General features: G+C 57.1%; 54 protein-coding genes and 1 tRNA gene (2 of these 55 cut by a window edge). 32 read left to right on the plus strand and 23 right to left on the minus strand.

The features are described 5' to 3' along the window. On the minus strand, positions 1–673 hold the 5' end (the start) of the coding sequence (gene qseC / locus BFG58_RS13735) for a quorum sensing histidine kinase QseC (protein WP_069719960.1). The gene continues 677 nt to the left of window position 1, outside the view; 673 of the gene's 1,350 nt are visible here — the first part of the coding sequence; the start codon lies at positions 671–673; its stop codon lies beyond the left edge, outside the window. Beyond that, positions 670–1,329 carry a quorum sensing response regulator transcription factor QseB gene (gene qseB / locus BFG58_RS13740; protein ID WP_069719961.1) on the minus strand — a complete coding sequence of 220 codons (660 nt, stop codon included), beginning with the start codon at positions 1,327–1,329 and terminating at the stop codon, positions 670–672. The genes qseC and qseB overlap by 4 nt, the downstream gene beginning before the upstream one ends. 138 nt (positions 1,330–1,467) lie before the next feature. Between qseB and BFG58_RS13745 the strand changes: the two genes are divergently transcribed. The 6 genes from BFG58_RS13745 (at position 1,468) to BFG58_RS13770 (ending at position 9,441) form a co-directional block, all read left to right on the plus strand. Then, positions 1,468–1,869: a YgiW/YdeI family stress tolerance OB fold protein gene (locus tag BFG58_RS13745; RefSeq protein ID WP_045334456.1), complete on the plus strand. Its 402-nt coding sequence runs from the start codon at positions 1,468–1,470 to the stop codon at positions 1,867–1,869. A 118-nt stretch (positions 1,870–1,987) separates the two neighbouring features. Then, a complete protein-coding gene (gene parC, locus BFG58_RS13750) occupies positions 1,988–4,246 on the plus strand; it encodes a DNA topoisomerase IV subunit A (RefSeq protein WP_069719962.1) in 2,259 nt (752 codons plus the stop codon). A 163-nt stretch (positions 4,247–4,409) separates the two neighbouring features. Continuing rightward, positions 4,410–5,147, plus strand: a complete 738-nt coding sequence (gene plsC / locus BFG58_RS13755) for a 1-acylglycerol-3-phosphate O-acyltransferase (protein ID WP_069719963.1) — start codon at positions 4,410–4,412, stop codon at positions 5,145–5,147. 58 nt (positions 5,148–5,205) lie between these two features. Further along, entirely contained in the window at positions 5,206–6,618 is a 1,413-nt protein-coding gene (ftsP, locus tag BFG58_RS13760) for a cell division protein FtsP (RefSeq protein ID WP_045909971.1), read from the plus strand. A gap of 131 nt (positions 6,619–6,749) precedes the next feature. After that, positions 6,750–8,924, plus strand: coding sequence for a YgiQ family radical SAM protein (locus tag BFG58_RS13765; RefSeq protein ID WP_069719964.1), 2,175 nt, complete (start codon positions 6,750–6,752; stop codon positions 8,922–8,924). Positions 8,925–9,039: 115 nt separating this feature from the next. After that, a complete protein-coding gene (locus tag BFG58_RS13770) occupies positions 9,040–9,441 on the plus strand; it encodes a carboxypeptidase-like regulatory domain-containing protein (protein ID WP_045909969.1) in 402 nt (133 codons plus the stop codon). 41 nt (positions 9,442–9,482) lie between these two features. Here the strand turns inward: BFG58_RS13770 and dkgA are convergent, their stop codons facing one another. Both dkgA and yqhD read right to left on the minus strand, forming a co-directional pair. Further along, a complete protein-coding gene (dkgA, locus tag BFG58_RS13775; protein ID WP_069719965.1) occupies positions 9,483–10,310 on the minus strand; it encodes a 2,5-didehydrogluconate reductase DkgA in 828 nt (275 codons plus the stop codon). A 105-nt stretch (positions 10,311–10,415) separates the two neighbouring features. Further along, positions 10,416–11,579 carry an alcohol dehydrogenase gene (gene yqhD / locus BFG58_RS13780; RefSeq protein WP_069719966.1) on the minus strand — a complete coding sequence of 388 codons (1,164 nt, stop codon included), beginning with the start codon at positions 11,577–11,579 and terminating at the stop codon, positions 10,416–10,418. Positions 11,580–11,773: 194 nt separating this feature from the next. Here yqhD and BFG58_RS13785 point away from each other — a divergent pair, with 194 nt between their 5' ends. After that, positions 11,774–12,673 (plus strand): AraC family transcriptional regulator, encoded by a 900-nt coding sequence (locus BFG58_RS13785; protein WP_045909966.1) that lies wholly within the window; start codon positions 11,774–11,776, stop codon positions 12,671–12,673. 48 nt (positions 12,674–12,721) lie between these two features. Here BFG58_RS13785 and yghB read toward each other — a convergent pair whose 3' ends face one another. Both yghB and metC read right to left on the minus strand, forming a co-directional pair. After that, positions 12,722–13,381, minus strand: a complete 660-nt coding sequence (yghB, locus tag BFG58_RS13790) for a DedA family general envelope maintenance protein YghB (RefSeq protein ID WP_024906512.1) — start codon at positions 13,379–13,381, stop codon at positions 12,722–12,724. Positions 13,382–13,524: 143 nt separating this feature from the next. Next, positions 13,525–14,712, minus strand: coding sequence for a cystathionine beta-lyase (gene metC, locus BFG58_RS13795; RefSeq protein ID WP_069719967.1), 1,188 nt, complete (start codon positions 14,710–14,712; stop codon positions 13,525–13,527). A gap of 251 nt (positions 14,713–14,963) precedes the next feature. Here metC and exbB point away from each other — a divergent pair, with 251 nt between their 5' ends. The 3 genes from exbB to BFG58_RS13810 all read left to right on the plus strand — a co-directional run bounded on the left by exbB (position 14,964) and on the right by BFG58_RS13810 (position 17,851). Continuing rightward, a complete protein-coding gene (gene exbB, locus BFG58_RS13800; RefSeq protein ID WP_021242115.1) occupies positions 14,964–15,695 on the plus strand; it encodes a tol-pal system-associated acyl-CoA thioesterase in 732 nt (243 codons plus the stop codon). 4 nt (positions 15,696–15,699) lie between these two features. Next, complete coding sequence (gene exbD, locus BFG58_RS13805; protein WP_045909964.1) at positions 15,700–16,125, plus strand: TonB system transport protein ExbD; 426 nt, start codon at positions 15,700–15,702, stop codon at positions 16,123–16,125. A 274-nt stretch (positions 16,126–16,399) separates the two neighbouring features. Beyond that, positions 16,400–17,851 carry a methyl-accepting chemotaxis protein gene (locus BFG58_RS13810; protein ID WP_069719968.1) on the plus strand — a complete coding sequence of 484 codons (1,452 nt, stop codon included), beginning with the start codon at positions 16,400–16,402 and terminating at the stop codon, positions 17,849–17,851. Here BFG58_RS13810 and BFG58_RS13815 read toward each other — a convergent pair. Both BFG58_RS13815 and BFG58_RS13820 read right to left on the minus strand, forming a co-directional pair. Further along, positions 17,848–18,294: a hypothetical protein gene (locus BFG58_RS13815; RefSeq protein ID WP_045909962.1), complete on the minus strand. Its 447-nt coding sequence runs from the start codon at positions 18,292–18,294 to the stop codon at positions 17,848–17,850. The two genes, BFG58_RS13810 and BFG58_RS13815, sit on opposite strands and share 4 nt — an antisense overlap. Before the next feature lies 1 nt (position 18,295). Then, complete coding sequence (locus BFG58_RS13820; RefSeq protein ID WP_008499807.1) at positions 18,296–18,700, minus strand: hypothetical protein; 405 nt, start codon at positions 18,698–18,700, stop codon at positions 18,296–18,298. A 103-nt stretch (positions 18,701–18,803) separates the two neighbouring features. Here BFG58_RS13820 and BFG58_RS13825 point away from each other — a divergent pair, with 103 nt between their 5' ends. Together BFG58_RS13825 and BFG58_RS13830 are read left to right on the plus strand one after the other, a co-directional pair. Then, entirely contained in the window at positions 18,804–19,307 is a 504-nt protein-coding gene (locus tag BFG58_RS13825) for an ESA_00282 family adhesion-associated protein (RefSeq protein ID WP_045909961.1), read from the plus strand. 82 nt (positions 19,308–19,389) lie between these two features. Next, on the plus strand, positions 19,390–19,878 hold the full coding sequence (locus BFG58_RS13830) for a TIGR00645 family protein (RefSeq protein WP_008499805.1): 489 nt from the start codon (positions 19,390–19,392) through the stop codon (positions 19,876–19,878). A gap of 64 nt (positions 19,879–19,942) precedes the next feature. Here the strand turns inward: BFG58_RS13830 and BFG58_RS13835 are convergent, their stop codons facing one another. After that, entirely contained in the window at positions 19,943–20,983 is a 1,041-nt protein-coding gene (locus tag BFG58_RS13835) for an aldo/keto reductase (protein ID WP_048224895.1), read from the minus strand. A 219-nt stretch (positions 20,984–21,202) separates the two neighbouring features. Here BFG58_RS13835 and BFG58_RS13840 point away from each other — a divergent pair, with 219 nt between their 5' ends. The 3 genes from BFG58_RS13840 to BFG58_RS13850 all read left to right on the plus strand — a co-directional run bounded on the left by BFG58_RS13840 (position 21,203) and on the right by BFG58_RS13850 (position 23,605). Beyond that, entirely contained in the window at positions 21,203–22,750 is a 1,548-nt protein-coding gene (locus BFG58_RS13840) for a methyl-accepting chemotaxis protein (protein WP_069719969.1), read from the plus strand. A 125-nt stretch (positions 22,751–22,875) separates the two neighbouring features. After that, positions 22,876–23,130 (plus strand): hypothetical protein, encoded by a 255-nt coding sequence (locus tag BFG58_RS13845; protein ID WP_048029030.1) that lies wholly within the window; start codon positions 22,876–22,878, stop codon positions 23,128–23,130. 202 nt (positions 23,131–23,332) lie between these two features. Beyond that, positions 23,333–23,605, plus strand: a complete 273-nt coding sequence (locus tag BFG58_RS13850; RefSeq protein ID WP_063622434.1) for a hypothetical protein — start codon at positions 23,333–23,335, stop codon at positions 23,603–23,605. A gap of 43 nt (positions 23,606–23,648) precedes the next feature. On the opposite strand, the gene BFG58_RS13855 is transcribed toward BFG58_RS13850, so the two are convergent. The 4 genes from BFG58_RS13855 to yghU form a co-directional block, all read right to left on the minus strand. Continuing rightward, on the minus strand, positions 23,649–23,975 hold the full coding sequence (locus BFG58_RS13855) for a DNA-binding protein (protein WP_008499799.1): 327 nt from the start codon (positions 23,973–23,975) through the stop codon (positions 23,649–23,651). A 12-nt stretch (positions 23,976–23,987) separates the two neighbouring features. Beyond that, a complete protein-coding gene (locus BFG58_RS13860; RefSeq protein ID WP_008499798.1) occupies positions 23,988–24,320 on the minus strand; it encodes a type II toxin-antitoxin system RelE/ParE family toxin in 333 nt (110 codons plus the stop codon). Positions 24,321–24,512: 192 nt separating this feature from the next. Further along, positions 24,513–24,845 (minus strand): glycine zipper domain-containing protein, encoded by a 333-nt coding sequence (locus tag BFG58_RS13865; RefSeq protein ID WP_008499797.1) that lies wholly within the window; start codon positions 24,843–24,845, stop codon positions 24,513–24,515. Between the two features lie 158 nt (positions 24,846–25,003). Continuing rightward, positions 25,004–25,870 carry a glutathione-dependent disulfide-bond oxidoreductase gene (gene yghU, locus BFG58_RS13870; RefSeq protein ID WP_008499796.1) on the minus strand — a complete coding sequence of 289 codons (867 nt, stop codon included), beginning with the start codon at positions 25,868–25,870 and terminating at the stop codon, positions 25,004–25,006. A gap of 245 nt (positions 25,871–26,115) precedes the next feature. Between yghU and BFG58_RS13875 the strand changes: the two genes are divergently transcribed. The 6 genes from BFG58_RS13875 (at position 26,116) to gss (ending at position 33,545) form a co-directional block, all read left to right on the plus strand. Next, positions 26,116–27,705 (plus strand): ABC transporter substrate-binding protein, encoded by a 1,590-nt coding sequence (locus BFG58_RS13875; RefSeq protein ID WP_069719970.1) that lies wholly within the window; start codon positions 26,116–26,118, stop codon positions 27,703–27,705. 45 nt (positions 27,706–27,750) lie between these two features. Continuing rightward, a complete protein-coding gene (locus BFG58_RS13880; RefSeq protein ID WP_083261485.1) occupies positions 27,751–28,704 on the plus strand; it encodes an ABC transporter permease in 954 nt (317 codons plus the stop codon). A gap of 5 nt (positions 28,705–28,709) precedes the next feature. Further along, the gene (locus BFG58_RS13885) at positions 28,710–29,555 is read left to right on the plus strand and encodes an ABC transporter permease (protein WP_021242100.1); all 846 of its coding nucleotides are present in this window, start codon (positions 28,710–28,712) and stop codon (positions 29,553–29,555) included. Further along, positions 29,548–30,525: an ABC transporter ATP-binding protein gene (locus tag BFG58_RS13890; RefSeq protein ID WP_031275156.1), complete on the plus strand. Its 978-nt coding sequence runs from the start codon at positions 29,548–29,550 to the stop codon at positions 30,523–30,525. The genes BFG58_RS13885 and BFG58_RS13890 overlap by 8 nt, the downstream gene beginning before the upstream one ends. Further along, positions 30,522–31,499, plus strand: a complete 978-nt coding sequence (locus tag BFG58_RS13895) for an ABC transporter ATP-binding protein (RefSeq protein ID WP_069719971.1) — start codon at positions 30,522–30,524, stop codon at positions 31,497–31,499. The genes BFG58_RS13890 and BFG58_RS13895 overlap by 4 nt, the downstream gene beginning before the upstream one ends. A 183-nt stretch (positions 31,500–31,682) precedes the next feature. After that, positions 31,683–33,545 (plus strand): bifunctional glutathionylspermidine amidase/synthase, encoded by a 1,863-nt coding sequence (gene gss, locus BFG58_RS13900; protein WP_063622430.1) that lies wholly within the window; start codon positions 31,683–31,685, stop codon positions 33,543–33,545. Positions 33,546–33,597: 52 nt separating this feature from the next. On the opposite strand, the gene pgaD is transcribed toward gss, so the two are convergent. From pgaD to pgaA, 4 genes are read right to left on the minus strand one after another with little or no spacing between them, the layout of a single operon-like run. Continuing rightward, positions 33,598–34,029, minus strand: coding sequence for a poly-beta-1,6-N-acetyl-D-glucosamine biosynthesis protein PgaD (gene pgaD / locus BFG58_RS13905; RefSeq protein WP_063622429.1), 432 nt, complete (start codon positions 34,027–34,029; stop codon positions 33,598–33,600). Next, positions 34,029–35,357 carry a poly-beta-1,6-N-acetyl-D-glucosamine synthase gene (gene pgaC, locus BFG58_RS13910; RefSeq protein WP_048224868.1) on the minus strand — a complete coding sequence of 443 codons (1,329 nt, stop codon included), beginning with the start codon at positions 35,355–35,357 and terminating at the stop codon, positions 34,029–34,031. The genes pgaD and pgaC overlap by 1 nt, the downstream gene beginning before the upstream one ends. Next, on the minus strand, positions 35,350–37,305 hold the full coding sequence (pgaB, locus tag BFG58_RS13915) for a poly-beta-1,6-N-acetyl-D-glucosamine N-deacetylase PgaB (RefSeq protein WP_162270767.1): 1,956 nt from the start codon (positions 37,303–37,305) through the stop codon (positions 35,350–35,352). The genes pgaC and pgaB overlap by 8 nt, the downstream gene beginning before the upstream one ends. Positions 37,306–37,307: 2 nt before the next feature. After that, the gene (pgaA, locus tag BFG58_RS13920) at positions 37,308–39,746 is read right to left on the minus strand and encodes a poly-beta-1,6 N-acetyl-D-glucosamine export porin PgaA (RefSeq protein ID WP_063622591.1); all 2,439 of its coding nucleotides are present in this window, start codon (positions 39,744–39,746) and stop codon (positions 37,308–37,310) included. A 671-nt stretch (positions 39,747–40,417) separates the two neighbouring features. Here pgaA and BFG58_RS13925 point away from each other — a divergent pair. Then, positions 40,418–40,945: a LuxR C-terminal-related transcriptional regulator gene (locus BFG58_RS13925; protein WP_074180415.1), complete on the plus strand. Its 528-nt coding sequence runs from the start codon at positions 40,418–40,420 to the stop codon at positions 40,943–40,945. A 262-nt stretch (positions 40,946–41,207) separates the two neighbouring features. Beyond that, complete coding sequence (locus BFG58_RS13930) at positions 41,208–41,630, plus strand: hypothetical protein (protein ID WP_235830444.1); 423 nt, start codon at positions 41,208–41,210, stop codon at positions 41,628–41,630. A 140-nt stretch (positions 41,631–41,770) separates the two neighbouring features. Here BFG58_RS13930 and BFG58_RS13935 read toward each other — a convergent pair. Both BFG58_RS13935 and BFG58_RS13940 read right to left on the minus strand, forming a co-directional pair. Beyond that, a tRNA-Phe gene (locus tag BFG58_RS13935) sits at positions 41,771–41,846 on the minus strand. A 95-nt stretch (positions 41,847–41,941) separates the two neighbouring features. Then, on the minus strand, positions 41,942–42,655 hold the full coding sequence (locus BFG58_RS13940; protein WP_032653359.1) for a DUF554 domain-containing protein: 714 nt from the start codon (positions 42,653–42,655) through the stop codon (positions 41,942–41,944). 181 nt (positions 42,656–42,836) lie between these two features. Here BFG58_RS13940 and BFG58_RS13945 point away from each other — a divergent pair, with 181 nt between their 5' ends. Continuing rightward, on the plus strand, positions 42,837–44,972 hold the full coding sequence (locus tag BFG58_RS13945) for an ornithine decarboxylase (RefSeq protein ID WP_069719972.1): 2,136 nt from the start codon (positions 42,837–42,839) through the stop codon (positions 44,970–44,972). A gap of 99 nt (positions 44,973–45,071) precedes the next feature. Here BFG58_RS13945 and BFG58_RS13950 read toward each other — a convergent pair whose 3' ends face one another. After that, positions 45,072–45,764: a response regulator gene (locus BFG58_RS13950; protein WP_069719973.1), complete on the minus strand. Its 693-nt coding sequence runs from the start codon at positions 45,762–45,764 to the stop codon at positions 45,072–45,074. Then, positions 45,754–47,379 (minus strand): sensor histidine kinase, encoded by a 1,626-nt coding sequence (locus tag BFG58_RS13955; RefSeq protein WP_069719974.1) that lies wholly within the window; start codon positions 47,377–47,379, stop codon positions 45,754–45,756. Before BFG58_RS13955 ends, BFG58_RS13950 begins: the two co-directional genes overlap by 11 nt. Positions 47,380–47,723: 344 nt before the next feature. Between BFG58_RS13955 and BFG58_RS13960 the strand changes: the two genes are divergently transcribed. Genes BFG58_RS13960 through citG form a run of 8 tightly spaced genes read left to right on the plus strand, consistent with a single transcriptional unit; the run spans position 47,724 to position 55,035 of the window. After that, the gene (locus BFG58_RS13960; RefSeq protein ID WP_021242090.1) at positions 47,724–49,085 is read left to right on the plus strand and encodes a 2-hydroxycarboxylate transporter family protein; all 1,362 of its coding nucleotides are present in this window, start codon (positions 47,724–47,726) and stop codon (positions 49,083–49,085) included. Positions 49,086–49,102: 17 nt separating this feature from the next. Continuing rightward, entirely contained in the window at positions 49,103–49,966 is an 864-nt protein-coding gene (locus BFG58_RS13965; protein ID WP_069719975.1) for a fumarylacetoacetate hydrolase family protein, read from the plus strand. 13 nt (positions 49,967–49,979) lie between these two features. Beyond that, positions 49,980–51,002, plus strand: coding sequence for a [citrate (pro-3S)-lyase] ligase (citC, locus tag BFG58_RS13970; RefSeq protein ID WP_069719976.1), 1,023 nt, complete (start codon positions 49,980–49,982; stop codon positions 51,000–51,002). Positions 51,003–51,018: 16 nt separating this feature from the next. Next, entirely contained in the window at positions 51,019–51,312 is a 294-nt protein-coding gene (gene citD, locus BFG58_RS13975) for a citrate lyase acyl carrier protein (protein WP_021242087.1), read from the plus strand. Continuing rightward, positions 51,309–52,184, plus strand: a complete 876-nt coding sequence (citE, locus tag BFG58_RS13980) for a citrate (pro-3S)-lyase subunit beta (protein WP_023344877.1) — start codon at positions 51,309–51,311, stop codon at positions 52,182–52,184. The genes citD and citE overlap by 4 nt, the downstream gene beginning before the upstream one ends. Before the next feature lie 10 nt (positions 52,185–52,194). After that, positions 52,195–53,718, plus strand: a complete 1,524-nt coding sequence (gene citF, locus BFG58_RS13985) for a citrate lyase subunit alpha (protein ID WP_069719977.1) — start codon at positions 52,195–52,197, stop codon at positions 53,716–53,718. Beyond that, positions 53,715–54,254 carry a citrate lyase holo-[acyl-carrier protein] synthase gene (gene citX / locus BFG58_RS13990; protein WP_023618643.1) on the plus strand — a complete coding sequence of 180 codons (540 nt, stop codon included), beginning with the start codon at positions 53,715–53,717 and terminating at the stop codon, positions 54,252–54,254. The genes citF and citX overlap by 4 nt, the downstream gene beginning before the upstream one ends. Then, complete coding sequence (gene citG, locus BFG58_RS13995; protein ID WP_069719978.1) at positions 54,232–55,035, plus strand: triphosphoribosyl-dephospho-CoA synthase CitG; 804 nt, start codon at positions 54,232–54,234, stop codon at positions 55,033–55,035. The genes citX and citG overlap by 23 nt, the downstream gene beginning before the upstream one ends. Before the next feature lie 80 nt (positions 55,036–55,115). Here the strand turns inward: citG and BFG58_RS14000 are convergent, their stop codons facing one another. Further along, entirely contained in the window at positions 55,116–56,372 is a 1,257-nt protein-coding gene (locus BFG58_RS14000) for a nucleoside permease (RefSeq protein WP_008499767.1), read from the minus strand. Between the two features lie 218 nt (positions 56,373–56,590). After that, positions 56,591–56,917: the 3' portion of a membrane-bound lytic murein transglycosylase MltC gene (mltC, locus tag BFG58_RS14005; RefSeq protein ID WP_014885201.1), read on the minus strand. Its footprint extends 750 nt past the window's final position; the window shows 327 of its 1,077 coding nt (coding positions 751–1,077); its start codon lies off the right edge, out of view; it ends in the stop codon at positions 56,591–56,593.

Below are 56,917 nucleotides of genomic sequence, written 5' to 3' on the forward strand. Positions count from 1 at the left end.
GATTCAGCGAGTCGAGCAGGGGGCGCACTTCCGTGGGGACGCCCTGAAGCACAAGCGCCTCGGTCGCATCCGGCGAGCGGGAGCGCAGGGTCTGCGCCAGCTTTTTCAGCGGCCTCAGCTCCCGGCTCAGGAGGAGAATCAGCAAGAGCAGCATCACGGGCAGCGCCACCAGCCAGGGCGTGAGCTGCGAGCTGACCACGTCCAGCGCCATATCCTGGCGGTACTCCCACTCCTGACCGACCACCACGCGGTACTTCCCGTCGGGTGAGGTCAGCCACAGGAAACGCCATTCGTCGTTGTCGTCCTGGAGCTGCCCGTTAGCAAATCCGTCGCGGCGATAGTGGTACGGAATATCGCGCCCGTTCTCGCCGTCGTTCAGTAGCATTTTGCCGTCGACAGCGTAAATGGCGAAAGCCAGTGCGTCGTCATCGAGACGGCCATGCTTCACTTTTTTCGGGATCTCGCGCATCCGTTCGGGGGCGCGGATCTCGTCAAGATCCATCGTCAGCAGCCGTTTGGCAAACAGCATCTGCTGCGTGTCGAAGAGCTTATCCAGCTTGTGGGTGGTCTGCTGCCAGGCCACCAGGCTGGCGGCAAACCATGCCGTCAGGGAGAGCGCTAAAAAGAGGAGCGTCAGGCGCAGCTTCAGGCTCAGGCGTTGCGTCAGCTTCATGCGTCACCCAGGGTATAGCCGATGCCGTGCACGGTGCGGATAAACTCGCTGCCAAGCTTGCGGCGCAGGTGATGAACGTGGACTTCTACCGCGTTGCTGGAGACGTCGTCATCCCAGGTATACAGTTTTTCCTCAATCGTCTTGCGAGGGAGCACGCGGCCTGCATTGCGCATCAGCAGTTCAAGCAGCGCGAACTCTTTCGGCTTCAGCGTCAGCGGTTCACCGTCCAGCGTGGCGACGAGTCGGGTCGGATCGAGCGTGATCTTGCCGTGGCGTAGCTCGCTATGCGTCTGGCCGTGGCTGCGGCGGACCAGCGCCTCAAGGCGGGCACCCACTTCAATCAGCGCGAACGGCTTGCAGAGATAATCATCCGCGCCAAGACGCAGCCCCTCCACGCGCTGGTTAAGCGCATCCCGCGCGGTCAGGATCAATACCGGCTCGCTGCGCCCGCTTTCGCGCCACGCGCGCAGGATGTCCAGACCGTCGATTTCCGGCAGCGTCAGATCCAGCACCACGGCATCGTAGGGCGCAGACGCGAGCGCGGCCTGACCGGTTTTGCCGTCGGTAAACCAGTCCACGCTAAAGCCCATTTTGCTTAAACCCGCCCTGATACCGTCGCCGATTAACGTGTCGTCTTCTACCAGTAAAATGCGCATATTCCCTCCTTGATGTCGTCAGTAAACCCTCTGTAAGCGCCTGCTGTACAGCAATAATAAATAAATTTTTCCCTTAAGAAGTTGTTAAGGATTACCCTGTTTAATGGACTGCGAAACCAGATTAAAGGGAGAGTTAATATGAAAAAATTCGCTGCTATTGCCGCCATCATGATGATGACCACTGCCCCCGTTTTTGCCGCGCAGGGCGGATTTAACGGCCCGTCTGCCGCACAGACCCAGACCCAAACGCAGGCAGGCGGTTTTGTCGATAACGACGCCAACCTCACCACCGCGGTGAAGGTAAAAGAGATGAAGGACGACAGCTGGGTGAAGCTGCGCGGGAACATCACCCAGCGCCTGTCCGATGACCGCTACACCTTCCGCGATGAGACCGGCACGGTGAACGTGGAAATTGACCACAAGCGCTGGAACGGCGTGACCGTCAGCCCTCAGGATAAAGTGGAAATCCAGGGCAAGGTCGATAAAGAGTGGAACGATTTTGAAATCGACGTGAAGCAGGTCATTAAGCTGAACAAATAACCCGGAAAGGGCCGCATAAGCGGCCCTTTTTCTTTGTGACTCAACTCGTCAGATAGGGTAGTATCTGCGGCAATATTGCCTGAAACCCTTCGGTTTCTGAGTTGAGGAATCACACGTAATGAGCGATATGGCAGAGCGCCTCGCGCTACATGAATTCACGGAAAACGCCTACCTGAACTACTCCATGTACGTCATCATGGACAGGGCGTTGCCGTTTATCGGGGATGGCCTGAAGCCCGTTCAGCGCCGCATCGTGTATGCGATGTCCGAGCTGGGGCTGAACGCCACCGCCAAGTTCAAGAAATCCGCCCGTACCGTCGGTGACGTGCTGGGTAAATACCATCCGCACGGCGACAGCGCCTGTTATGAAGCGATGGTGCTGATGGCCCAGCCGTTCTCTTACCGCTACCCGCTGGTGGATGGTCAGGGGAACTGGGGGGCGCCGGACGATCCGAAATCCTTCGCGGCGATGCGTTATACCGAATCCCGCCTCTCTAAATATGCCGAAGTGCTGCTGGGCGAGCTGGGGCAGGGGACCGTTGACTGGGTACCGAACTTCGACGGTACGCTGCAGGAGCCGAAGATGCTGCCTGCGCGTCTGCCGAATATCCTGCTGAACGGCACCACCGGGATTGCGGTCGGTATGGCGACGGACATTCCGCCGCACAACCTGCGTGAAGTGGCGAAAGCCGCCATCACCCTGATTGAGCAGCCGAAAGCCTCGCTCGACGATCTGCTGGATATCGTGCAGGGTCCGGATTTCCCGACCGAAGCCGAAATCATCACCTCGCGCGCGGAAATCCGCAAAATCTACCAGAACGGTCGCGGCTCCGTACGCATGCGTGCGGTGTGGAATAAAGAAGACGGCGCCGTGGTCATCACCGCGCTGCCACATCAGGTTTCCGGTGCCAAAGTGCTGGAGCAGATCGCCTCTCAGATGCGCAATAAAAAGCTGCCGATGGTCGACGACCTGCGCGACGAATCGGACCACGAGAACCCGACCCGTCTGGTGATTGTGCCGCGCTCCAACCGCGTGGACATGGAGCAGGTGATGAACCACCTGTTTGCCACCACCGATCTGGAAAAAAGCTATCGCATCAACCTGAACATGATCGGCCTCGACGGACGCCCGGCGGTGAAAAACCTGCTGGAGATCCTCACCGAATGGCTGACATTCCGCCGCGATACGGTACGCCGTCGTCTGAACCATCGTCTCGAGAAAGTGCTTAAGCGCCTGCATATCCTTGAAGGTTTGCTGGTGGCGTTCCTCAATATCGACGAGGTGATTGAGATCATCCGTACCGAGGACGAGCCGAAGCCCGCCCTGATGTCGCGCTTTGGCATCAGCGAAACCCAGGCCGAAGCGATCCTTGAACTGAAGCTGCGCCATCTCGCCAAACTGGAAGAGATGAAGATCCGCGGCGAGCAGAACGAGCTGGAAAAAGAGCGCGATCAGCTGCAGGCGATCCTCGCGTCCGAACGCAAGATGAATACCCTGCTGAAGAAAGAGCTGCAGGCCGATGCCGACGCGTTTGGCGACGACCGTCGTTCTCCGCTGCACGAGCGCGAAGAAGCGAAGGCGATGAACGAGCACGACATGCAGCCGTCCGAGCCGGTGACCATTGTCCTGTCGCAGAGCGGCTGGGTGCGCAGCGCCAAAGGCCACGATATCGACGCGCCGGGGCTCAGCTACAAAGCGGGCGACAGCTTTAAAGCGGCGGTGAAAGGCAAGAGCAACCAGCCGGTGGCGTTTATCGACTCCACCGGGCGCAGCTACGCCATTGACCCGATCACGCTGCCTTCCGCGCGTGGGCAGGGCGAGCCGCTTACTGGTAAGCTGACGCTGCCGCCGGGCGCGACGGTTGACCATATGCTGATGGAAGCCGATGACCAGAAGTTGCTGCTGGCGTCTGATGCGGGCTACGGCTTTATCTGTACCTTCAACGATCTGGTTTCCCGCAACCGTGCCGGTAAGGCGCTGATTAGCCTGCCGGACAACGCTCACGTGATGGCTCCGCTGGTGATCGAGAACGAAAGCGACATGCTGCTGGCGATCACCACCGCCGGACGCATGCTGATGTTCCCGGTCAGCGATCTGCCTGAGCTGTCTAAAGGCAAGGGCAACAAGATCATCAATATCCCGTCGGCGGAGGCCGCGAAAGGCGAAGATGGCCTGGCGCACCTCTTCCTGTTGCCGCCGCAGAGCACCCTGACCATTCACGTCGGCAAGCGCAAAATCAAGCTTCGTCCGGAAGAGCTGCAGAAGGTGGTGGGTGAGCGCGGTCGCCGCGGCTCGCTGATGCGCGGTCTGCAGCGTATCGATCGCGTGGAGATTGACTCTCCTGCACGCAGCGCTGCGGGTAACAGCGAAGAGTAATGTCGTGATATCCCCCTCTGTCCTGAGGGGGAATTTCAATAAAATTTCCCGTAAAATCGTTGTTAATTCGTGCGTTGCGATTAACAATACGCGCTCGTAATAAAGTCCTTACCTGGCCACAGGTGAAGTATAATTGTCAGCTGTTAGGGCTTCAGAGGTCGCTATGCTATATATTGTTCGTCTTATTCTTACCGTTATCTACTGCATTCTGGTCTGTATTTTCGGCTCTATTTACTGCCTGTTCAGCCCGCGTAATCCGAAGCATGTCGCCACCTTTGGCCATATGTTCGGGCGTCTTGCGCCGCTGTTTGGTCTGAAAGTTGAAAAACGTCTCCCGGAAGGTGCGGAGAATTTCGGTAACGCCATCTATATCGCCAACCATCAGAACAACTACGATATGGTGACGGCCTCTAATATCGTGCTTCCACCGACCGTGACGGTGGGCAAAAAAAGCCTGCTGTGGATCCCGTTTTTTGGTCAGCTGTACTGGCTTACCGGTAACCTGCTGATTGACCGTAATAACCGTGCAAAAGCGCACAGCACCATTGCGGAAGTGGTGAATCATTTTAAAAAGCGTCGGATCTCAATCTGGATGTTCCCGGAAGGGACGCGTAGCCGCGGCCGCGGCCTGCTGCCGTTTAAAACCGGTGCGTTTCATGCCGCAATTGCGGCAGGTGTTCCAATTATTCCTGTGTGCGTTTCCAATACTTCGAATAAGATTAATCTTAACCGCCTGAATAACGGGCTGGTGATTGTCGAAATGCTGCCACCCGTCGATACCAGCAAATACGGTAAAGATCAGGTGCGCGAGCTGGCTGCGCACTGCCGTGATCTGATGGCTGAGCATATTGCGCTGCTCGACAAAGAAGTCGCAGAGAGAGAAGCCGCCGGTAAGATTTAATCCGGCGTTGAAGGGAAAACGAATTCCCGCGTTGTTAGTCGTTTCAGATGGAGCTTATATGTCACTCAGTCGGCGTCAGTTTATTCAGGCTTCGGGGATCGCCCTTTGTGCGGGTGCGATGCCGCTGACAGCCAGCGCCGCCGGGCAGCAACAGCCGCTGCCTATTCCGCCACTCATTGAATCCCGTCGCGGTCAGCCGCTTTTCCTGACGCTGCAGCGCAGCCACTGGTCCTTTACCCAGGGGACGCGTGCGCCGGTCTGGGGCATTAACGGACGTTACCTTGGGCCGACCATACGCGTGTGGAATGGCGATGACGTTAAGCTCATCTACAGTAACCGTACCCCTGAAAATGTCGCCATGACCATCAGCGGCCTGCAGGTGCCTGGCCCGCTGATTGGCGGCGCGGCGCGCATGATGTCACCCAGTGCCGACTGGGCGCCCGTTCTGCCGATTCGCCAGAGTGCGGCAACCCTGTGGTATCACGCCAACACGCCTAACCGCACGGCGCAGCAGGTCTATAACGGCCTGGCCGGCATGTGGCTGGTGGAAGATGAAGTCAGCAAATCCCTGCCGATCCCGAACCACTACGGTGTGGATGACTTCCCGATTATCATCCAGGACAAACGTCTGGATAATTTCGGCACGCCGGAATACAGCGAGCCGGGCAGCGGTGGTTTCGTCGGCGATACGCTGCTGGTTAACGGCGCGCAGAGCCCGTATGTCGAAGTGTCCCGTGGCTGGGTGCGCCTGCGCCTGCTCAACGCGTCTAACTCGCGCCGCTATCAGCTGCAGATGAGCGATGGCCGTCCGCTGCACGTGATCTCCGGCGATCAGGGCTTTTTACCGGCGCCGGTGTCCGTCAAACAGTTGGCGCTCGCGCCGGGTGAGCGTCGCGAAATTCTCATTGATATGACCAACGGGGATGAAGTGTCTGTCACCTGCGGTGAAGCGGCCAGCATTGTCGACCGCATTCGCGGGTTCTTTGAACCGTCGAGTATACTTGTCTCGACCCTGGTGCTGACCCTGCGCCCAACCGGCCTGCTGCCGCTGGTGACCGATAGCCTGCCCATGCGTCTGCTGCCGCAGGAGATCATGAGCGGCTCGCCGGTGCGCAGCCGCGATATCAGCCTGGGCGACGACCCGGGCATCAACGGCGCGCTGTGGGACGTCAACCGTATTGACATCACCGCGCAGCAGGGCACCTGGGAGCGCTGGACGGTGCGTTCAGATATGCCGCAGTCGTTCCATATTGAAGGAGTGTCGTTCCTGATCCGCAACGTCAACGGCGCGATGCCGTTCCCGGAAGATCGCGGCTGGAAAGATACCGTCTGGGTGGACGGTCAGGTGGAACTGCTCGTCTACTACGGCCAGCCTTCGTGGCCGCACTTCCCGTTCCTGTTCCACAGCCAGACGCTGGAGATGATGGACAGGGGGTCGGTGGGTCAAATGCTGGTCAACCCGGCACCGTAAAATGCTTTTCTCCCTCTCCCTGTGGGAGAGGGTTGGGGTGAGGGCAACAGCCCGCATAATACCCCTTCATTTCCCACAATGATCCAGCGTATAATCCCCGCCCTTTTGTCTATTTTTTCTTCGGAAGCATTATGAGCGCAATTTCCCTGATCCAGCCGGATCGTGACCTCTTCTCCTGGCCCCAGTACTGGGCGGCCTGCTTTGGACCGGCGCCGTTCCTGCCGATGTCCCGGGAAGAGATGGACCAACTGGGCTGGGACAGCTGCGACATCATTCTGGTCACGGGCGATGCCTACGTTGACCACCCGAGCTTCGGCATGGCCATCTGTGGCCGTATGCTTGAAGCGCAGGGCTTCCGTGTGGGGATCATCTCCCAGCCTGACTGGAACAGCAAAGACGACTTTATGCGTCTGGGTAAACCCAACCTGTTCTTCGGCGTGACCGCAGGCAACATGGACTCGATGATCAACCGCTATACCGCCGACCGTAAGCTGCGTCATGACGACGCCTACACGCCGGATAACGTGGCGGGCAAACGTCCGGACCGCGCGACCCTCGTCTATACCCAGCGCTGCAAAGAAGCCTGGAAAGACGTGCCGGTGATCCTGGGCGGTATCGAGGCGAGCCTGCGCCGTACCGCACACTACGATTACTGGTCTGATACCGTGCGCCGCTCGGTGCTGGTGGATTCCAAAGCCGACATGCTGATTTACGGAAACGGCGAGCGTCCGCTGGTGGAAGTGGCGCACCGTCTGTCACAGGGCGAGCCGGTGAACAGCATCCGCGACGTGCGCAATACCGCGATCATGGTAAAAGAGGCGCTGCCGGGCTGGCGCGGCGTGGATTCCCGCATCATCGATATGCCGGGCAAAATCGACCCGATCCCACACCCGTATGGCGACGATCTGCCGTGTGCCGATAACAAACCGGTAGAGCCAAAGAAAGCGGAAGCGAAGGCTATCGTCGTGCAGCCGCCGCGCCCGAAGCCGTGGGAAAAGACCTATGTGCTGCTGCCGTCCTATGAGAAGGTGAAAGCCGACAAGGTGCTCTACGCCCATGCGTCCCGTATTCTGCACCATGAAACCAACCCGGGCTGCGCCCGCGCGCTGATGCAGAAGCACGGCGAGCGCTTTATCTGGATCAACCCGCCGGCCATCCCGCTCTCCACCGAAGAGATGGACAGCGTCTTTGCGCTGCCGTACAAGCGCGTGCCGCACCCGGCGTACGGCAACGCCCGTATCCCGGCGTATGAGATGATCCGCTTCTCGATCAACATCATGCGCGGCTGCTTCGGCGGGTGCTCCTTCTGCTCCATTACCGAGCACGAGGGGCGCATCATTCAGAGCCGTTCGGAAGAGTCGATCATCAACGAGATCGAAGCCATTCGCGACACCGTACCGGGCTTTACCGGCGTGATTTCCGATCTTGGCGGCCCAACCGCGAACATGTATATGCTGCGCTGCAAGTCGCCGCGCGCGGAGCAAACCTGCCGCCGTCTCTCCTGCGTCTATCCGAGCATTTGCGAGCACATGGATACCAACCACGAGCCAACGATTAACCTCTACCGACGCGCGCGCGATCTGAAGGGCATCAAGAAGATCCTCATCGCGTCCGGGGTACGTTATGACATTGCCGTGGAAGATCCGCGCTACATCAAAGAGCTGGCGACGCACCACGTCGGCGGCTATCTGAAGATTGCGCCAGAGCATACCGAAGAAGGCCCGCTGTCGAAGATGATGAAGCCGGGCATGGGCAGCTATGACCGCTTTAAAGAGCTGTTTGACACCTACTCGAAGCAGGCGGGCAAAGAGCAGTATCTGATCCCGTACTTCATCTCCGCGCACCCGGGCACGCGTGATGAGGATATGGTCAACCTGGCGCTGTGGCTGAAGCAGCGCCGCTTCCGCCTGGATCAGGTGCAGAACTTCTATCCGTCACCGCTCGCCAACTCGACGACCATGTATTACACCGGCAAGAACCCGCTGAGTAAGATTGGCTACAAGAGTGAAGAGGTGGTGGTGCCGAAAGGGGATAAACAGCGTCGTCTGCACAAGGCGCTGCTGCGTTACCACGATCCGAAAAACTGGCCGCTGATCCGCCAGGCGCTGGAAGAGATGGGTAAAAAACACCTGATCGGCTCGCGCCGCGACTGTCTGGTACCGGCCCCGACGCTGGAGGAGATGCGCGAAGCGCGTCGCCAGAACCGCAATACGCGCCCGGCGCTGACCAAGCACACGCCGATTGTGCATCAGCGTTCGAACGGTGGAGCGGGAATGAAGAAGAACGTAAAACGTAAGATCGGTTAAACCTGTAACAAAGCCCGGTGGCGCTAGCGCTTACCGGGCCTACAGGTCAGCGCGTAGGCCGGGTAAGGCGCAGCCGCCACCCGGCTTTTTTCTGCATAAGGGTAGGAGGCCCAAAATGAAAATTAGGAAGTTAACAGGAGCGATGCTGATTGGCCTTACGTTATGCGGTTGTGTAATGCACCGCCAGACACAGCCAGAAGTGGAAGGACGTCTAATCGACAGCGCAGGTAAGCCAGTCCCGGGCGCTAAAATAACATTAGAGAGGGAGCAAACGCTTTCTGACGACAACGGTCGTTTTGCTTTTCAGAGCCAGCATGAGTGGATCTTTTTTCTGCCAATAGGTCCGATGGACTGGATTTATCACACCCCGCTCCAGATAAGCGTCAACGGAAAGGAATATCGTGCAGAAGTAGGCGGCGGTCTCGGTGGGCCACATAAACTGGAAGGGAAAGCGTACAACGTTATTTGCACATTACCTGATCTTCCCGGAGAAGCGAGATGTCAGTCCGGTTTATAAATTAAAACGAGCCCGGCGGAAGACCGGGCTCGTTTTAAGTATTATCCGCCAAACTGATCCGGGTCTGGCCCAAGCCGCATGCCCTTATCCAGCTTCGCAATCTCGCCCAGCTCATCTTTGTCCAGCCGGAAATCCCAGACGTCGAAGTTCTCGGCGATGCGCGATGGCGTGACCGATTTCGGGATCACCACCAGGCCGTTGTCCAGATGCCAGCGAATGACGATTTGCGCCGGGCTTTTGCCATATTTATCCGCCAGTTCGCGGATAATTTTTTGATCGAACACGCCCTGGCCACCCTGCGCCAGCGGACTCCAGGACTCGGTCTGGATTTTATGCGTGGCGTTCCAGGCATGAAGCTGCCGCTGCTGCAGCAGCGGGTGCAGTTCGATCTGGTTAATGACGGGCGCGACGCCCGTCTCGTCAATCAGCCGCTGCAGGTGATGAACCAGGAAGTTACAGACGCCGATACTTTTCACCAGCCCCTCTTTCTGCAGTTCAATCATCCCTTTCCAGGCATCAACGTAATGGTCGATGGCCGGAACCGGCCAGTGCATCAGATACAGGTCGACGAAATCGAGCTGGAGTTTCTCCAGGCTCTCCTGCAGGGCTTCGCGGGGACGCTTTTGATCGTCATTCCACAGTTTCGTGGTGATGAACAACTCATCGCGAGGGACACCGGCGCTGGCCAGTGCGGTACCTACGCCGTCCTCGTTTTTGTACGCGGCGGCGGTGTCAATCGACCGGTAGCCGACTTCCAGGGCTTTATGAATGGCGGAGACGACCTCGTCGTTACCGGCTTTCCATACACCTAGCCCCAACTGGGGCATCACGTTGCCGTCCTGCAGCTTGATTACGGTTTGGTTTGCCATTTTTCCTCCTTCAGGTGCGCATCGCCGGAGGGAGACTCCGGCGATGGGGTGTGCATTAAGTCTGGACGAAATGTCAAAAAACGAAAGTCGGGGGGACAAAAACGCTTAGCGTGCCGCCTCGTAAATACGACGGCTGACGTCCAGCGTGATGTCGCCGTGCTCGCCCAGATGGGTCATGCCGTGCTCTTCGAGTTTCGCCAGCAGGGCTGGGATGGAGCTACCGTCGAGGCCGTAGCCAGACAGACGCGTTGGCACGCCCAGACCTTCAAAGAAGCTGCGGGTCGCTTCGATGGCAGCATCAATGCGCGCGTCGTCAGAACCCTCGGTAATGTTCCACACGCGCTCAGCGTACTGCAGCAGTTTGGCGCGTTTGGTGTCGCGTTTTTCGTTCCACAGTGCAGGCAGCACAACGGCCAGCGTCTGCGCATGATCCAGACCGTGCATCGCCGTCAGCTCGTGGCCCAGCATATGGGTTGCCCAGTCCTGCGGCACGCCAGCGCCGATCAGGCCATTCAGCGCCTGTGTAGCCGCCCACATCACGTTGGCGCGAACGTCGTAGTTTTCCGGCTCTTTCAGCGCTTTCGGACCCTCTTCGACGAGCGTCAGCAGAATGCCTTCCGCGAAGCGATCCTGAATTTTGGCATTCACCGGATACGTGACGTACTGCTCAACGGTATGTACAAAGGCATCGACCACGCCGTTCGCCACCTGACGCGCTGGCAGGGTGTAGGTGTAAACCGGATCCAGAATGGCGAACACAGGCTGAACGTGTTCGTTCATGAAGGCCTGCTTGTCACCGGTGGTTTTACGGGAGATCACCGCACCCTTGTTGGATTCAGAACCCGTCGCTGGCAGGGTCAGCACGGATCCCATCGGGATGGCGCTTTTGATGTCGCTGCCGCGGGTTTCCAGAATGTGCCACGGATCGATGCCGTCAGCGTAGTGCGCCGCAGCGGCGATGAATTTGGTACCGTCCAGCACGGAGCCGCCGCCGACCGCCAGCAGGAAGGTGACGTTTTCTTCGCGGGCGATTTTTACCGCATTCATCAGCGTTTCGTAGGACGGGTTTGGCTCAATGCCGCCGAACTCACGCACGTCCAGACCGTCCAGCGCGCTGTAAACCTGATCCAGCACGCCGGTTTTTTTCACGCTGCCGCCACCGTAGGTGATCAGCACGCGGGCGTCAGCAGGGATCTGTGCGCGCAGGTCAGCGATAGCGTCTTTACCAAACAGAATGCGGGTTGGGGTGTGGAGATTAAAGTTGTTCATTGCTCGTTCCCTTTAGTGGGTGAAAAACCGTGGTGCGCAGAGGGCGACCTGATGCTGCTCATTGTGGCGATCCGGGGCTACGCCCTCAATGCACATTCCTGCCGATGTCTTGCCCATTTCTACAGAGCGCTGGAGAAAGCGCGGAAAACAACGCACACTGTCAACGTCGAAAACCGCACCCGGAGTAACGCAAGATGAACCGTGAGGCTATCTGCCAGCAGCTCACTGTGCAGATTAAGAGATTGATAGATAATGAAAATCGTGCCAGCGAGCTGCTGCCGGACATTCGCCTGCTCTATGGCACGCAGCCGGGGACGCGCACGCCGGTCATGTACCAGCCGGGCATCGTTTTTCTCTTCTCGGGCCATAAAATTGGCTATATCAACGAGCGCGTGTTCCGCTACGACACCAATGAATATCTGCTTCTGACGGTACCTTTACCCTTTGAATGTGAAACCTTCGCGACAGAGGCGGTTCCGCTGGCGGGTATTCGCGTCAATGTCGACATCCTTCAGTTGCAGGAGCTGCTGATGGAGATTGGCGAAGATGAACTCTTCCAGCCTTCTATGGCGTCGAGCGGGATTAACTCGGCGACGCTGTCGGAAGAGATCCTCTGCGCCATTGAGCGTCTGCTGGATGTGATGGAGAGGCCGCTGGACGCGCGCATTCTGGGCAAGCAGATCGTCCGCGAGATCCTCTACCACGTGCTGCTGGGCCCGGGCGGTGGCGCGTTACTCGCTCTGGTGAGCCGACAGACCCACTTCAGCCTGATAAGCCGCGTGCTCAAGCGTATCGAAAGCCAGTACACGGAGAACCTCAGCGTCGACCAGCTGGCGGCGGAAGCGAACATGAGCGTCTCGGCGTTTCACCATAACTTTAAATCGGTGACCAGCACCTCGCCGCTGCAGTACCTCAAAACCTACCGGCTGCATAAGGCGCGGATGCTGATGATCCACGACGGCATGAAGGCCAGCGCGGCGGCGATGCGGGTGGGCTATGAAAGTGCCTCGCAGTTCAGTCGGGAGTTTAAGCGCTATTTCGGCGTCACGCCGGGAGAGGATGCGTCACGTATAAGAACGATGCAGGGAGTCTGACGAAAAACGTAGGCCGGGTAAGCGATAGCGCCACCCGGCTTTGTTGAATTATGCGCTGCAGTACTTCTTCTTAATCACCACCGCGATGGTTCCCACCAGACCCGCCACCAGCAGGAACATCGGCAGCACCATCAGGAAGGTCATTACCTGATCTTCGTGGTGTTTCACGAAGGGGATCATATTCAGCGCGTAGCCGAGCGTTGTGACCACGCCAACCCACAGCAGGGCGCTCAGCCAGTTGAAGAACTGGAAGCGGCGGTTCGACAGACCGGAAATGCCCGCCATCGTCGGCAGAAGGGTGCGAACGAACGCGAGGAAACGTCCGGCCAGCAGCGCCAGGAGGCCGTGCCGGTCAAACATGCAGGTCGCACGCTGATGATATTTATGCGGCAGCTGCGCCAGCCAGCTTTTGACGACGCGCGTGTTCCCCAGCCAGCGGCCCTGCAGATAGCTCAGCCAGCAGCCCAGGCTGGCAGCGGAGGTCAGGATAACCATCGTTGGCGTGAAGTCCATGACGCCTTTACCGATTAATGCCCCGGCAAGTAAAAGCAGGCTGTCACCGGGTAAAAACGAGGCTGGCAGTAATCCATTTTCCAGAAACAGAGTTGCGAACATCACGAAATAGACGATACCGACGACGTGAGGATCCGCCAGCGCGGCAAAATCGTGGTGCCAGAGCGCCGCGATAATATCTTGAATAACAGCCATGGACTTTCCTGTGGAACAGCAGATATAGCGCTATTGTACTCCCTTATTCGCCCGTCGGGTTTGATCCCGGGCGCAACTCATGCAGACTTTTCCGCTTGCGGCGTCCACAAAAGCGTCCAGGGAGTACATTTTCAGCCAGCACTCTACACGATACGCTCGAACCCTGCTGCTAAATCCGCAATCAGATCGTCAACATTTTCTAAACCAATATGCAGTCGAATCAGGGTACCGCTGAAGTCCACGTCGCCACCGGGGCGCAGGGCCGCAATCTGTTCCGGCTGGTTAGCCAGGATCAGGGATTCAAAACCGCCCCACGAGTAGGCCATGCTGAAGAGGGTAAAATTATCCAGATAGCTGGCCAGCTCGTCATTATTCAGCCGTTTTTTCAGCACGAACGAGAACAACCCGCTGCTGCCTGTAAAGTCACGCTGCCAGAACGCATGGCCTTTACTACCGGGTAGCGCGGGATGATTCACGCGCTCAACCTGCGGATGCTGCGCCAGCCATTCGGCCACCATCAGACTGCTTTCATGGTGCTGACGCAGGCGAACGCCCAGCGTGCGAAGTCCGCGGCTGGTCATGTAGGCCGTGTCGGCATCCACCATCTGGCCCATCAGGTAGGCATTTTCACGCAGCTGATCCCAGCAGCGCGCGTTGGAGACCGCGGTGCCAATCATCCCGTCAGAGTGGCCAATCAGGTACTTCGTCGCCGCCTGAATCGAAATATCAATGTCGAAGTCCAGCGCTTTGAACAGCACGCCTGCCGCCCAGGTGTTGTCGATCATAACGATCGCCTCTGGCGCTTTACTGCGCACGGCCTTCACGATAGCCGGCACGTCGTGGACTTCCATGGTGAGTGACCCCGGCGATTCCAGGAACACAATGCGCGTGTTTGGCTGAATAAGTTCGGCAATACCTTCACCAATCAGCGGGTCGAACCAGCCGGTCGTCACGCCGAGCTTGCTGAGGATTTTGGTACAGAAGTCCTGGCTGGGTTCATAGGCGGTGTTGGTCATCAGGATATGGTCGCCCTGTTCCACAAACGCCAGAATGGTATTGGCGACCGCCGCCGCCCCGCACGGGAACAGCGCGCAGCCTGCGCCGCCTTCCAGCTCGCACATCGCTTCCTGCAGAGAAAAATGGGTTAGCGTGCCGCGACGGCCATAAAACAGCCCGCCTTTTGCGCGGTTGCGCGTGGCGATTTTTTTCTCCTCAACGGTGTCAAACACCAGCGAGGAGGCGCGTTGAATCACGCTGTTAACCGATCCCTGGGTATATTTTTTGCTGCGTCCTGCCTGTACCAGCGTGGTATCAAGATGCTTCGTTGTCATGTTCGCTAACCCTGTTTTTATACGTCTGGACGTCCAGACTACCACGATTGGAAAAAACTGCACCCGCAGGCTTATCGAATAAGCAGAAAATATTAGCAAAAAACCGCATAAGAAATTTTTACTGCGTAAGCGCAAGGAATGTGAACGAAAATTGCGGCACTATGCAAATACTAATGAGAACTACTATCAATTCGACGACGTTTTGATATTATTACGTTCAGATTTTGTGATTTGCGTCCTGGAGATACAGAGTGGGTAATAATTTGATGCAGGCGGATCTCTCCGTTTGGGGCATGTATCAGCATGCTGACATCGTGGTTAAGATTGTGATGATCGGCCTGATTCTGGCGTCCGTTGTCACCTGGGCTATCTTCTTCAGCAAGAGCGCCGAGCTGCTTTCGCAGAAGCGTCGCCTCAAGCGGGAACAGCAACAACTGGCAGAAGCCCGCTCTCTGGATCAGGCTTCAGATATGACCTCATCCTTCCACGCGAAAAGCCTGACTACCCTGCTGGTGAATGAAGCACAGAACGAGCTGGAACTCTCCGCGGGCAGTGAAGATAACGAAGGCATCAAAGAACGTACCGGTTTCCGTCTGGAGCGTCGCGTGGCGGCCGTTGGCCGACACATGGGGCGCGGTAATGGTTATCTGGCGACCATCGGCGCGATCTCACCGTTTATCGGTCTGTTCGGTACGGTCTGGGGCATCATGAACAGCTTTATCGGTATCGCGCAGACTCAAACCACCAACCTGGCGGTTGTGGCCCCGGGTATCGCAGAAGCGCTGCTGGCGACGGCGATTGGTCTGGTCGCGGCGATTCCGGCGGTGGTTATCTACAACATCTTCGCGCGTATGATTGGCAGCTACAAAGCGACGCTCGGTGACGTTGCCGCGCAGGTACTGCTGCTGCAGAGTCGCGATCTCGACCTGAATGCCAGCGCCGTTAAGCCGGTGCACGCGGCGTCCAAACTGCGCGTGGGTTGATATTATGGCGATGCGTCTAAACGAAAATCTGGACGATAACGGCGAAATGCATGAGATCAACGTGACGCCGTTTATCGACGTCATGCTGGTTCTGCTGATTATCTTCATGGTGGCCGCGCCGCTGGCCACGGTCGACGTGAAGGTGAATCTGCCGGCCTCGTCCAGCCAGCCGCAGCCGCGTCCGGAAAAGCCTGTCTATCTGTCCGTGAAGGCCGATAAATCCATGTTCCTTGGCAACGACCCGGTAACGGCCGACTCTGTCATCCCGGCGCTGGATCAGCTTACCGGCGGTAAGAAAGACACTACGGTCTTCTTCCGTGCGGATAAAACCGTGGATTATGAAACCATGATGAAGGTAATGGACACGCTGCATCAGGCGGGTTACCTGAAGATTGGGCTGGTCGGCGAAGAGAAAGCGGCCAAAAAATAGAACGAAAGCTGGCGAAAGCCAGCTTTTTTGTTTTCTGCCACGCAACATGGTTATTATTTTCTGCTGTATATCCCCATTCTTCATATTTCTTTATCAATAAAGCCAACGTTAATAATGTATTGATAGTTAAGTAAATATCAGTATTCGGCTGCGCCATTAAAATATATCTTTTGCTGAAATGGCGTCGTGGAATATCCCCACTACGCTTAAAAAAAGATAATAAAAACAGTCCTTCTTCGAAGGATCTTTTCACCTGCACAGCAAGAGACTCCCTATGGCTACGATGACATGGCTGTATCCGCACGCGCCTCAAAACGATCTGTTTTCGCTTTCTGCCATTCGACGACGCGCCGACAGGCTAATACTGGTGCTCATCTGGTCGCTGTGGGCCATCTCGCTGGGCGTGGGCTATATCAACGAAAACATCATGCAGGGGGCGATTGTTGGCACCTCTCTGGCCTGTTTATCGACGCTGCTGACGATGGTGTTCCCCGGCGCGCTGTTACTCCGCCTGAGCTCTGCGTTTGTGCTAATGGCATTTTCCGCGCTGCTGATTCATCTGGGCGAAGGTGAAACCGAATACCATTTCTCGGTTTTCGTCCTGCTTTCCGCGCTCCTTGCCTGGCGAGACTGGCGCCCGCTGGTGATGGGGGCGGCGGTCATCGCATTACATCACCTGGTGTTCAACTATCTGCAGGAAAACGACCTGTACGGCGTCGTGGTGTTCATGCACACCGGCTTTCATATGGTGGTTTTCCACGGGCTGTTTGTGGTGGTCCAGACCGCGATCCTGGTTCTGCTGGCGATTCGTATGGAGCAGGACGCCCGCTCGGCGAGCGAGGTGGCAAGGCTGGCGGGGGTGATCAACCGCGAACCGGGGTACCTCACGCTGGCCGTCGATGCGGCACCCGCAGAGTCTCCCTTTGCCCGTACGTTCAGCCTGACGCTGGGCACCATGCGCGCCACGCTTGAGCAGGTCAGCGCCAATATTGGGCAACTGCTGGAGGCATCCCGCGCGTTAGGGCAACGCAACAGCGCGCTGTCGGAACGTACCGATCACCAGGCAAGTTCGCTGGCGACGGCGGCCAGTGCGATGGAACAACTGAGGGCTGTCGCCACCCTGACCAGTGAAAAAGCCCGCCAGGTTCGGGAGGTGGCATTCAGTACCAGTAACGTGGCGGAGCAGGGAGGCCATAACGTACGGCAGGCGATTGCGGCGATGGAGCACATTCGCGAGGAGTCGCAGCGCATTTACGCCATTCTGGAGCTGATCGACGGGATTGCGTTCCAGACCAATATCCTGTCGCTCAACGCCTCGGTCGAGGCTGCCAGAGCGGGGGAACATGGCAAAGGCTTCGCGGTAGTTGCCTCGGAAGTGCGCGTGCTGGCCCAGCGCAGCGAGGGGGCTGCAAAAGACATTCGCCAGCTGCTGACCGCATCGCAGGCAACCACGCTGCAGGGCGTCGAGCAGGTTGAGCAGGCCGGTATGACAATGAAGTCGATCATTGAGAGCATTGAAGGGCTCCGCTCGCTTCTGGAGGAGCTGTCGCAGATGAGCGAGCAGCAGCGGGCGAGCATTGCGCAGATGAACGACAGTATTGCCAGCATCGATGCCAGCGTGCAGGAGAACGTGCGTCACGTAGCGCAAACGCTGCAGGTGGCTGAAGCGCAGCGGCAGCAGACGGGGCAGTTAAAAGAGGCGATTGCCGTATTCAGATTTAATTAGCGTTGCGGTTCGGAAGGGGCGCTGGCGCCAGACGCCAGCGCGTCCTCATCAAGCGCAACGCAGGTGACGTTTGAGGTGCGGTACTCACCGTCTGACAGTTTGCGCGTCAGGCGCAGAGTGGCGATTTCTCTGGCAAGCAGATACTGGTAATTGGCCTCGAGGCGACCCAGAAGCTTCTCTTTCAGCTCTGGCCGCTGTTCCATGATGGCGTTCATCACGGCACCGTAAATTTCTTCTTTGACCTGTAGCGGATAAATTTCACGGCGATTCTGCCATTTCAGCCGCACCAGCGTTGCCGGGATCGATACCAGGTCCTGGGTAATACGCGTCATCTCGTCATTTTTTGTGTTTCGCAGCGCATCGAGATTTTGCTTTAAGATAAATTCATCACTTTTCTTATCATCTAAAGTCAAATAAACGTCGTTGTTTTTAACTTCCTTCACGTTAATCCTCCCCCAGGCTATAAAAAATTGGGTTGTTTTTTTCACGCGTAATTAAGTTAAGCCAAATTTCATTGCCCGCTTCGTTAATTTCTTTGGTTTTTTCGGCCAATATTTGACTTAGTTTCTGGGCATCTATTTCTCCTTCGGCCTGCAGATCGTTCAGCAGGTGGACGAAGGCTTCAATTTTTATGGCGCGAAATAAGCGGTCTTTAATATGGCGATCGTGCTCTTCCAGCAACATATTACGGGATTTGCCGGTGCGGGAAACACCAATTAATATATCAGGCTCGAAATCAGAGAGCTTTCTTTTCCCCTGAGTGAAACTGACCTCTTTTTCTGCTTCCGTCGGTTGCTGTTCCACAGGCGTAATGTGGTACTTAGCCGGGACGAGATAGTCGGGCAGCATTTTTAATTTCCTTTAATTTCAACAGGGTGGGGTTGGTAAAGGCGTGAGATTCGTTGACAATATCATGAGGCAAATTTAAAATCAAAAAAAATGGAGCCTACCCATGAACAGCATCTTTTTTACGGTCATCACATTACTATTACTGACCGCTGGTGTGCTTTTATTGATGCAGGAGTTCAATAAAACGAAAGTGTCGAAAGACGCCAGTGAACCGCCGCAACCGGAACTCATGACAAAAGAGGAAGGAGAAGACCATTTCTCTGTATTGATGAACTCCGTTACACCTGTCTGGTACTGGCGGGTGAACCATGAATATATCGACTTTTTACACGCGACAATTAAACGCATGAAAATGTCGGAAATTAATGACACGCCAGGACTGTTTGAGGCACAGCGTCGCTGTAGCGACCTGAATTCAGCCGTGTATAAATATTATGACAATATCAAAAAACGCTGCCTTAACGGCGAGAAGGTCTCTTATTCCGATCTGGACGTATTAAATTTGCGTCAGTGTTTTCGTGAGTTCAGCCTGGAAGCCTACCCGGAGCTGGTGGTGCTGGTCTGGCCGGAGTATGCCCGTCCGGAAGTTAACCCCGACAACGTCTGAGTCACCAGACTGGTGAGTTATTGCAAACAGTCAGCGCCATTGGGATATACTGGGCGCTGGTTTCTTTTGCAAACAGGACTTTATGGAACGCTTTTTTGAAAACGCCATGTACGCCTCTCGCTGGATACTGGCCCCCGTCTATTTTGGCCTTTCGCTGGCGCTTATCGCGCTGACGATTAAGTTCTTTCAGGAAATCCTGCACGTTCTGCCGAACATTTTTTCTATTGCCGAGGCGGATTTGATTCTGGTTCTGCTGTCGCTGGTGGATATGACCCTGGTGGGCGGACTGCTGGTGATGGTGATGTTTTCCGGCTACGAGAATTTTGTCTCCCAGCTGGATATCGACGAGCGTAAAGAGAAGCTCAGCTGGTTGGGCAAAATGGATGCTTCGTCACTGAAGAATAAAGTGGCCGCGTCGATTGTGGCGATCTCTTCTATCCATCTGTTACGCGTGTTTATGGACGCGAAGAACGTGCCGGATAACAAACTGATGTGGTATGTCATTATCCATCTGACGTTTGTGCTGTCTGCGTTTGTGATGGGGTATCTGGATAAGATCAGTAAGAAGTAAAGTACACCTTACCCATCACTCTAACCCTCTCCCCAAAAGGGAGAGGGGACTGCTCTGTGCGGCCTTATTTATCCGACGACGCCTGCCACAGATTCAACTCTCCATCCGCGACATGCTGGTCAATCCGCTTGAGTTCATCCTCAGTAAAGTGCAGGTTATCCAGCGCCCGAACGTTCTCCTCAATCTGTTCCGGGCGGCTTGCGCCAATCAACACTGACGTCACGCGCGCGTCTTTCAGCAACCAGCTCAACGCCATCTGCGCCATGGTCTGACCCCGCGCCTGCGCCATCTCACTCAGCAAACGCAGGCTGTTCAGGTTGGCTTCGGTCAGCATTTTTTCGTTCAGACCGCGGACTTTCTTGCCTTCACGCTGCATGCGAGAATCTTCAGGAATACCGTTCAGGTATTTTCCGGTCAGCAGCCCCTGCGCCAGCGGGGTAAAGGCGATACACCCGGTCCCGTTTGCTGCCAGCGCATCCAGCAAACCGGTCTTATCGACCCAGCGATTGAGCAGGTTATAGGACGGCTGGTGGATCAGCAGGGGGATCTTCCACTCGCGCAGCAGCTCGGCCATTTTTTGCGTGCGCCCGGTTGAGTAGGAGGAAATGCCCACATACAGCGCTTTCCCACTCTGCACCGCCTGTGCCAGCGCAGAGGCTGTCTCTTCCATCGGCGTGTTTTCATCCACGCGGTGGGAATAGAAAATATCCACGTATTCGACGCCCAGGCGCTTCAGGCTCTGATCGAGGCTGGCGAGCAGATATTTGCGTGACCCGCCCGAACCATATGGCCCCGGCCACATGTCGTAACCGGCCTTGGTGGAAATCACCAGCTCGTCGCGGTACGCGGCAAAGTCTTCCCGCAGCAGGCGGCCGAAATTCTCTTCCGCGCTACCCGCCGGAGGTCCGTAGTTATTGGCCAGATCGAAATGGGTGATGCCGAGGTCGAAGGCTTTGCGCAGCAGCGCCCGCTGGGCTTCAAGAGGCTGGACATGGCCGAAGCTGTGCCACAGTCCCAGCGACAGCGCGGGCAGGCGCAGGCCACTCTTGCCACAGTGGCGGTACTGCATATTCTCGTAGCGGTCAGGGGCAGGGTACCAGGACATGATGTCTCCTTTTCTTATCGATAATTTTTTGAAACGTCGTTTTCATTCTGAACTTATCACATCACAAAGCGCGAAGATAATGGTTAACGGCGGCTGTGCGACCAGTGAAGCCACGCTAATTAAAAATGATCACAAAACGTTATAATTTCCCTCTTTCCTGCCGATAACGAGAGAAGTACTCGCCTCTGGGCGAACTCACCCTCACGGCAAGGAAGACTTATGAATATGCTCCGTAATTTCACGATCCGTTTCGTCATGCTGACGATTCTCGGGATCTTTTGTGTAATGTGGGCGGGTGTTGGCTTGTACAGCACCTGGTCCCTGTCTCGCGTTTCTGATGGCAACGAGGTGGACCGCCAGCTGGTCAAGCAGATGACGGTGCTCAGCCAGGGCAACGATCAGTATTTCCGCTTTGTGACCCGTCTGAGCCGCGCAATGGAAGTCAAAGCCGCAGGCGGCACGCCGGATCTGGCCTCTGCCCAGCAGGCGCTGGATAACATGGGCAAGAAGCTGGCTGAGATGAAAGCCATTTCTCCAGGCCCAATGGATGAGCAGGTCTCTTCACGGGTGATCGGTGCCTGGCAGGCGCTGCTCGAACAGGGCGTGACGCCGCAAATGCAGCAGGCGAAACTGGGCGCGCTGGACGGCTATCGTCAGCAGGCCAACAACGTCACCCCACCGCTGAGCCGCGCGTTCGGTGCGGCGGCTGAAGAGTTTAACAATGCTGCCGCGAAGTCGCTCGACAGTACCCGCGTGGTGGTGGACGGCCTGACCAGCATGACCCGCACGGTGATTATCATCGCCACGATCGTCGGCCTGCTGATCCTGCTCTTCACCGACCGTTACCTGGTGGCGATGCTGGTTAAACCGCTGGATCGCATTCGCCAGCAGTTCCGCCAGATTGCCCAGGGTGATCTCAGCCAGCCCATCGAGCCGTTCGGCCGCAACTGCGTGGGCCAACTGGTGCCGCTGCTGAGCGCCATGCAGGACAGCCTGCGCGAAGCGGTCAGCACGATCCGCTCCGGCAGTGAAAATATCTGGCGCGGCGCGACGGAGATTTCCAGCGGTAACAACGATCTCTCCTCCCGTACCGAAGAGCAGGCGGCGGCGCTGGAAGAGACGGCTGCCAGCATGGAGCAGCTGACCGCCACGGTGAAGCTGAACGCGGAGAGCGCGCGCCAGGCAAGCCAGCTGGCCGATGTAGCCTCAACCACCGCCAGCCGCGGTGGCTCGCTGGTGGAAGAGGTGGTGACCACCATGAGCGGTATTTCGGAAAGCTCGAAGAAAATTGCTGAAATCACCAACGTCATTAACAGCATTGCCTTCCAGACCAATATTCTGGCACTCAACGCGGCGGTTGAAGCCGCGCGCGCGGGTGAACAGGGCCGAGGCTTTGCCGTCGTCGCAGGCGAAGTTCGCAACCTCGCAAGCCGCAGCGCCAATGCGGCAAAAGAGATTGAAGGGCTGATTACTGACTCCGTGTCCCGCGTCGAGCAGGGGGCGAAGCTGGTGGGCGATACCGGCACCACCATGGATGCGATTTTGCGGGACGTGACGGAAGTGACGACCATTATGAAGCAAATTGCCTCGGCCTCAGAGGAGCAGAGTAAGGGCATTTCGCAGGTCGGAATTGCCATTACCCAGATGGACGGTGTTACCCAGCAAAACGCCTCGCTGGTGGAGGAGGTTTCCGCGGCGGCGGCGGCGCTGGAGCGTCAGACCGAAGATCTTCAGCGCTCGGTGCAGAAGTTCCGCCTGACGGCATAACGCAACGTGATAAGGCCGCCTTGTGCGGCCTTATATTATTAACGCCTTCCTCATTCAGCGGCGCTGAAACTGCTATTCTTTTGCTAACCCCTGACGTTCTGGGCTCTCTTCTACGAGGTGTTGCTATGAACAGATCGTTATCTTTTATCCCTGTCCTTTCTCTCATTTTTCTGACGCTTTTCTCGGTTTCCGCCAGTGCGACCCAGCAGGCGCAAGAACGGCGCGTAGCGCGTGATGTCAGGCAGGAAACCCGCGATGCGTCACGGCAGGTGAAGCAGACCTGCGTGGCGAACAATAACCAGAGTAATCACGACTGCCGCCAGGACAAGCGTCAGATGAAACAGGCCGGACGGCAAAAAGCGCGGGATATTAAGTATTAACATAACAGGTGAGGCGGCATGCAAGCGTATTTCTTGCCGCCTTTTTAAAAAACGTAAGTCAATATTTTTTAAATATTTAATTATTTGCTTGTAACAATGTATTTGGCATTTTCTGCACATTCCAGAACATGAAAATTAATATTGTCTTAAGATTCAGTCGACATAATGAATTATCTTCTTGATACCGGAAATAATTCAATTTATGAAAAACCGTATTATTTTATTTACTGCCCTGGCAGGTTTTGCCGTGGTCAATACAGCGATGGCCCAGAGCGTCACGGTCGATGTTCCTACCGGGTATAAGGTCGTGATTGTTCCGCAGTCAGCTACGGTTCCTGAGGCGGTAAGCGTTGCGCCTGCACCTGCACAAACAACGTATGCCGCCCCTGCACCGGTCTATCATCCGCGTGCACGCCATGTGGCGAGCGTGGCGGAAGGGATGGTGATTGAGCATCAGTATGACGATCACCATTGATGCATTGCCCGGGTCGCACATCCGGCCTATTTTGGAGTGGCTCTCACGCTGTTGTGTTTAATCCTGCTGTTGCAATTCGGGATATTGGGTATCCCGTTGCAGATGCCACTTCGGCGATACGCTTAAATGAGGGATTACCGTTTGGTGATAGTGATTTGTAGAGTGATTCGCGAGAAATGCCTGCGCGTTTTGCAATGACAGTCATCCCGCCGGAGGCTTCTATAACATGCCGTAAAGCCAGCATGAATGCCTCATAGCCTCCGGGCTCGTCAATTTCAATGAAAGCCTGATGAAGATATACGGGCGCGAAATCCGGAGAATCTTTCAGGAGTTGTACCATTGCGTCATCATGGAGTACTGATTTAGCCATTGCGATTTCCTTTTATATCCTGCGCTTGTAGTCGTTGAGGTACTCAACGGCTCTTTCAATATCTGCACTTTGCTTTTTTTTCGTTCCAGTCAGTAGCACCAGACTCACTGCGCCATCTGCCGGATCGGAGACTTCGCTGAAATAGACACGGTAACCCGGCCCCTGGTTAATTCTGAGCTCTGAAACGCTCTCTCTGCATGGTTTACAATCACCATAGTTACCCGTTGACATTCTGGCGACACGCGTGGCAATCATGGCTTTTGCTATGGGATCTTTCACACTTCTTAGATATGCATCAAAAGGGTCATACCCGTCAGCTGTGATGTAGTGTTTAACCTTAGCCATTATTGTAGCCTGTAGTTTACGATAAGCAAATGCATTGTAATCTTCAGGCTACGACTGGCAATTGTTAACATCGCTGCGACAGAGGGGAAATGCTATTTCGGAAAGCGGCTCGCAAAAATGCGAGACTGGGTGCGGGGTTATTACTGAACAGCCATGAGGCCGGGCACGCGCTGCGACGCCCGGCGAAGTTTATCAGTGCGTCGCTTCACCAATCAGCGCGCCCGTGCCCGCGCCAACGGCTGCACCTTTCAGCACGCTCTTGCCGGTAACCGCCGCGGCACCTGCGCCCACGGCAGCCCCTACGGCGCCGCCTTTACGCGCGGCTTTACCTTTGTCGCCGTTTTTGAACATAGCCCCCGTGCCTGCGCCAACAACGGCACCGCCAACGGTCGATTTCAGATCTTTGCCCGTGGCCGCGCCAATGGCAGCGCCTGCTACCGCGCCAGCGGCGGTTTTATCGATGGCCATTCCCGAGGTGGAAAAAATGAGGGCGCTGATAACCAGCGTTGTTTTAATCAGTTTCATAACAGATCCTTTGTGACTGCTGTCGGTTGATACGTCACTTCTCACTCTGAGGTGAGAAAAACGCACAGATAGTGCCAGCAATACCGGCTCAACCTTTAGGCCAATCATGCCCTGAGCAAGGATCTCTGTTGCCGGGCGGGGATCCGCCCGGCTAGTCGTCACGCCTGACGCTTATCTTCCGTATTCGTCTCGAAGTCGCTCGCCGCGTGGCGTTCGTGGAGCTGCTCGTTCAGCTCGCCGCTGGTGCGGTTAACGATGCGTCCGCGCTTAACGGCATGGCGATTCGCCACGTCTTTCGCCCAGCGCTGCACGTTGGTGTACTTCTCTGCATCCAGGAACTCGGCGGCGTTGTACACGCTGCCCAGCGCCACGCAGCCGAACCATGGCCAGATGGCGATATCCGCGATGGTGTACTCCTCACCCGCCACGTAGCGACCGCGCGCCAGCTGTTTATCCAGCACGTCGAACAGGCGTTTGGCTTCCATGGTGAAGCGGTCAATCGCGTACTCAATTTTCACCGGCGCATAGTTGTAGAAGTGGCCAAAACCGCCGCCGAGGAACGGCGCCGCGCCCTGCAGCCAGAACAGCCAGTTCAGCGTCTCGGTGCGTCCCGCGGGATCTTTCGGCAGGAAGTGGCCGAATTTCTCTGCCAGGTAGAGCAGGATATTGCCGGATTCAAATACGCGCGTTGGTGGGTTCGTGGAGTGGTCACGCAGCGCCGGGATTTTCGAGTTCGGGTTCACCTCAACGAAGCCGCTGGAGAACTGATCGCCCTCGCCGATGCGGATCAACCACGCGTCGTACTCCGCGCCCGTCACGCCCAGCGCCAGCAGCTCTTCGAGCATGATCGTCACTTTCTGGCCGTTCGGTGTGCCGAGCGAGTAAAGCTGCAGCGGGTGCGAACCGACAGGAAGATCTTTCTCATGGGTCGCGCCGGAAATGGGGCGGTTGATGTTGGCGAACGCGCCGCCGTTGTTCTTTTTCCATTCCCACACTTTGGGGGGCTGATAGGTGTTGTCTGACATGTTGGCCTGCCTTTTTTGTGATGTGTTGAGGCAGTGTAGCAGGAGATTTGTGAACCGTTTAACGTTGTGAGCGCAAGCAATTAACCGCTATTCCTTCTGCTGCTTATATATATCAAATCCGGCATAAGCTTAATCGAAAATCGCATTTTCATAACTAATGCGTTAATGGATAAAGCTGCATATGATGCTTCAACATAAATAAAAGATGCAGTCATAAACACTTTATAAGGCAAGGAGTTAGTGAGATGCGCAAGCTTCTGTTATCGGCAGTGGTCGTTTCGATCGCGTTAGGCCTGGCGGGCTGTGATGATGCGAAAAATAAAGAGACCAATACGCCCCCTGCGGCAAAAAGCGACGCGCCAAAAGCGGGCGGTTCGCTGATTATCGGTATTACCTCCGGCGATCCGTTAGCCGTGAATCCGCTCTATGCCAGCGACCGTACCACGTTAACCATCATGCAGGCGCTCTATGCCCCGCTCTATAGCTTCAACAACGGTAAGATTGAGTGGGGCCTGGCGGAAAGCCTGACGCCCTCCGCCGACAACCTGAGCTACACCCTGACGTTAAAACCCAACCTGAAATGGCAGGACGGACAGCCGCTGACGGCGGACGACGTGGTCTTTACGTTCAATAAGCTGCTGGATGCCAAACAGCACAGCTTCTTCCGCAGCATGTTCACCTACGGCAATAAGCCGGTACAGGTAAGCAAGGTTGACGACCGCACCGTTAAGTTTACCTTACCGCAGGTCAGCGCGGCCTTTACCGGCACGCTGGTACAGATCTACCCGATCCCGCAGCACGTGTTCGCCAGCGAAGGCGACCTGGAAAAGAGCAGCAAAAACGATGCACCGGTCGGCTCCGGGCCGTTCAAATTTAAAGAGTACCGCGCCGGACAATATTACGCCCTGACCCGTTTTGACGATTACTGGAACGGCAAAGCGAAGCTTGATTCGGTCACCTACCGTTTCGCCAAAGACAGTAACGCCGCCAACCTGGCGCTGCAAAACGGGGAAATCAACCTCAAGATGGTTGACCCGCAGGATGTGAACCGCCTGAAAAATACCGGTAAGTTTGACTTCGTGGTCTATCCGGAAGGCCGCCTGGCCTATATGACGTTCAACCAGAACGTGCCGGTGATGAAGAGCAAAGAACTCCGTCAGGCCATTGCTTACGCCATCAACAAAGACGAGCTGACCCAGACCGCCTTTACCTCGCTGGACTACGCCAAACCGGCGACCTCGTTCCTGACGCCCGATACGCTTTACAAAACGGATGACGTTGAACAGTACACATTCGATCTGCAAAAGGCCAAAGAGCAGCTTAAAGCATCCGGCGCGCCGGACAACCTCAAGCTGCGCCTGGCGTATGTGAACACCAACAAAACCCAGGAGAGCATGGCGCTCTATATTCAGCAGGCGCTAAAGGGCATTGGGGTGAGCGTGGAGCTGATGCCGCTGGATTCCAACGCCATGTCCCAGCGCAGCCTCGATATGAACAACACCGCGTGGGAGCTGAACCTGGGCGGCTACATCATGGGCTCCGAGCCGGACGGCTACAAATCGCTGTTCATGAGCAACGAAGCCTATAACTACGCGCATTACAAAAATCCGCAGTTTGATGCCCTGTGGGATAAAGGCGCCGTGGAAACTGACGCCGCGAAACGGGCTGATATCTACAAGCAAATTCAGCAAACGGTGGCGAACGACATGACGTACTACCCGATCGCCTATACCAATGCGACCGTCGCGGTGGACAAGCGTTTTGGCGGTACCGAGGAAGCGGAGCCGAAACCGGTCTATCTGTTCCAGGATCTGTCAAAAATCTATCAGAAATAAGCGATTGCCCCGACCGTCGGGTCGGGGCCTTGGTAAGGGCATGTCGTGAACACACTTCTCACGCGTCGGCTGCTGCAGCTGCTGCCGATGCTGTTCTTTATTTCACTGGTGGCGTTTTTGCTGGTCAAACTCGCGCCCGGCGATCCGGTGGCGGCGTACATTACGCCGCGTATGGCTCCGGAAGATATCGAACGTATCCGCCAGAGCCTGGGGCTGGATAAGCCCCTGGTCACGCAGTACGTCCTGTGGCTGAAAAACGTCCTGCAGGGCGATCTCGGCTATTCGCTGATCTACCACCGCCCGGTGCTGGAGATGATCGGCGAACGCATTCCGGCCACGCTGGGGCTGATGGGCGCGTCGCTGCTACTGGCGATCGTGCTGGCCATCCCGCTCGGCCTGCTGGCGGGGGCATTTAAGCACCGCTGGCTGGATCACGTGCTTAATCTGTTTGCCTATATCGGCATCTCGGTGCCGATTTTCTGGTTCGGCATCTTGCTCATTACGGTCTTTGCCGTGCAGCTTAACTGGTTCCCCAGCATGGGGATGCGCACCATCGGCATGGAAGATCATGCGCTGGACGTGCTGCGTCACGGCGTGCTGCCGTGTATTGCCCTCACGTTCTACAACCTCTCAAGCTATGTGCGCTACATCCGCTCCAACACCATCTCGCAACTCTCGGCCGACTACGTGCAGACCCAGCTGGCTTACGGCGCCACGCGTTCCAGCATTCTGTTCCGCCACGTGCTGAAAAACGTGCTGCTGCCGGTGATCACCCTGTTCGGCCTGTCGTTTGGTGAGCTGATTGTGGGGGCCTATGTGACGGAAAGCGTCTTCTCGTGGCCGGGGATGGGGCTGCTTGGGATCCAGTCGATCGCCTCGCTGGACTATCCGCTGATCATGGCGATCATCATGCTCTCGTCGATGATGCTGATCGTCGGTAACCTGATCGCCGATCTGCTTTATCGCTTCGCCGATCCCCGCATTCGTACGCTGAGGTAACCCGGATGAGCAGACGCTGGCAGCAGGTTCGTCACCAGCTGCGCCGCAATCGTCCGGCGCAGTTCTCCCTGTTTGTGCTTTTTATTTTCGTTGTCGCCGCGCTCTGTGCGGGGCTAAGTCCGTACGATCCGGATCGGATGGCGCTCGGCGCACGCACGCTACCGCCGGATGCCGCACACTGGTTCGGCACCGACGAGTATGGACGCGACTACTTTACCCGCGCGCTGTATGGCGGCCAGATCTCCCTGATGGTCGGTTTTCTCGCCATGCTCTTTTCCACGCTTATCGGTACGGTGGTGGGAACGGTAAGCGGCTATTTTGGCGGCTGGCTGGATAACCTTATGATGCGCGCCGTGGATATCCTGATGGCCATTCCGGCCTTCTTCCTGCTGCTGGTGGTTAATGCGTACCTCAAGCCGGGCGTGGATAACATCATTCTGATCATCAGCCTGCTGACGTGGATGAACATGTCGCGGCTGGTGCGCGCAGAAACCTTATCGGTGAAAGAGCGCGAGTATGTGCTTTATGCCCGCGCGTCGGGTGAAAACCCGCTGCGCATTATCGTGCGCCACATTATTCCCGGCGTGCTGCCGACCATTATCGTCGCCGCCACGCTCAATATCGCCTCGGCCATTCTGATGGAGTCGACGCTCAGCTTCCTTGGGCTTGGCGTGCAGGCGCCGGCGGCGTCGTGGGGAAGCATGCTCAACAACGCTCAGTCGTATATTGGCGAAGCGTCGTGGCTGGCGATGTTCCCCGGCATTCTGATCCTGCTGACGGTGTTCAGCTTTAACGTGCTGGGCGATGTGTTCCGTACCGCCTTTGAGCCAGGAGCGAATCGCGATGAGTAACCTGTTAGCGCTTGAGAACCTGCAAACCACCTTCCGCACCCGCGAGGGCGAGGTTCACGCGGTGCGCGGCGTGAGCTTTCAGGTGCAGCCGGGCGAACTTGTCGGCATTGTTGGCGAGTCGGGCTGCGGGAAAAGCGTTACCTGTAAGTCGATCATTCAGCTTCTGGGGAACAACGGACGGATAACCGGCGGCAGCATTCGCTTCCAGAATGACGATCTGGCGCAGAAAACCCCTGCGCAGATGCGCGCTATTCGCGGCAACGAGATCGCGATGATTTTCCAGGATCCGATGACCGCCCTGAACCCGGTGCTGACCATCGGCAAACAGATGGCGGAGATCCTGATGCGCAATAAAGGGCTGACCAAAAAAGCGGCCAAAGCGGCGGCGATCGCCATGCTGGAACAGGTGGGGATTGCCGAGGCGGAACGCCGATACGACCAGTATCCCCACGAGTTTAGCGGCGGGATGCGCCAGCGGGTGATGATCGCCATTGCGCTCTCCTGCAACCCGAAGCTGCTTATTGCCGATGAGCCGACCACCGCGCTGGACGTCACCATTCAGGCGCAGATCCTGCGTCTGCTGAAAAGCCTGCAACAGCAGACCCAAACCGCGATTCTGCTGATCACCCACGATCTCGGCGTGGTGGCGCAGGTCTGCAGCCGCGTGGTGGTGATGTACGGCGGGCTGGTAATGGAAGAGGGGAGCGTGGAAGACATTTTTTATCGCCCTGCGCATCCTTACACCCAGGGGCTGCTGGCCTCGCTGCCGCGCCCGGATGAGGTTAATCAACGTTTATCGCCCATTGAAGGCGCGCCGCCTGGCCTGCTTAACCCGCCGCCGGGCTGCCCTTTCGCCGAACGCTGCCCGAAACGCATGCCCCAGTGTGAACGGCAGCCCGCTTTTTACGCCATGGGAGAGGGCCATCGCGCCGCCTGCTGGCTATGGGCCGATAAGGAGATTCAGGCATGAGTGAACAACAGGTGCCATTAGTGAGCGTGCGCGATCTGCGCAAACACTATCCGCTTAACGGCGGTTTGCTGCGTAAAGGCACGGCCGTGAAGGCGGTTGATGGCGTGAGCTTTGATATCCAGCCCGGCGAGACGTTTGGCCTGGTGGGGGAGTCCGGCTGCGGGAAATCCACCCTCGGGCGCGCCATCCTGCGCCTCTTCGATATCACCGCGGGCGAAATCCACTTTGCCGGACAGGCGATCGCCCACGCCCGCGAAAAAGAGCTCAAGCCGCTGCGTAAGCGGATGCAGGCGATTTTCCAGGACCCTTACTCCTCGCTTAACCCCGGCATGACGGTACGACAGCTGGTGGCCGAGCCGATGCAGATCCACGGCTACAGCCGTGAAGAACAGCGCGAACGAACGGAAACGCTGCTCTACAAAGTCGGGCTTAAGCAGGAGCACCTTGAGCGGTTCCCGCATGAGTTCAGCGGCGGGCAGCGCCAGCGCATCAGTATTGCCCGCGCGTTGTCCGTACGCCCTGAATTTGTGCTGTGCGATGAGCCGCTCTCGGCGCTGGACGTCTCGGTGCAGGCGCAGGTGGTGAATATTCTACAGGATCTGCAGCAGGAGCTGGGGCTGACCTATCTGTTCATCGCCCACGATCTTTCGATGGTGCGTCATATCTCCAGCCGCATTGGGGTGATGTATCTCGGTAAGCTGGTGGAGGTGGCCCCGGCGAATGAACTGTATCAGCGTCCGGCGCACCCTTATACCCGCGCGCTGCTGGCGGCGGTTCCCCAGCCCGACCCGCGCATTCGCAACCTCGAAGACGCAACCCTGCGCGGCGAAATGCCCGGCCCTACGTCCGCGCTGCCGGGCTGTAAGTTCTGCAGCCGCTGCCCGCATAGCATGCCGGTTTGCCAGACACAGGAGCCAGCGATACAGGAGATCGCGCCAGGGCATATTGCGGCATGCTGGTTGTTTAAGATGTGAGCCTTAAACGTGTCGGGTGGCGCTTCGCTTACCCGACCTACAGGGTTTTGTGTTTTGTCGGCCGGGTAAGGCGAATTATTTACCACGCAGGTGTATGATAAACGCTCCTCTGTCAGGTTAATTACAACGTGCAGACGACGACAACCTATAAAAATTGCCGCCTGCCTGTTTTAGGTTGGATACATGCGTAAAGGAACGTTAAGCAGTGATGCGCCATTCGGGACATTGTTAGGCTATGCGCCCGGTGGCGTGGCGATTTACTCTTCAAATTACGGCAGTCTGGACCCGCGAAACTATCCGGAAGACGCGGATTTTCGCAGCTACATCGGCAACGAATACATGGGCCACAAGTGGCAGTGCGTTGAGTTTGCCCGCCGTTTCCTGTTTCTCAACTATGGCTTCGTGTTTACCGACGTCGGCATGGCGTGGGAAATCTTCTCCCTGCGCTTTTTGCGTCAGGTGGTGAACGATAACATCCTGCCCCTTCAGGCTTTTGCCAATGGCTCAAAACGCGCGCCGCGGGCCGGGGCACTGCTGATCTGGCAAAAGGGCGGCGAGTTTCACGAAACCGGCCACGTGGCGGTGATCACCCAGCTTCTGGACGATAAGGTGCGTATCGCCGAGCAGAACGTGATTCACTCTCCGCTGCCGCTCGGGCAGCAGTGGACGCGCGAGCTGCGTCTGAGCGTGGAGAACGGGTGTTATACGATCCATGACACTTTCAACGACACGGAGATCCTCGGCTGGATGATCCAGACCGACGATACGGAACACAGCATTCCCCAGCCGGAAATCGACGGCGAACTGCTGAAAATCAGCGGCGCGCGGCTGAAAAACAAACGTCAGTTCGACGGCAAGTGGCTCAACGAAAATGACGCGCTGCAGCAGGCGTATATTCGCGCCAACGGTCACGTGATCAACAAAGATCCCTGCCAGTACTTCACCATTACCGAAAGCGCCGAGCAGGAGCTGATCAAGGCCACCAACGAACTGCATTTAATGTATCTGCACGCCACGGACAAGGTGCTGAAAGACGACAGCCTGCTGGCGCTTTTCGACATCCCGAAAATCCTCTGGCCGCGCCTGCGCCTCTCCTGGCAGTGGCGTCGTCACCATATGATCACCGGTCGTATGGATTTCTGCATGGATGAGCGCGGGATCAAGGTCTACGAGTACAACGCCGACTCCGCCTCCTGCCATACCGAGGGCGGGCTGATTCTCGAAGAGTGGGTGAAAAACGGCTATCGCGGCAACGGGCATAACCCGGCAGAAGGCCTGCTGGAAGAACTGACCGGCGCCTGGAAGCACAGCCACGCCCGGCCATTCGTCCACATCATGCAGGACAACGATGTCGAAGAGGACTATCACGCGCTCTTTATCCAGCGTTCGCTGATGCAGGCCGGGTTCGAGACCAAAATCCTGCACGGGCTGGGGGCGCTCAGCTGGGATGCCGCCGGACAGCTGATTGACGACGAGGGGCGCCACGTCAACTGCGTGTGGAAAACCTGGGCGTGGGAGACGGCGATTGAGCAGATCCGTGAGGTCAGCGAAACCGAATATGCCGCCGTGCCGATCCGCACTGGACATCCTGAAGGCGAAGTGCGCCTGATTGACGTCCTGCTGCGCCCGGAGGTGCTGGTCTTTGAACCGCTGTGGACCGTCATTCCCGGCAACAAGGCGATTCTTCCGGTGCTGTGGCAACTGTTCCCGAATCACCGTTACCTGCTCGACACCGATTTTGAGGTCAACGATCTGCTGAAGCAGACCGGATACGCCGCCAAGCCGATTGCCGGACGCTGCGGCAGCAATATCGACCTGATTAGCGCCCAGGACGAACTGCTGGATAAATCCAGCGGCAAGTTTGTCGACCGTAAAAACATCTACCAGCAGCTGTGGTGCCTGCCAAACGTCGACGGTAAGTACATTCAGGTCTGTACCTTTACCGTGGGCGGGAACTACGGCGGGACCTGTCTGCGCGGCGATGACTCGCTGGTGGTGAAGAAAGAGAGCGATATTGAGCCGCTGATCGTGGTTAAAGATAAGTAGCTCTTACCCGCAATAAAAAAGCCCCCGCAGGGCATCCTGCGGGGGCTTTTTGTTACTGTTCTTCCTCTTCCTGCCCGTTGATCTTCAGATCGATGATGCGGCCAATCTGGTCATGATAGACCGTCAGCAGGTTGTACTGGCTCATCTCGGAGATGATCTGCGGTGAGACATTAAAGCTGCGGGCCAGCTCCTCCTGATGAAAATAGCCCGGCTGACGCCGCCTCACGTGGGCCCGACGGCGATTGTACTGATACCACAAAATCAGCAGCCAGCCGTTGAGCGCGGCAAACAGCAGGTAGAGCAACACCGTATTAAAAGACGCAATAATGACGCCCCAGCGGTAGTCGCTCTCCTCGGTGAGCTGCATCCAGAGCCGGGCATACAGGAAAAAAATAAAGCCTCCCCACGCCACCAGCGTTAACGCGGCATCGAAAAGACGTGGCAACAGCCGATGTTCGGTCAGAATTAAGGTATTTTCGTTCATTAAATGCGTCCTTTTCCCCGGTCTGGACTGATCCAGCGCGCGCGGGCACGCTGGCGTTTAAGCATGACTTTTGGAAATGCGACAAGGGTGGTGAACAGGCCGATCATCCAGTACACCATCGGGAACCAGATCACCCAGAAAAGCGAGCTGGCCACCTTCCGTTCATAGCGCCGCTCGATGTACAAACTGACGAGGAACTGCAGGAGGCACATCACGCCCAGCAGTAGCCCGGTAAACTCTGGTGGAAAAAGGCTCTCCACGGTCAGCCTGGCAGGAACAGGAGCGATATGGCTGAGAATAAATAACAGCACCGTCATCGCGTAGGCGAAGGCCCACAGCGTTGACAGGGCATACTCAAGAAACAGGGGCCACATGCGGTGATGCTCCCAGCGCACAATCCTGCGAAGGTTGACCAGAAACACCTCCGCGCCGCCCTGGGCCCAACGCAGACGCTGTTTCCACAGGCCCTTGAGCGTTTCCGGCATCAGGATCCAGCACAGCGCCCGCGGCTCGAAAAAAATATCCCAGTGGCGCAGCTGCAGCTTCCAGCTGATGTCGATGTCTTCGGTGATCATGTCCGGGCTCCAGTACCCGACGTCCGCCAGCGCCTGTCGGCGAAAGGCGGCGATGACGCCCGAGACGGTAAAGACCCGGCCATAGATCCGCTGCGTCCGCTTGATGAGCCCGATAATCGAAGAGAACTCGCCCACCTGAATGCGGCCGATCAGCGTGGAGCGCGTGCGAATACGCGGATTCCCGGTGACCGCCCCGACGTGGGGATACTGAATCAGCGGCGCCACCAGATACGCTGCCGTATCGCGATCGAGCAGGGCATCGCCGTCAATGCAGACCAGCAGATCGCCCCGGGCCGCCGCTGCCCCGGCTTTGAGCGCCAGCGCTTTTCCCTGGTTTTCCGCGAGGTTAATCACCCGCAGGCGCGGCTGCTCCTGCGCCAGCGCCTGCAGCACCTGAGCGGTGTTGTCAGACGAGCCGTCGTTGATGGCGATAACCTCGATATTTTCATACCGCTGATCCAGCGCGGCGCTAATCGTCTCCCGGGCATTTCGTTCCTCGTTGAAGCAGGGGATCAGAATGGAGATGAGCGGCTCACCGGCGAGCGTCGGGGCGGGCGTCTCTTTATCCCACGACCAGTGGCGTTCAAGCTGAAACCAGAAATAGAGCCCGCCGGTTATCCAGAGCACGGACATGAACAGCGGCCAGAAGAACACAAAATCCAGAATCAGCTCGCCGGTAAAGAGGGCGGCCACGCCTAACGGCAACCCGAATACCAGACATAAAATGGAAAAGGCGATAATGCGATCAGTCATTGTCAGGGTACCAGTACGAAGAAAATACAGGCCTGATGCGTGAGATATCAGGTTGGTTGTTGATGAAATCATCGGGGTAGTAACCGTAGTTTTTGACGCCGTTCAGCTGGAGCACGCGCATCCACTGTGCCAGCTGGCTGTTGGAAACGGCGCGCTGCGGTTTCCGATCCCAGTCCCTGGCCTGCAGTTCAAAAATGGTTTTATCGAGCGCGCCGGGACGCGTGGCGACCGCTTTCACCAGACGCGCCAGCCAGGCATCACTTTCGTCTGCCGGGACGGACTCCATCAGCGGCATGGCCATCGGCACCGTCCAGTCATACTCCGCCAGAAAATCGTCAAGATTCTGCGCGAACCACGCTTCGCTTTCGGGCTGCAGAATGGGTAAGGCGAACATATTGCGGGCGGTTTTTATCTGCGGGCCGCGGATGTGCTTCACCGCCAGGCTCAGGGCGTGGGTAAACCCAATCAGCAGCTGGCTTTTCTGACGCGTGGTGTTCTGAGCGGCGTCCTGCCCGCCATCGTCCACGTCGGTCAGCACCGCATCGTCATGGAACAAGATCCCGTTGAAGCTGGCATAGCGGGCCAGATCTTCATAGATGTCCGTCACCTGCTGGCGCACCTGCGGGTTCCTCGGAGAAAGCCGGATATAGGGCTCGGTGGCATCGCTTAACCGGCCGGTCTGACGATCCCGACGCTGCACGCGCGGCAGTGCAGGATCGAGATCGAACGAGAGCACCGGCATCCACGCGAAGACTTTCACGCCCGCGCGGGTTTGCAGCTGCCAGGAGACAAAATTAAACAGATCGGCCCGGACCGGCAGCTGGCGGTTGGGAAAATAGAGCGCCTTGATCCTGCCGTCGCCCTGCGGGTCGGCAAACGCCTGCAGGAAAACATGGCTGATTTTCATGTCGTAGACCCGCTGGATCAGCCTGTTGATATTTTGGGTCTGCTGGGCCGGATCGGGATCGTAAACGTAGTCGAGATCGACGTGCATGACGCGCACGGGTTCGCGCTCCTGAACCTGGCTGACCGTACTGGCAAATGCCTTAAGCGAGGGATTGCCGGCGATCAGCAGACGGGGGATATTGCCCAGCTCCTGCACGTTCCCCAGCCCGTCCTCAAGGGTAAAGGCCAGCTGATAACCCTGCTGTCTGGCGATGGCAAGCGACGTGCCGTTGGCCGCACCATAGGGCCAGACCCAGGCGCGCGGCGCCTTGCCCGTTACCTGCGTGATTTTGTCTGTCACTTTGCGAACGTCATCGCCGATCCGCTGGCTGAACTGCCGATCGGTTTCATAGCGGCCCGTCGCTTTATCATAAAAGCGGTTGGCGATGGCCGGTTCGCGGCTGCCCTGCGGGTTAGCCGGGATGCCGTAATGCGAGGCCCAGGTGTGCGATCCGATCTCAATCAGCGGAGACCGGCTGAGCTCGCGCACCATGTCCCACGTCGCGAAGCGATCGCGGGGCGTCATCAGGCCGCCGAAGTTAACTTTTTGATTTTCCGGCGTATCCACCCAGCTGCCCACCGGCGCCCACAGCGCAGGAACGTTCCACGCCTGAAGCAGTGGCCAGACGCGGGTGTAAAAGCTGCTGTAGCCATCGTCAAAGCTGAGCAGAACGGCTTTGGGCGGCAGCGTTTTTTTTCCGTCATGGGCATCGAGAATGTCCTGCACGCTGATGACGTGATACCCGTTGTGCAGCAGCCAGCTTATCTGCTCGTTTAGCGCGCTGGTGCGCACGGAGAGGTAGCGCTGATCGGCGGCATCGTCTTCGACGTCGTGGTAGGCCAGCACCAGAAACTGGTTCTGCGGCCAGGGTTTGCTCGCCTCCAGCTGCGGCCGATCTTTGGGCGCAATAAACGAAAATGCCTGCGCGCAGACGCTCGCGCTGAGGCAGAGCCAGCCGATGAGTATCAGGCTCGCGGAAAAACGTGTGTTCATTATCATCATCCTTAAAAGCGTAAAGTCGCATCAAACGTGACGGAGAGGTTGCTCTCGCGTTTGCCGTCGTAAGGGCGCTTGTCCCAGTTCAGCATCACGCCGGTATCCATGACGTTGTTCCACTGAACGCGTTGTCCGTAACCCAGCAGGGCGATGGCGCCAGCGGACTGATTTTTCTGCCAGTAGCGGCCGCCTCCCGCCACGAACTGCTGGCTCCAGAGGGTGTCGTAATGGCGGAGCATCTCATGGTCAACGGCCAGGGCGGCCGTCACGGAGAGATCCCGCGCCGGGTTGTAATAGAGGGTGTCCCGCAGGCTGTTTTTGCTGGCAGCGATCCCCGGTTCGAGATCCAGCGTCAGGGACGGGGTCTGCCAGAGACGCTCCTTACCCGTGAGGGTGTATTCCTGTCGGCGGTTATGGTCCGAGAAGCGGCTGAGGGCGGCGTTGAACTGATATTCGCGACGCTCGTTTTGATACCAGCGCACGCCACCTTCTCCCCGGTTGGCGCTGATCCCGTTGCGTAACGCCCGCAGGGGCGTGGTGCGCGACAGGCGCTCAAGGCTGCCGCTGACCTGCCAGTTATCGGTGACAAAGTACGTTGTTGAGAGGCGAGCGCCCGGCTTGTTCGCCCCGTGATAGCGGTTGCTGGAGAGCTCGGCTTCAAGCTGGAGATCGCGTGGCCGCCATTCGATACCGCCCAACAGGTGGCGGCTAGTGCCTTTGCCTTCATCGAAATTACCCTCTGCATAGCGGGTGCCGGCAAACAGCCGCCAGTTATCCGCTACGGGCGGGCCATAGAGCGTGGCGTCCCAGTTGAGGTCGTGCGTCCCGCTGACGGGGTTATCGGAGTGCAAACCCTTGCTCGCGTTAAGGCGCAGCTCGGACATATGGTGGACGGTGCGGAGCCTGTCCAGACGCCTGGCGCTGCGATCGCGCGGCGCGCGGGCGACGACGTCGTCGGCCAGTAAATCCATCTGCCGCCACTCCTGCAGATCCATGGCGACGTAAGCCTGCTGCTGCTCAAGCTCCAGATTCGAGGGCTCCAGCGCCTCCGCCATTTTCAGCGTTTGCTCCGCCGCGCGCGGCAGACCCCGCGCCTGAAGCAGCGTGGCGTAGTCAATCTGCAATCCCTGATTGCCCGGCGCTGTTGTCGCCAGACGTCGCGCCAGCTTTTCGGCTTCCGGCAGGGCATTCGTCGCCAGCAAATAGTTAAAACGGAGCGACTGGCCGGTAAGCCATCGATCGTTCGGCTGAGGAGTAGGGGAGCCGAAATCGTAACGGGTCCAGGGAACGTTGCGGGTCTGGCGCTCTGCATACCGACGGGCGGATGGATACTCTCCCGTATCCAGCCAGGCGTAGAAAAGCGCGTGCTCTTCGTCCTGCGGGTCAGATGCGTATTGCGGATAGCGTTGCAGAAGCGCGAAGGCGGCGGCAGCGTTTTTCTCCTGCAGATATGCGGAGATCACCCAGCCGATTGCCCAGCCCGGTACCGGATGACGGGCTGCCGTCAGATCCTGATATTCGCTGATGACCTGTGGGTAATCGGCATGAGCGTAGAGCGCGCCGAGCCGGTCGATACGCGCAAGGACGACGTCTTCCGCCGCCTGCGGCTCGCCTTGCCAGCGAGACAGCAGCGCGTCGTAACGATTCAGCGCAGATTGCGCAAGCTGCAGGCGCTCTTTTTCTGTTCTGCCTGGCACATCTGCAAGGCGCACGCTTTCGGCTGCGGCATTCAGCTCAAGACGACGACGTTCCGCGGGGGACAGCGCCACCTTTTGTGAAAGCAGAAGCGCGGGGGTATTGACCCGGTTATCCGTTAGCGCGTCGACCCGCTCGCGAAGAAGCGCGTGATTTTCTGGCGCGATATCCAGTGCACGCGTGTCGGCTAAAAGCCGATCCCAGCTTTTTTCCTGGCGTTGCCAGACGTACGCCAGCGTCTGGAGATGCGCCTGCGAGGGATCCTCCGCCACCAGCTGTCGGGCTTCCTGCAGGGCAACTGTATCTTTACGGGCATCGGCCAGGGTTTTGATATAGCCGATACGATAATCGTCGTTATCCGGCGCAAGGCTGCGCGCTTCTTTCCAGAGCGCCAGAGCGGGCTGCCACGCTTTTTGATTTCGCCTGGCCTGTGCGACAGCCGCAACGCCGCGGGCGGGCAGCGGCATATAAATGCTGTAGCGCTGCCAGACCTGAATAACCTCGTCATCATGGCCTGCCCAGGCCGCCACCTGTAACCAGTCCGCAACGTATTCAGGCGTCAGGGCATGCTGCTGCTGATAACGCTGAAGATAATCGAGAAACGACGTGTAATTACCGTTACGCGCCTGTTGAATCTGTTGCTCATAAACGGATTCCGTAGCCTGAACCAGAACAGGAAAGAGTAATAACAGAAACAATAATGTTGGGGTGCGATAAAAGAATAATGTACTGAAGCTAAGTGATCTTTCCATATCTATTTGCCATTTTTTTTCATGAATCCATTGCATAACACGGCCGCCTTTAAGCTCAGCGTAAAAGGCCATAAATGAGAACATTAAATCTGAATGCAGTGATGTTACGGGGTACTTACTTAAAGGTAATTATGGATCCTCATCTCAGTAGACTGGATGGGAGGTAATGTACACCTGATATGTTGCCGGATAAATATGCTGAAAAGCGGCTGCGTAGTTTTGAGATAATTCTGTAATGAGCAGTTTTTTGTGTTTATTTTGAATTGAGTCATTAATTGTAATGCATTGAAATATAATGATTTTATTTTTATTGTGACAGTTTTGTATATATTTTTAATGACGCATATCTGCCTCAATTAAAGTACTTTCTGGTGCATGTTTGGGAAGTTTCATGACAAAAATTCTTAATGTTTAGAGAAGTGACTTTTCTGCGATTGTTTTTTATTTATAATTAATGTCAGCCATTGAATGATAGTCTACAGGAAGTCTTACTCATCAATGCGTGTATTGAGGGATGTCCAAAGCCAGAATACATTTATCGTTAATATAACAGCGCTATAAAACGAAGGCGGTCTTCTTTTCGCAGGATTGTTCTTGCTTTAATCTAAAAGGGATGGTTAGTGGCAACTTCAATAGTGTTAGTGACTCAGGATCGCTACCTTGTCAGGGGCATGCAGATATTTTTTCCGGATATTATCCTGCTCGATTCGATTGACAGAAACATATTTGATAACGGTGCAGATGAATATTCTGTATTGATTGATAGTCGTTGTCCGCTCCGTTTATATGATTACCTGATACGCCATCCGGCCAGAACGAGAAAAACGATCTGCTGCGTTATGCTTGATATGCGCCACCGCGAGGAGAATCTGCTCAGTATGAAGCTGTTTATGAATACGTCGCTTACGGCGCCGGATATGGCCTCGCTGTTTAACCTGGTGCTCAATATGAAGGGCCGTCGCCTGACCACGAAGTGGCTGCTGAATTTACGGCTGAGCACGCATGAAACGATCATGTTGCGGTTGCTGAGAGCAGGGATGTCAATGGAGGAGATTGCAGGCGAGCTGAATACATCGGTGAAAAGCCTCTATCGCAAACGGACGGCGCTCTCGGAACGGCTAGGGGCGGAGAACTTTAATGAGGCGTGTTTGTTTATTTTTAAAAACAAACTGCTGGGCGCAGGTGGGAACGATCCCTAAAGTTGTCAGGAATTCAAAAGCAAAAAACCGCCACGAGGGCGGGTTCGTTAATAAGGTGCGTGTTAACGCGCTTATCTCGATACCGGCGGATGTAAGGTGGCAAAAAATGAGCGGGTGGCGGTTGGATTTTGGGGGAGAGGAAACGCGTATTATAATGAAAAACGAATAGTATCTTCTGCTCTTTAACCCCGTTTATGAACTGCCTGAGGCTAAGCCAAGTGTTTTATCCTGAGCGGGTGATACCAGAAGGAGACTCCTGGAAGTGATTGAAAAATTTAAAAGGACGTTAGAAATGAATAAATATCTGTCTGGTCTGTGTGTTGTTTCTTTTTTTTATTTTTCTTCAATAGGTTACGCGCACTCTGCGGGTCTAAATAAAGTTCAGGTTAGTATCAAACCCAGCAGCGGTAATCTAGGATATATCCCGGTAATTTCTGATGCAGATGAAATCGAGCCTTCTGATTTCAGGGAGTCGGATCTACAGGAGATGCAGGATAGCCTGAGGAAGATGAAGTCCAATAACCGCAAAGTCGATGAGCTAACTCAGAAGGTTTCACAGCTTGAGAGAAAGAATTCTGAGCAGGAGAGTAAGATCGAGCGATTGCAAAGAAGCCTTGATGACATGAAGCGGAGCAACGACAACCTTTCAAATCAGGTCAGCAATTTATCCGGCAAAATTAAGTGATAAAAAAGAACCACCACCTGTATTAACTTACCGGGCTATTAGCGTAAGCGTGCCTGCATGAAAGCCACGCTTATCAGCGCCCAGAAATCGGCCGTAGCCATATAGCAAAAACCCAGCCATAGGCTGGGTTTTCTAAATAGTGGTGCCCGGACTCGGAATCGAACCAAGGACACGGGGATTTTCAATCCCCTGCTCTACCGACTGAGCTATCCGGGCAACGGGGCGCATTAAACCCGATCTGCCCGGTGGCGTCAACGAAAAATGTTGTTTTCGTTACGGACTGCGCAATCTCTCACCATTTCGCCGCATCCTTAAGCGAAAAAGTGCGTCCAGAGTGCGGAGAGCGGCATGGCGAGCAGCAGTGCGGGCAGCATGTTCACCACGGCAAACATCTTGATCCCACAGATGCGCAGCCCGGTAGCCAGCAGCAGCAGGCCGCCGACGGCGGTAAAGTCTGCCATCATCGCCGGCGTGGTGAGCGGGAGAATTAACGTGGCGCAGGTAGCCAGTGCCAGCTGGATAAGCAGCATCGGGACGCAAATCGCCGCCACGGCAATGCCGAGTGTGGTGGCAAAAATAGTGGCGGTGAAGAAATCAAGAAACGCTTTTGCAATCAAAATGCTCGGGTCGCCCGTCATCCCTTCCTGCATCGAACCGAAAATCCCGGTGCCGCTGGCGCAAAACAGAATAATGATGGCGACATAGTTCTGAATAAACGTCTCGTGCGTGCCGTGTTTCGCCTTGCCCGGTCGGGCTATCAGGTTTTTGGCTTTGCTCACCGCGCTGTTAATGCCTTTTTCCAGATAGCAAAATTCGCCAATCAGCGCGCCGAGCAGGGTGGCCAACACCATCACCGGCAGGTTGGCGCATTTGACCACCAACAGAATACCGATCCCTAACGATGCCAGGCCGAATATTGAGGGCATGGAGGTGCGAATACGCTCCGGCAGCCGCTGGCTTAGCACTGCGCCGAGTACGCCGCCCAGCAATACGGCTCCTGCGTTGATAAATGGCCCGATAACCAAAATTAACTCCTGTTATTTAATCATTGATATTGCATTATTATGGCACGTCAGCACTGCGCGGGCCTTAGCTTTGGGTGGTTTCGTGCATACTGATTCCTTCTTGCACCTCAAAATAAAAGGTGACATTATTGCGCGAATTTTCTCCTCCGTGTCTCACCGTTCGGTGAGGGTAATTGCGCTTATGAAAACCATGAAAATCGCCGTCAGCCGCGAGCTGCTCTCAACTGTGTCTACGCACCGCGAAAAGGTGACTCTGGACAGCACGGATTTCACCGATGTGGCAGCCGTTGTCATGACGACGACAGAGAGTCGCAGCGGCATCCTTGCATTGCTGAAACGCACGGGCTTTCATTTACCGGTGTTTATTTTCTCGCAGGAGCCAACGGAGATGCCTGACGGCGCCACCGCGGTCATCTCGGGTAAAGATCAGGAGTTTCTGGAGCTGGAAACTGCTGCCAGCCGTTACGAAGAGAACCTGCTGCCGCCGTTTTTCGACACCCTGAGCCAGTATGTGGAGATGGGCAACAGCACTTTCGCCTGTCCAGGACACCAGCACGGCGCCTTTTTCAAAAAACACCCGGCAGGGCGGCAGTTCTATGATTTCTTCGGTGAGAACGTATTTCGCGCCGACATGTGCAATGCCGACGTGAAGCTGGGCGATCTGCTGATCCACGAAGGGTCCGCCAAGCATGCGCAAAAATTCGCGGCGAAAGTGTTCAACGCAGATAAAACCTACTTCGTGCTGAACGGGACGTCGGCGGCCAACAAGGTGGTGACCAACGCGCTGCTCACCCGCGGCGATCTGGTGCTGTTCGACCGCAACAACCATAAATCTAACCACCACGGGGCGCTGATCCAGGCGGGTGCCACGCCGGTTTACCTTGAGGCCGCGCGTAACCCGTTTGGCTTTATTGGCGGGATTGACGACCACTGCTTTGATGACGCGTATCTGCGGGATCTGATCCGCGAGGCGGCGCCGGAGAAGGCCGACGAGGCGCGTCCGTTCCGCCTGGCGATCATTCAGCTAGGCACCTACGACGGGACGATCTACAACGCCCGTCAGGTGATCGACAAGATCGGCCATCTGTGCGACTACATCCTCTTTGACTCCGCCTGGGTGGGCTACGAGCAGTTTATTCCGATGATGGCGGAAACATCCCCGCTGTTACTGGAGCTGAACGAGAACGATCCGGGGATTTTCGTGACCCAGTCGGTGCACAAACAACAGGCCGGATTTTCGCAAACCTCACAGATCCATAAAAAGGATAACCACATTCGTGGTCAGGCGCGTTTCTGCCCGCACAAGCGGCTGAACAACGCCTTTATGCTGCATGCCTCCACCAGCCCGTTTTACCCGCTGTTTGCGGCACTGGATGTCAACGCGAAAATACATGAAGGGGAGAGCGGACGCAGGCTTTGGGCGGAGTGCGTCGAGCTGGGCATTGAGGCGCGCAAGGCGATCATTGCCAACTGCCATATGATCAAACCGTTTATCCCACCGGTGGTGGCGGGGCGGCCGTGGCAGGATCATCCGACGCACGCCATTGCCAGCGAGCTGCGCTTCTTCAGCTTCGAGCCGGGGGCCAACTGGCACGGGTTTGAGGGCTATGCGAGCGAGCAGTACTTTGTCGACCCGTGCAAGCTGCTGCTGACCACGCCGGGCATCGATGCCGAGACGGGGGAGTACACCGATTTCGGGATCCCGGCGACGATTCTGGCGCACTACCTGCGTGAAAACGGCATCGTGCCGGAGAAATGCGACCTTAACTCGATTCTGTTCCTGCTGACGCCTGCTGAAAGCAGCGAGAAGCTGGCGCAGCTGGTGGCGATGCTGGGCCAGTTTGAACAGCATATTGAAGACGATACGCCGTTGGCGGACGTGCTGCCGACGATCTTCCAGAAATACCCGGTGCGTTACCGGGAATATACCCTCCGCCAGCTGTGCCAGGAGATGCACGATCTCTACGTCAGCTTTGACGTGAAGGATTTGCAGAAGGCGATGTTCCGCAAGGAGAGCCTGCCTGAGGTGGTGATGAACCCGCAGGATGCCAATCAGGCGTATATTCGCGGAGACGTGGAGCTGGTTCGCATCCGGGATGCCGAAGGGCGAATTGCGGCCGAAGGGGCGCTGCCCTATCCGCCGGGCGTACTGTGCGTGGTCCCGGGGGAAGTCTGGGGCGGGGCGGTACAGCGTTATTTCCTGGCGCTGGAGGAGGGCATCAACCTGCTGCCGGGCTTCTCGCCGGAGCTGCAGGGCGTTTACAGCGAGAAGGATGCCGACGGGATTAAGCGGCTGTATGGGTATGTGTTGAAGTAGACTCCCTCACCCTAACCCTCTCCCCAAAAGGGAGAGGGGATTGCACGGAGCCGTCTTTTCACCCTCGCCCCTTTGGGGAGAGGGCCGGGGTGAGGGGAGTTAAACCGCACTACGCTTGTACATCCTCCTCGGATGCCCAATCTTCCCGTACAGCATCTCCACGCTGAGAAACCCCGTCTCCACGCAGTGCTCCAGATAGCGACGGGTGGTGGTTTTACTCAACCCCGTCTCGCTTACCACTTCATCCACGGTAAAGCAGTGCGTTGCCTTGTCGTTAAACAGCGACTGCACCCGCGCCAGCGTGTTTTCCTCAATACCCTTGCTGCCGTTGTCCTGGCGGTAGTTTTTCGCCTGAAGCTGATACAGCGAATCGACGTTCTGCTGGTCGACAATCTTCCAGACCCGCTGCTGTTCGGCAAATTGCACAAACCGCTCCAGCGACTGGCTGAGCCTCTTCCAGGAGACGGGTTTGAGGATGTAGTCGAACGCGCCGTTGCGGATCGCCTGGCTGCAGGTGTCCATATCGCTGGCGGCAGTGATAAAAATCACCGAGCAGTTGGCGCGGGTCAGCATGGGGTTATTGATCAGCGAGATCCCTTTGCCGTCCGGCAGATAGTTATCCAGCAGCACCAGCTGCGGCTGTTTGTTTGCAAGCTCTGCCTGGGCCGCAGCCAGCGACGAGGCAATGCCCACCAGCCTCAGACGCGGATGTTTGCCTATCAGCTCCGCGTGCAGTTGCGCCAGTTCGTTCTCGTCTTCAACAATCAGTACGTCGATAAGTTCATGTTGCATAGTCGGTGTCTTCCAGTTGCCGGGCGGTTCCCGTGGCCGGGATAAACAGGGAGAAAATGGCGCCGCGCGGCGTATTATCGGCAACTTCTATCGCGCCGCCAGCCTGTGTGACATAGCTTTCGATCAGATACAGACCAATCCCATGATCGCCGCGTGTTTTGGTGGTGATGCCGCGTTCAAAGATCCGGTCACGGATCTCTGGCTTGATGCCCACGCCCTGGTCGGCCACTTCAATGATCAGCTCCTGTTCGCTGAGCTTTATCAGCACCTCCACCGGCGCGTGGGGAAGCGGCGACCGCTGTGTCGCTTCGATGGCGTTATCCAGCAGGTTGCCAATAATCGAAATCAGCTCTTGCTCCCCCAGCGGCAGGAACGGTCTGTCCAGACGACAGGCCGGGTCGAAACTCAGTTCGACGCCTTTCTCCCGCGCGCGGGCGGCTTTGCCCAGCAGCAGGCCGCACAGGGTCGGGGAGCTAAAGCGCGAAGAGATAAAGTCCAGCAGCTCCTGGGCGTGTTCAGACTGCGCCTGAATGTAGCCAATCGCCTCCTCATAGCGGCCCATGTGCAGCAGGCCGGAGAGGGTGGTCATCCGGTTTAGCTGCTCATGACGCATTATGCGGAGGTTATCGACATAGCGTTTGACCTGGCTAAGCTGGGCGCTCAGCGAGTCGATCTCGTTGCGATCGCGGAAGGTGATCACCCAGCCCTGCAGCGATCCCTCAAGCATAATGTGGACCCGGCTGGCAATCACCGTGAGATCGTTAAAACGGCAAATCTCATCATGGGTATCTTTCGCCAGCATCGTCTGCGTGTCGAAGAACGGGACCGGATCGATCACCTGGCTTATCAGCTGCCCGCGCAGCTCGCGGGCCGGCTGGCTCAGCCCCAGCAGCTTGCGCGCCGCCTGGTTGATCACCTCAATCCGCCGTTGATCGTCAATGGCAATCACCCCTTCATAAATAGACTCCATCAGCGCCTTCTGCTGGCGCACCAGCAGGCCGATCTCGCGCGGCTCGAGGGAGAAGATCTGCTTCTTAATACTGCGGGTAAAGAACCAGGAGAAGATAAAGAGAGCAATCAGCAGCAGCACCGCGGCAATCAGGATATTGACCACTTTACTGACGGTAATGGTGTCCAGGTAGCTGGTGAGATAGCCGACCGAAACAATGCCGACCACCTGTCCGGCAGCGTTGAAAATGGGGGCTTTACTGCGCAGCGAAATGCCCAACCCGCCTTTGCGGATGGTGGTGGTGCTTTTACCCTGCAATACGGCTTCGTTGTCATCGCCTACCAGCGTGGTGCCCACTCTGTCGGCGAAGACGGAGTGAAAAAGATGCTGGCCCTTATTATCGCCAATCACAATAAAGCTGGCGTCACTGTGCGCAGAAATCTTCTGCATAAAATCATGGATGGCGATGATATTCTTTTGTTCAACTTCATGTCGCAATGTTGGAATAAGTGCAATCTCTTCAGCCTGTATTTTGGCGCGCGTGCTCATTTCCTGATAAAGCTGTTTCCCGACATCGGCATAATAATATCCGCCCAGTAACGCAAAAAGCACTGAGAAAAAGGCAACCAGCGAAATAAACAGCTTTATCTGGAAAGAGACTTTCATAACTCTCACGCAAGGTAGCGACAAAGATCGCCAATATATCATCTTTTTTCACGCGGGCGCCCGCTTTGCCGAAAACTTGTGATCCCTTGCACAGCGGGCGCTGTAAAAGCGTTATCCCAAAGACGGGTGGCATCTGGCTGCACGAATAAATGTTATTTGTTTGTTCAATTCAGAAAAGAAACCATAAAAACCACGACAATAAATAAGGCATAAATCACATTAAATAAAAGAAACCATTAAAACCATAGCTGCCATTAAAACTTCGCTTTTAATATGCCATTCCTCACATAAAGTAAGCCTTTGTGACTCTAAGCTGAACGCACAAAATAACCAAGGGGCTTATTATGAGCACAACTGACGATTCTTTCTCTGTTACCCACGACCCGATTGAAATTCAGCGACCTTCGCTTAAAGAGCGCTGGTGGCATATTATGGATACCTGGAAAATCGGGATTATTCCTCTGCCGCTGTTCGTTCTGGCGGGGGCACTGATCGCGATTGATTGCCTGGGCGGAAAACTGCCGAGCGATATCGTGGTGATGGTGGCGACGCTGGCTTTCTTCGGCTTTGCCTGCGGCGAGTTTGGCAAACGCCTGCCGATTGTCGGTAAGCTCGGTGCGGCGGCGATTTGCGCCACCTTTATCCCTTCCGCGCTGGTCTATTACGGCCTGCTGCCGGACGTGGTGGTCGAGTCCACCACTAAGTTCTACAAATCCACCAACATTCTCTACCTCTACATCTGCTGCATTATTGTCGGCAGCATCATGAGCATGAACCGCACGGTGCTGATTCAGGGCTTCCTGCGCATCTTCTTCCCGATGCTGTGCGGCGAAATCGTCGGCATGCTGGTGGGGATGGGCGTCGGCCTGGCGCTGGGTCTTGAGCCATTCCAGATCTTCTTCTTTATCATCCTGCCAATCATGGCGGGCGGCGTAGGGGAAGGGGCGATCCCGCTTTCCATCGGCTATGCCACCCTGCTGCATATGGACCAGGGCGTGGCGCTCGGTCGCGTGCTGCCGATGGTCATGCTCGGCGGTCTGACGGCGATCATCATCTCCGGCTGCCTGAACCAGCTTGGTAAACGCTACCCGCATCTGACCGGTGAAGGCCAGCTGATGCCTAACCGCGCCAATGCCGATGCCACCGTCTCTCAGCCTGCATTCTCCGGCAAAGCGGACGTGACCACGATCGCCTCCGGCGCGCTGCTGGCGGTGCTGCTCTACATGCTGGGCATGCTCGGCCACAAGCTGATTGGCCTGCCTGCGCCGGTCGGCATGCTGTTTATGGCGGTGCTGGTGAAGCTCTGCAACGGCGCCTCTCCGCGCCTGCTGGAAGGCTCTCAGGTGGTGTACAAATTCTTCCAGACTTCTGTGACCTACCCGATTCTCTTTGCCGTTGGCGTGGCCATCACCCCATGGCATGAACTGGTGGCCGCCTTCACGCTGACCAACCTGCTGGTGATTATCAGCACCGTCTCCGCGCTGGTGGCGACCGGGTTCTTCGTCGGCAAAAAGATTGGCATGCACCCGATTGATGTCGCCATCGTCTCCTGCTGCCAGAGCGGCCAGGGCGGTACCGGCGACGTGGCGATCCTGACCGCAGGTAACCGCATGAGCCTGATGCCGTTCGCCCAGATTGCTACCCGTATCGGCGGGGCGATTAACGTCTCCATCTCTCTGCTGATTCTGGGCAACTTCCTCGTTTAAGTTTTCAGGAAAGAACAATGAAACTCGCAAGCTTTTTATACCAGGCAAAACGCAGCTACGGCATCGTGCAGGCCGACGGCGTGATTGATTTAGGCCGCCGTCTGGGCGACCGCTACAGCGACCTCAAGGCGCTGCTGCAGGGCAACGGGTTGGCGCAGGCCACCCGCTACCTGAACGATGCCGTGGACGTGCCGATGAGCGCCATCACCTTCTTACCGGTGATTGAGCAGCCGGAAAAAATCCTCTGCGTGGGCATGAACTACGCCGACAAGCGCAAGGAGTTTGACCAGCACAACCCGGCCCCGACGCTGTTTGTCCGCTTCCCGGATTCACAGACCGGCCACAACGAGCCGGTGTTGAAGCCGCGCCACTCCAGCGAATTCGACTACGAAGGCGAGCTGGCGGTGATCATCGGTAAAGGCGGAGAGAACATCAGCCGCGACGATGCCCTGCGCCACGTGGCGGGCTACAGCTGCTACATGGACGGCTCCGCCCGCGACTGGCAGCACACCTGGTTCACCGCCGGTAAAAACTGGCGTCAGACCGGCGCGTTTGGCCCGTGGATGGCGACGGCGGATGAGATCCCCGATCCGCACCAACTGGCGATTCGCACCTGGCTGAACGGCCGCATGGTGCAGGAAGACAACACCAGCAGCATGATCCACAAGGTTGCGGAGCTGATCGAGTACATCAGCACCTTCACCCGCTTAAGTCCTGGCGATGTGATCATCACCGGATCCCCGGGCGGGGTGGGTAAAAAGCGTAACCCGCCGCTGTTTATGAAAGAGGGCGATCGCATTGAGGTGGAGATCGAGCATATCGGTCATCTGAGCAACGTGATCGTGGAAGCGCCAGCCGTCGGGCTTGCGGCAGCACACTAAGTAAGGCGGCAGCATGCACTCGCAACTCATCGATTTTCGCCACACGCTGGTGGCGAAACATCCGGAACGCTTAAGTCAGATCCGTTATCTGCTGGCAGACAGCGGCCTTGGCCTGGACAACGACATCACGCTGTTCGTCGAAGCCTGGTCCGGCTCGCAGCTGGTGGGTTGCGCAGGGCTTGCCGCCAACGTCATCAAGTGCGTGGCGGTTAACGAGCAGCTTCGCGGCGAGAACCTCAGCGCGCGGCTGCTGGCAGAGGTGGAACATGCGGCGCTGGAGCGCGGCCATTTTCACCTCTTCCTCTGTACCCGTCCGTGCAACCGGGAGCGTTTTGCCCGCAGCGGCTTCTGGCCGATTGCCCAGAGCGGGAACAACGCCGTGCTGATGGAGAACACCCCGCAGGGGATCGCGCGCTACTGCCGTTCTCTGCGCGCGAACCGCAAGTGCGGGGAGAAGATTGGCGCCATCGTGATGAACGCCAATCCGTTCACCCTCGGCCACCGCCATCTGGTGGAGCAGGCGGCGGCGCAGTGCGACGCCCTGCACCTGTTCGTGGTGCGCGAAGACGCCTCGTTCTTCCCGTTCAGCGCGCGGCTCGAGATGGTGCGCGCGGGCGTGGCGCATCTGCCGAACGTAGTGGTGCATGAAGGCTCGCAGTACATCATCTCTCGCGCCACGTTTCCGGCCTACTTCCTGAAGGAGACCGGCAAAGTGCAGCAGGCGTGGAGCGAGATCGACGTGCTGATCTTCCGGGACTTTATCGCCCCGGCGCTCGGCATTACGCACCGCTTCATCGGCTCGGAGCCGTTCTGCGATATCACCCGTCAGTACAACCAGACGCTGCACGACCTGCTGGCCTCGCATATCGAGGTGGTGGAAATGCCGCGCATCAAGGCCACCGGCAACGCCATATCGGCGTCCGAAGTGCGCCGATTACTGAAGACACAGCAGTTTTCCCGGATCCGGGAGATTGTCCCGGACTCCACCTTCGCGCATCTCGAAACGCATTATCGTGCGAGTGCGGAAGTCGCTTAACTACCAGGAATTTATCATGAAAATTGTAAGGGAGGCGCTGGCCGGAACGCAGGAGTCCAGCGACCTGATGGTGAAAATCGCTCCTGCTCACGGCGAGCTGGAGATCGTCATCCACAGCGAAGTGATTAAGCAGTTTGGCGAGCATATTCGCCAGGTGGTCAACGACACATTGCGCGCCATGAACGTGCACCAGGGATTAATCATTATTGAAGACAAAGGGGCGCTGGACTGTGTGATCCGCGCCCGCCTGCAAAGCGCGCTGATGCGTGCCGCCGATGAACAGGCCATCAACTGGGGGGCGCTGAAATGAGCAAACTCCGCCGCAGCATGCTGTTCCTGCCGGGCGCCAACGCCGCCATGCTCTCCACCGCCTTTATCTACCGTCCCGACTCCATCATGTTTGACCTGGAGGACGCCGTTGCCCTGCGCGAGAAGGATACCGCGCGCATGCTGGTGTTCCACGCGCTGCAGCATCCGATGTATCAGGATATCGAAACCGTGGTGCGCATTAACCCGCTGAGCACGCCGTTTGGCCTGCTGGATCTGGAAGCCGCCGTGCGGGCAGGCGTGGATGTGATTCGTCTGCCGAAAACCGATACCCCGGACGACATCTACGAGCTGGAGGGTCACCTCGAGCGCATCGAGCAGGCGTGCGGCCGCGAGATCGGTTCCACCCGCGTGATGGCGGCGATTGAGTCGGCCATTGGCGTCATCAACGCCGTGGCGATTGCCCGCAGCTCTCCGCGCCTCATCGGCATTGCGCTGGCCGCCTTTGACTACGTGATGGACATGCAGACCGAGCGCGGCGACGGCACCGAGCTGTTCTACGCCCGCTGCGCCGTGCTGCACGCCGCCCGCGCGGCGGGTATCGACGCCTTCGACGTGGTGTGGTCAGACGTTAACGACGAGGCCGGGTTCCTGCGCGAGGTCGATCTGATCCGCAAGATGGGCTTTAACGGCAAATCGCTGATTAACCCGCGCCAGATTGACCTGCTGCACAACGCCTACGCCCCGACGCAGGAAGAGGTGGATCACGCCAGAAGGGTGATTGAGGCAGCAGAAGAGGGTGAGCGTAACGGCCTGGGCGTGGTGTCGCTTAACGGCAAAATGGTGGATGCACCGATTATTAACCACGCGCAGGTGGTGCTGGAGCGCGCGGCGGCCTCCGGCGTGCGTCGGTAAGGATAGGACAATGAATCAGACAGAACTTCTTCATGTGAATTTTCCCCATCTGCGGGACTTAAAACCCTTTGATACCGCCCACAGCACCACGCCGTGGCTGGCGGACAGCGATGCGAAGCACAGCCGCAAGCTCTGCGCCTCTGTTGAAGAGGCGGTTAAGCGCTGCGGTCTGCAGGACGGGATGACCATCTCCTTCCACCATGCGTTTCGCGAAGGCGACTGGGTGATCAACACCGTCGTGGCGCTGCTGGCGCGGATGGGCTTCAAAAACCTGACGCTGGCCTCCAGCTCGCTGATGACCTGCAACGACGCGCTGATCGAGCATATCGAAAGCGGCGTCATCACCCGAATTTACACCTCGGGCATGCGCGGCAGGCTGGCGGATGCCATCTCCCACGGGCTGATGGACGAGCCGGTGCAAATTCACTCCCACGGCGGGCGCGTGAAGCTGCTCCAGGACGGCGAGCTGAATATCGACGTGGCATTTCTCGGCGTGCCGTGCAGCGATGAGTTTGGCAACGCCAACGGCACGCACGGCAAATCGTGCTGCGGTTCCCTGGGCTACGCCATGGTGGACGCGCACTTTGCCCGCAAGGTGGTGCTGCTGACTGAAGAACTGGTGCCGTTCCCGAATATGCCCGCCAGCCTGGTGCAGGACCAGGTGGACTACATCGTGCAGGTTGAGAGCGTGGGCGATCCGGCGAAAATCAGCGTCGGCGCGGCGCGCGTCACCAGCAACCCGCGCGAGCTGATGATCGCCCGCTATGCGGCGGACGTGATCGAGCATTCCGGCTACTTCAAGCCGGGCTTCTCGATGCAGACCGGCTCCGGCGCGGCGGCCACGGCCTGCACCCGCTTTATGGAAGAGAAGATGGAGCGCAGTGGCGTGAAGGCACGCTTTGCGCTCGGCGGCATCACCGGCAGCCTGGTGGATCTGCACGAGAAGGGGCTCATCGAAAAGCTGCTCGATACCCAGTGCTTTGACGGTCAGGCTGCGGCCTCGCTGGCGCGCAACCCGAACCACGTGGAGATCTCCACTAACGTTTACGCCAACCCCGGCAGCAAGGCGGCAAGCTGCGACCAGCTCGACGTGGTGATCCTCAGCGCCCTGGAAATCGACGTCGAGTTCAACGTCAACGTCATCACCGGCTCCGACGGCGTGATGCGCGGCGCGTCCGGCGGGCACTGCGACGTGGCCGCCGCGGCGAACCTGACCATCGTCGTTGCCCCTCTGCTGCGTAGCCGCATTCCGACTGTCGTGAAGCGGGTTACCACGCGCCTCACGCCGGGCGAAAGCATCGACGTGCTGGTTACCGATCACGGCATCGCGGTCAACCCGGCGCGCCCGGAAATCCGCGAGCGGCTGCTGGAAGCCGGGCTGAAGGTGGTGGATATCAACGCGCTGTACGAGCGGGCGATCTCCCTGACCGGCGTCCCGAAACCGATTGAGTTTACCGACAAAATCGTCGGGGTGATCCGCTACCGCGACGGCAGCGTGATCGACACCGTGCGACAGGTGAAGGAGGAAGTATGACTTTAGCGACACCCGTGCGGGCGGGTGTCAGCCTTGACGAACTGCTGGCGGCGAAAGAGCGCCGCGCAGCGCGCCAGGCTGACATGCTTGAGCACTATCAACAACCGGTGATTTCCCTCACGCTGGTCACGCCAGGGGAGATCAAGGACAGCCTGCGCTATCGCAATACCATGGGCGTGGCGCTGCAGATGTGCGACCAGCTGCTGTGGGAAAACCGCTGGCAGGTGCTGGACCGTCAGGTACTGTGGCTCCCGACCGGGCCAGAAGCTCTGTGGTGCGTGGCCCATCCGGCGGTGGAAATCAAAGCGCACTGTGCGGATCTGGAGCAGACGCACCCGCTCGGCAGGCTGTGGGATCTGGACGTGATTTGCCCTCAGCACGGCCACGTCGGACGTCAGTCGCTGGGGGCGAATCTCAGGCGCTGCCTGATCTGCGACGCGCCCGCCCACGCCTGTTCCCGTTCGCGTAACCACCCCGTTGAACAGGTGGTTTCACGCGTGGAGAAGACGATCGATGACTGGTTTGCTCGCGACTAAACCGCGCCCGGCTGACGTGCCCGCGCTTGCCGAAGCGGCGCTGTGGCAGGAGCTGGAGCTGACGCCCAAGCCAGGGCTGGTGGACACGCTCAACAACGGTTCCCATCGCGATATGGACCACGCGCTGTTTGTCCGCAGCATCGTGGCAATTACGCCGTGGTTTTCGCGCTTTGCCGAACTGGGCAGCGCGCATGCGGATAAACCCGCTGGCGAACAGCTACGGCTTCTCCGCCCTATGGGGCTGGCCTGCGAGCAGGCGATGTATGCCGCGACGAACGGGGTGAACACTCACAAGGGCGGGATTTTTGCCCTGGGTTTACTGTGCTTCGCCGCCGGGCGTGTGAAAAATATCTCCGCAGACAGCCTCTGTTGTGAGGTGAGTAACATCTGCCGCGGGCTGGTGTCGCGGGAGCTGGCCGCACGCAGCGGACAGGCGACGGCGGGCGAGCGACAGTTCCAGCAGTACGGCTTAACCGGCGCGCGCGGTGAGGCGGAGAGCGGCTTTGCGACGGTGCGTAAGGCGCTGGCGCAGTGGAATGGACATTCACTTCACGGCCTGCTGTTACGCCTGATGGCCGTCAATCAGGACAGCAATCTGGTATCTCGCGGCGGCATGGAAGGGCTGCGCTACGTTCAGGGCTACGCGCGGGAATTGCTGGCTAACGGCTGGGACCGCGAGGCGTTGATCAGAATGGATAACGCACTGATTGAACGGAACCTGAGCCCGGGCGGCAGCGCGGATTTATTGTCGGTAGGGTGGGTGCTGTCTGGAATAAAATAGCCGGGTGGCGGCTTCGCCTTACCCGGCCTACGGTCTGGTTTTGTAGGCCCGGTAAGCGTTAGCGCCACCGGGCACAACAATCAATGCGCGATCGGCTGCGCACCGTGCGGTTCACGCACGTGCTTGTACTTGAACAGCGCGATGAACGCGAAGAATAGCACCAGCGAGTACGCCGCGAAGATCAGCCACACCGGCTGCCAGTTGGTGATGCCGTTGGTGGTGTACATCTCAACCACTTTACCGCTCACCACGCCGCCCAGAATACAGCCGAAGCCGTTGGTCATCATCAGGAACATACCCTGCGCGCTGGCGCGGATTTCAGGCTTCACTTCTTTTTCCACAAACACCGAACCGGAGATGTTGAAGAAGTCGAAGGCGCAGCCGTAAACAATCATCGACAGCACCAGCAGCACGGTGCCGAACGGGCTTGGGTCGCCGTAGGCGAACAGACCGAAGCGCAACATCCACGCAGCGATACTGATCAGCATGACGTTCTTGATGCCGTAGCGGCTCAGGAAGAACGGGATGGTCAGGATGAACAGCGTCTCAGAGATCTGAGAGATGGACATCATCACCGACGCATGTTCAACGATAAAGCTGCCGGAGAACAGCGGGTTGTTATCGAAGCTGTGCAGGAAGGTGTTGCCGAACATGTTGGTGATCTGCAGCTCCGCGCCCAGCAGCATGGAGAAGATAAAGAAGATCGCCATGCGTTTGTTTTTGAACAGCGCGAAGGCATCCAGGCCGAGCATGGTGCTCCAGCTCTGGTTTTTCTGCTGGTTTGACACCGGAATGGTTGGCAGCGTCAGGGTGAAGATCGCCAGCAGCACGGAGAGCGCTGCACCGATATAGAGCTGCATATGGCTCAGTTCGAAGCCCGCGAAGCTCACGCCCCACATCGCCATGATAAAGCCGATGGTGCCCCAGATACGGATTGGCGGGAAATCGGTCACGATATCCATATCCGCGGATTTCAGGCGGTAGTAGGAGATGGTGTTGATCAGCCCAAGCGTTGGCATATAGGCCAACGAGTTAAGCAGGATCACCATGAACATTGCCCCCGGCGTGGTCACCTGGGCTGCCATAAACAGCGTCCCCGCGCCCACCAGATGGCAAAGCATGTACAGCCATTTGGCGCTTAGCCATTTATCCGCCACGATCCCCAGCAGCGTCGGCATGAAGACCGCCGCAATACCGAGCGAGCTGTATACGGCACCGATTGACGCACCATCGAACTTGAGCGTCACAAACATATAGGAGCCGAGTGTAGTCAGCCAGCTACCCCACAGGCAGAACTGCAGAAACGACAATATTTTAAGCTGCAGCTTAAGGTTCATGTTACTTTCCTCACAAGTGAGCGGGAGATATGTTGTTATAGGAACATTCAGGGTTGTTATTTGATGCAATTCTATCAGTTGGCAACGATATGTTTTGTTACCTCCCGCAAAAAAATGCAATCCACATTAATTTGCAGTTTGGATTGTGATGCAAATAACATTTTCGTATGGGTGGGGGGAAGCAGAACACCTTCTCCTTGCAGGAGAAGGTGTGTTGATTATCGACGACGATAGTTTTTCTGCGCCGTATTCACCTTATACAGGTACCGGCGGGATTCCGCAGACGGGTGGCGGGTGGTGAGGGTGGAGTAGACATCCCCCGGTGCCATGCTGTTGATGATGTTCGCAGCCTGCACTTTGTCATTCGAGAAGACGCGCAGCACGCTGCCCGCGCCGCCGTTATAGGCGGTGATCACCGCATAGCGACGCGACGTTGGGTTATCGATACCGCCGAGATACACATTGTTCAGCATCGCCAGATAGGCGGTACCGGTATCAATGTTGCTCTGCGGGTCGAACAGATAGCTGCGGCTCGGCGTGCCGGA

This window comes from Enterobacter sp. ku-bf2 (assembly GCF_001742765.1).
Classification (GTDB): domain Bacteria; phylum Pseudomonadota; class Gammaproteobacteria; order Enterobacterales; family Enterobacteriaceae; genus Enterobacter; species Enterobacter quasiroggenkampii.

Excerpts from the sequence above, each read along its gene's own strand:
- BFG58_RS13850 (WP_063622434.1), top strand. The coding sequence starts at position 23,333 with ATGAAAAACCGTATTATTTTATTTACTGCCCTGGCAGGTTTTGCCGTG.
- BFG58_RS13875 (WP_069719970.1), top strand. The coding sequence starts at position 26,116 with ATGCGCAAGCTTCTGTTATCGGCAGTGGTCGTTTCGATCGCGTTAGGC.
- BFG58_RS13830 (WP_008499805.1), top strand. The coding sequence starts at position 19,390 with ATGGAACGCTTTTTTGAAAACGCCATGTACGCCTCTCGCTGGATACTG.
- pgaB (WP_162270767.1), bottom strand. The coding sequence starts at position 37,305 with ATGATGATAATGAACACACGTTTTTCCGCGAGCCTGATACTCATCGGC.
- BFG58_RS13855 (WP_008499799.1), bottom strand. The coding sequence starts at position 23,975 with ATGGCTAAATCAGTACTCCATGATGACGCAATGGTACAACTCCTGAAA.
- gss (WP_063622430.1), top strand. The coding sequence starts at position 31,683 with ATGCGTAAAGGAACGTTAAGCAGTGATGCGCCATTCGGGACATTGTTA.
- yghB (WP_024906512.1), bottom strand. The coding sequence starts at position 13,381 with ATGGCTGTTATTCAAGATATTATCGCGGCGCTCTGGCACCACGATTTT.
- yqhD (WP_069719966.1), bottom strand. The coding sequence starts at position 11,579 with ATGAACAACTTTAATCTCCACACCCCAACCCGCATTCTGTTTGGTAAA.
- BFG58_RS13960 (WP_021242090.1), top strand. The coding sequence starts at position 47,724 with ATGAGCACAACTGACGATTCTTTCTCTGTTACCCACGACCCGATTGAA.
- BFG58_RS13745 (WP_045334456.1), top strand. The coding sequence starts at position 1,468 with ATGAAAAAATTCGCTGCTATTGCCGCCATCATGATGATGACCACTGCC.
- citC (WP_069719976.1), top strand. The coding sequence starts at position 49,980 with ATGCACTCGCAACTCATCGATTTTCGCCACACGCTGGTGGCGAAACAT.
- BFG58_RS13955 (WP_069719974.1), bottom strand. The coding sequence starts at position 47,379 with ATGAAAGTCTCTTTCCAGATAAAGCTGTTTATTTCGCTGGTTGCCTTT.
- BFG58_RS13950 (WP_069719973.1), bottom strand. The coding sequence starts at position 45,764 with ATGCAACATGAACTTATCGACGTACTGATTGTTGAAGACGAGAACGAA.
- plsC (WP_069719963.1), top strand. The coding sequence starts at position 4,410 with ATGCTATATATTGTTCGTCTTATTCTTACCGTTATCTACTGCATTCTG.
- BFG58_RS13840 (WP_069719969.1), top strand. The coding sequence starts at position 21,203 with ATGAATATGCTCCGTAATTTCACGATCCGTTTCGTCATGCTGACGATT.
- BFG58_RS13860 (WP_008499798.1), bottom strand. The coding sequence starts at position 24,320 with ATGGCTAAGGTTAAACACTACATCACAGCTGACGGGTATGACCCTTTT.
- BFG58_RS13865 (WP_008499797.1), bottom strand. The coding sequence starts at position 24,845 with ATGAAACTGATTAAAACAACGCTGGTTATCAGCGCCCTCATTTTTTCC.
- BFG58_RS13885 (WP_021242100.1), top strand. The coding sequence starts at position 28,710 with ATGAGCAGACGCTGGCAGCAGGTTCGTCACCAGCTGCGCCGCAATCGT.
- dkgA (WP_069719965.1), bottom strand. The coding sequence starts at position 10,310 with ATGGCAAACCAAACCGTAATCAAGCTGCAGGACGGCAACGTGATGCCC.
- BFG58_RS13765 (WP_069719964.1), top strand. The coding sequence starts at position 6,750 with ATGAGCGCAATTTCCCTGATCCAGCCGGATCGTGACCTCTTCTCCTGG.
- BFG58_RS13835 (WP_048224895.1), bottom strand. The coding sequence starts at position 20,983 with ATGTCCTGGTACCCTGCCCCTGACCGCTACGAGAATATGCAGTACCGC.
- BFG58_RS13810 (WP_069719968.1), top strand. The coding sequence starts at position 16,400 with ATGGCTACGATGACATGGCTGTATCCGCACGCGCCTCAAAACGATCTG.
- citX (WP_023618643.1), top strand. The coding sequence starts at position 53,715 with ATGACTTTAGCGACACCCGTGCGGGCGGGTGTCAGCCTTGACGAACTG.
- BFG58_RS13965 (WP_069719975.1), top strand. The coding sequence starts at position 49,103 with ATGAAACTCGCAAGCTTTTTATACCAGGCAAAACGCAGCTACGGCATC.
- BFG58_RS13945 (WP_069719972.1), top strand. The coding sequence starts at position 42,837 with ATGAAAACCATGAAAATCGCCGTCAGCCGCGAGCTGCTCTCAACTGTG.
- ftsP (WP_045909971.1), top strand. The coding sequence starts at position 5,206 with ATGTCACTCAGTCGGCGTCAGTTTATTCAGGCTTCGGGGATCGCCCTT.
- parC (WP_069719962.1), top strand. The coding sequence starts at position 1,988 with ATGAGCGATATGGCAGAGCGCCTCGCGCTACATGAATTCACGGAAAAC.
- citE (WP_023344877.1), top strand. The coding sequence starts at position 51,309 with ATGAGCAAACTCCGCCGCAGCATGCTGTTCCTGCCGGGCGCCAACGCC.
- citF (WP_069719977.1), top strand. The coding sequence starts at position 52,195 with ATGAATCAGACAGAACTTCTTCATGTGAATTTTCCCCATCTGCGGGAC.
- pgaD (WP_063622429.1), bottom strand. The coding sequence starts at position 34,029 with ATGAACGAAAATACCTTAATTCTGACCGAACATCGGCTGTTGCCACGT.
- BFG58_RS13890 (WP_031275156.1), top strand. The coding sequence starts at position 29,548 with ATGAGTAACCTGTTAGCGCTTGAGAACCTGCAAACCACCTTCCGCACC.
- BFG58_RS13845 (WP_048029030.1), top strand. The coding sequence starts at position 22,876 with ATGAACAGATCGTTATCTTTTATCCCTGTCCTTTCTCTCATTTTTCTG.
- BFG58_RS13895 (WP_069719971.1), top strand. The coding sequence starts at position 30,522 with ATGAGTGAACAACAGGTGCCATTAGTGAGCGTGCGCGATCTGCGCAAA.
- BFG58_RS13785 (WP_045909966.1), top strand. The coding sequence starts at position 11,774 with ATGAACCGTGAGGCTATCTGCCAGCAGCTCACTGTGCAGATTAAGAGA.
- metC (WP_069719967.1), bottom strand. The coding sequence starts at position 14,712 with ATGACAACGAAGCATCTTGATACCACGCTGGTACAGGCAGGACGCAGC.
- BFG58_RS13770 (WP_045909969.1), top strand. The coding sequence starts at position 9,040 with ATGAAAATTAGGAAGTTAACAGGAGCGATGCTGATTGGCCTTACGTTA.
- BFG58_RS13820 (WP_008499807.1), bottom strand. The coding sequence starts at position 18,700 with ATGCTGCCCGACTATCTCGTCCCGGCTAAGTACCACATTACGCCTGTG.
- pgaC (WP_048224868.1), bottom strand. The coding sequence starts at position 35,357 with ATGACTGATCGCATTATCGCCTTTTCCATTTTATGTCTGGTATTCGGG.
- pgaA (WP_063622591.1), bottom strand. The coding sequence starts at position 39,746 with ATGGAAAGATCACTTAGCTTCAGTACATTATTCTTTTATCGCACCCCA.
- citG (WP_069719978.1), top strand. The coding sequence starts at position 54,232 with ATGACTGGTTTGCTCGCGACTAAACCGCGCCCGGCTGACGTGCCCGCG.
- BFG58_RS13925 (WP_074180415.1), top strand. The coding sequence starts at position 40,418 with ATGCAGATATTTTTTCCGGATATTATCCTGCTCGATTCGATTGACAGA.
- BFG58_RS14000 (WP_008499767.1), bottom strand. The coding sequence starts at position 56,372 with ATGAACCTTAAGCTGCAGCTTAAAATATTGTCGTTTCTGCAGTTCTGC.
- qseB (WP_069719961.1), bottom strand. The coding sequence starts at position 1,329 with ATGCGCATTTTACTGGTAGAAGACGACACGTTAATCGGCGACGGTATC.
- BFG58_RS13825 (WP_045909961.1), top strand. The coding sequence starts at position 18,804 with ATGAACAGCATCTTTTTTACGGTCATCACATTACTATTACTGACCGCT.
- citD (WP_021242087.1), top strand. The coding sequence starts at position 51,019 with ATGAAAATTGTAAGGGAGGCGCTGGCCGGAACGCAGGAGTCCAGCGAC.
- yghU (WP_008499796.1), bottom strand. The coding sequence starts at position 25,870 with ATGTCAGACAACACCTATCAGCCCCCCAAAGTGTGGGAATGGAAAAAG.
- exbD (WP_045909964.1), top strand. The coding sequence starts at position 15,700 with ATGGCGATGCGTCTAAACGAAAATCTGGACGATAACGGCGAAATGCAT.